Origin of the sequence: Variovorax sp. CF313, assembly GCF_000282635.1 — a bacterium.
In the GTDB taxonomy this organism is placed as follows: domain Bacteria; phylum Pseudomonadota; class Gammaproteobacteria; order Burkholderiales; family Burkholderiaceae_C; genus Variovorax.
In genome coordinates this window covers 56,665-108,710 of record NZ_AKIW01000073.1, presented here as the reverse complement: position 1 = coordinate 108,710, position 52,046 = coordinate 56,665, and the positions used below count along the sequence as shown (strand labels likewise).

Sequence of the window (52,046 nt, the reverse complement as noted above, 5' to 3'; positions counted from 1 at the left end):
AGTGCGCGAAGCCTGGGGGCGATCTTACTTACTTGCGCATGACCTTTTCGGAAGGCGTCAATGCTTCGATGTAAGCCGGGCGCGAGAAGATGCGCTCGGCGTACTTCAGCAGCGGTGCCGCGTTCTTGCTGAGGTCGATGCCGTAGTAGTCCAGGCGCCACAGCAGCGGAGCGATGGCCACGTCGAGCATCGAGAAGTTGTCGCCCAGCATGTACTTGTTCTTGAGGAACACGGGGGCCAGCTGCGTGAGGCGGTCGCGGATGTGCGAGCGGGCCTTTTCCAGCGCCTTCTCGTTGCCCTTGGTGGTGCGGTTCTCGAGCGTCGAGACGTGCACGAAGAGTTCCTTCTCGAAGTTGAGCAGGAACAGGCGCACGCGGGCGCGGTCGACCGGGTCGCCGGGCATCAGCTGGGGATGCGGGAAGCGCTCGTCGATGTACTCGTTGATGATGTTCGACTCGTACAGGATCAGGTCGCGCTCGACCAGGATCGGCACCTGGCCGTACGGGTTCATCACGCTGATGTCTTCGGGCTTATTGTAGAGATCGACGTCGCGGATCTCGAAGTCCATGCCCTTTTCGAACAACACGAAGCGGCAGCGGTGGGAAAAGGGGCAGGTCGTTCCTGAATACAAGACCATCATGGCGAGAGACTCCTAAAAATCAAAAAGAGTGGGTCGCGTTGGCAACCCACTCTGTGGGACCGGATGCACGAGGCGCCCGGTCGGCGTGGACGGAACTACTTGACGTCTTTCCAGTACGAGGCGTTCAGTCGCCACACGAAAACCACCGACATGGCCAGGAACAGCAGCACCCACACGCCGATGCGGATGCGGGTGTTCTGTGCCGGTTCGGCCATCCATTGCAGGTAACTCACCAGGTCGCCGACCGCATGGTCGTACTGCACGGGCGTCAGGGTGCCGGGAGTGACTTGCTCCCAGCCCTTGAACACTTCGGCCTCATGGCCGTGCTGTTCGATCTTGGTGTAGACCGGTCGGCGCTCGCCCTGCAGTTCCCACAGGGGGTTCGGCATGGCGACGCTCGGGAACACGAGGTTGTTCCAGCCGGTGGCCTTGGTGTCGTCGCGGTAGTAGGTGCGAAGGTACGTATAGAGGTAGTCGGCGCCGGTGCCGCCGTGGCCGGCGCGCGAGCGGGCGACCAGGGTCAGGTCAGGGGGCGTGGTGCCGAACCATTCCTTGGCCTGGCGGGCATCGATGTTCGCCTTCATGGTCTCGCCGACCTTGTCGGTCGAGAACAGGAGGTTGTCCTTGATCTGCTGCTCGGTGATGCCGAGATCCTGCAGGCGGTTGTAGCGCATGAAGGCAGCCGAGTGGCAGTTCAGGCAGTAGTTGACGAACAGCTTGGCGCCGTTCTGCAAGGCGGCCACGTCGGTCGTCTTGTTGGGTGCCTTGTCCCACGCAATGCCCTCGGACTCGGCCGATGCCGCCGCGGAGAAGGTCAGGCCCAGTGCAAGACCCAGGACCGCGAGCCAGCCGGAAATGCTTTTCTTCTTCATCGTGTTTCTCTCAGCTCTCTTGGCGCTTGTGGTTCTCAATGGGCGGCGAAGACCACGCGCTGGGGCACGGTCTTGAACTCGCCCTTGCTGCTCCACCACGGCATCAGCAGGAAGAAGCCGAAGTACACGAGCGTGCCGATCTGCGAGATCGTCTGCGCGATGTCCAGCTTGAACGAGCCGATGGCCAGCTCACCCCAGACGCCGGGCGGCTGGATGCCCAGGTAGCCCAGGATCAGGAAGAAGAAGACGAACAGGCCATACACATACTTGTGCCAGCCCGGACGGTAGCGGATCGACTTGACTTCGCTGTGGTCGAGCCAGGGCAGGAAGAACAGGATGATGACCGAGCCGCCCATGATGACCACGCCCCAGAACTTGGCATCGAAGTTCTTGAGCAGGAAGATCACGACAGCCGCAACGACGACGCCGGCGATCTTCAGGCCCATGCCCGACTTGCCCTTGACGAAGTTCCAGATGGCGGCTGCAGCGATGATCAGCGCGAACACGTTGACCATGTCGTCGGTGGTCGCGCGCAGCATCGAATAGAACGGCGTGAAGTACCAGACCGGGGCAATGTGGTTCGGCGTCTTCAGCGAATCGGCCGGAATGAAGTTGTTGTACTCGAGGAAGTACCCGCCGGCTTCAGGGGCGAAGAAGATCACCGCCGAGAAGATCGTGAGGAACACCACCACGCCGAAGATGTCGTGCACCGTGTAGTACGGATGCGACGGGATGCCGTCCAGCGGATGTCCATCGGGGCCGCGGTTGGCCTTGATCTCGATGCCGTCGGGGTTGTTCGAACCCACTTCGTGCAGTGCGATCAGGTGGGCCACCACCAGGCCGAGCAGCACCAGCGGCACGGCGATCACGTGGAAGCTGAAGAAGCGGTTCAGCGTGGCGTCGCTCACCACGTAGTCGCCGCGGATCAGCAGGGCCAGGTCTGGGCCGACGAAGGGAATGGCGGCGAACAGGTTCACGATCACCTGGGCGCCCCAATAGGACATCTGGCCCCAGGGCAGCAGGTAGCCCATGAAGGCCTCGGCCATCAGGCACAGGAAGATCGCGCAGCCGAACACCCAGATCAGCTCGCGCGGCTTGCGGTAGCTGCCGTACATGAGGCCGCGGAACATGTGCAGGTACACCACGATGAAGAACGCCGAGGCGCCCGTCGAGTGGATGTAGCGGATGAGCCAGCCCCACGGCACGTCGCGCATGATGTACTCGACCGATGCGAACGCCTGGTTCGCGTCGGGCTTGTAGTGCATGACGAGGAAGATGCCGGTGACGATCTGGATCACCAGGACCAGCATCGCCAGCGAGCCGAAGATGTACCAGAAGTTGAAGTTCTTCGGCGCGTAGTACTTGCCCCACTGGTCGTTCCAGAGCTTGGTGAGGGGGAAGCGGTTGTCGACCCAGTTCAGCAGCTTCTCGCCGGCGGGTGCGTTGGGGGAAATCTCGTGGAATTCAGCCATGTTCTTGTTCCGCCTCAGGCCTTCTTGGAGTCTTCACCGATCAGGAGCTTGGTGTCCGACAGGTACATGTGCGGCGGCACCGGCAGGTTGTCGGGCGCAGGCTTGTTCTTGAAGACCCGGCCGGCCAGGTCGAACGTGGAACCGTGGCAGGGGCAGAGGAAGCCGCCTTCCCAGTCGGCGGGCAGCGAGGGCTGCGGGCCGGCCTGGAAGCGGTCGCTCGGCGAGCAGCCCAGGTGGGTGCAGATGCCGACCACGACCAGCACTTCGGGCTTGATCGAGCGGTGCTCGTTCTGCGCGTACTTGGGGGTGAATTCGTCGGGGTGGCGCTTGGAGAGGGGATCGGCCAGCTGGCCATCCAGCTTGGGGAGTTCCGCGACCTGCGCGGGGGTGCGCTTGAGGATCCAGACCGGCTTGCCCCGCCATTCGACGGTCATTTTCTCGCCGACCTTGAGTGTCGAGATATCGACCTCGACCGCAGCACCCGCAGCCTTGGCCTTCTCGGAAGGCTGGAAAGTGCTCACAAAGGGAATGGCGGTGGCCACGCCGCCCGCTACGCCGGCACAGCTGGATGCGATCAACCACGTCCGCTTGCTTGTGTCGATCCGGGGCGAGCCGGAGGTCATGTCACTCATGGGGATCCTCTTGTCTTCTTCGCTGGAGCAGGGCCAACCTTAACCGTAGCAAGGTCAACCAAGGATTGTAGCGGGGCGCCGGATGGATTTTCAACGGGCCCCAACCCGCGGAAGCGGCGCACAGGCGCGCGACCGGGCATTGCGCGCCATGGCGTGGACCGGCCGCCGCCCGCAAGCAGGCGGCACGAGCGCACCGGCCTCAGTTCAGAAGGCCGTGCTGCGTCGCCTCGTGAACCGCCTGGGTCCGGGATTTCACCGAGAGCTTGCGGTAGATGCTCTTGGCATGAAACTCGACCGTATTGACCGACAGGAAGACCGACTCTGCGATCTGCCGGTTGCTCCACCCTTGCGCGATCAATCGCAGCACGTTGAGTTCGCGCGGCGACAACAAGCCGGACGCCGGCTGCGGCCGGGGCCGCGGTTGCGGAGGCGAAATGGCCGCGAATGGAGCAATGCCCTTCGTCCTGGCCGATGCCGCGATCGTGCCCAGGAGACGGCGTGCGACGCGCGAGTCCATCGGTGCACCGCCACGTTCGATCGAGCGCAGCTGAAAGGCCAGTTCGGCGTCGTCTGCCTCCGCCAGCAAGTAGCCCACGGCTCCCGCGGCAATGGCGGCATCCACCAGTTCGCGGTCGTCGGCCGCCGACATGGCGACACTCTCGATCCAGGGATAGGACTGGCGGGCATGTTGAATCAACGACACCCCGTCGCGGGCCGGCAGATTCATGTCGACCAGCATCAGGTCATAGGGCAGCGCTGCCAGCAGGTTGCGGGCTTCCGCCTGAGTGGACGCGACCACCACGCGCCGACCTGGCGCAAGTCCGCCCAGGATGCGCCGCATGCGCTCGGCCATGGCGATGTCTTCCTCAACGATCAAGGCACTGCGAAAAGTGCCGCCGTAGGAATTCCTGGGCGCTTCGAGCTCCAGCATCGACTGTGAAGACAACGGATGACAAGCAACACTCATGGCGACAACTCCGAACTAGAAATGCTCACTTTCGTTTCAGACACTGCAGGAACAATGCCTACGCAGAGCACTTTGAGTTGCAAATACCTCCGCCACGTCGAATGCCTTGATTTCATTGAGGAATGCGATGCTGCCAATGTGAATTTCAAGCGGTGACCGGCAGCAGCCTGCTTGTCGCGCCATCGCCGTTACGTCTGGCGCATCGAATGCGTTACGTAGCACCGCGAAACACGTCCGGGCGAAAGTCACGACTGCGTCCGTCCCCCGCTGTAGCAGGCGGGGGAATTTGTTGCGGCACATTTATGATGCTGTTAACCTCTTTGCGATAAACACCGAATTTCAAGGGATCAGCATGACGATTTTCAAGCTCTCAACGGCCATGGCCTTGGCCGTTCTGGCAACTTCTTCTGCTTTTGCTCAAACCCCCGGTGCGAGCGATAGAGCACAGATTATCCAGGGCGCGGCCGGCGCTGGTGGCGCCACCAATGCCGCAGTCGGACGAGTCAGCCCCCAAGTGGTTGGTGGCGTTGCCGCCGGCGTGGCGCTCGCTGCCGCTCTCGGCAGCAGCAACGGCGGCAATTCGGGCGGCGGCTTCGGCATTGGCCCTGGCGGCACGACAGGCACCGGCACCACCGGTACCACCGGCACGCGTTAATGCTGCGTGCCCTCCCCTTGGGAGGGCATTCGCTGAAAAGTCCGCGCGTAGGTTCCGCCACGCGATTCTTGAAACGTTGCCTTTGGGCAACGTTTTGTTTGGGCGTTGGCGGTTGCTCCTCCGGATCTTCTGCCATGCTGGATACGGCTCGCCTCCTCTATCGAGGTGCACCCGAATCGGCGCAACCCAACTTCAATCCCAACTACCGCTACCTGAAAACCGTCATTGACGGCCGAACCATTTTCATGGTCCTCGGCTATGTCGACAGGCGCGCCGAAGGGCCGGTGGAAGTCTGGTACAGCAGCTCCGGCGAGGTCGTCAAGCTCCTGAACGGCCACTTGGCAGGGACCACCGGCCTCAGCATCGACTGGCGCACCGTGCGCTTCTCTTCACTTCCTTCATGGCAAGCCGACCCGGGCACTTCTGCTTCGCAAGAGCAGCGGTACAGGCGCGAGCGGGATCTCATGCCGGGCTATCGCTTCGGCATTCGCGATGAAGTCGTTCGTACACCGATCGCACCGCCCGGCGACAGCGCCCTCTCCGGGACTGCCGCCAACTCCTTGCAATGGTATGAAGAGCGCAGCGTGTCGTTGCCCGCAAATTCTTCGCTGCCGAACGCGCGCTTTGCCGTCTCGCTTCTTTCAGGTACGCCTCAAGTCGTGTACTCGGAGCAATGCATTTCCAACGACTTCTGCATGAGCTTCGAGCGGTGGACACCTCCCGCGCCAGCAGCCGGCTCTCCGGCGGGCGCCGGGACATGAGAGCCCCGATTCGCACGCGCAGCAAACACCACTGGCCCCGTCACGTGGCCGTCGCCTGCGCGTTGGCGGCGAATTTCAGCGCGCTGGCACAGACTTGGGACAAGACCGCAGCCAACGCGCCGGCCAGCGATGCCGACGTGCGCCCCGGCGAACGCCTGAGCACCTGGTTGCTGCGCCAACCCGAGGGTGCCGCTGCGCCCGGCCTTGCATGGCGGGTCCCGCAGGAGCGACTCGCGCAGCAATTCCTCAAGAACACCTTGCTGGTTCGCATCGAAGCAGCGAACCGGCTCGCGGCGCGGGCCGATCAGGTCGAGCGGCTGAAGCTGATCACCTGGCTGCAGCAAATGCCAGTCACCGGCCGGGTGGCGCTCGGCGTGGTCGACCCGCGATGGCTGCAGGCCCATCCGGAAGAAGACCCAGTCCTGAGCGCCGGCCAGCAACTCGTCGCGCCGCCGGCCGACCTGAAGACCGTTGCCGTCGTCCGACCGAACGGCGAGCTTTGCCACGTGGCGCACGAAGCCGGCCGGTCCGCATGGGACTACGTCACGGCATGCGAACCCGTGGGCTCCTACGACTGGGCATGGGTTGCCCAGCCCGACGGCCGCACCGCTCGCGTGGGCGTTGCGCCATGGAACAGCCAGCCCTCCGATGAGCCGGCCCCGGGCGCGTGGATCTGGGCCGCGCCGCGCGACATGGCCGACCTGGTCGCTGCTTCTGAGGGAATCATCAAGTTCCTTGCAACGCAAGGACCTGCGCCACAAGGCAATGACAGCCTCGCGGCGGCATCGCCCGCGCGAATGGATCCGCAAGCTGCGCCCGCACCCTCAACCACGGTATCCGTGCGCCCGCAACCCGTTCCGCAATACCAGCCCTACCGCGCCAGCGGCAACGACTGGGGCGAAACCGGCTTGCTGCAGACGCCCACAGCCCGAATGGGCCAGGCCGGCGACTTCCGGACCTCCCTGACCAACGTGCACCCGTATTCGCGGCTCAACGTGATGTTCCAGCCGCTGGACTGGCTGGAGGCCGGCTTTCGCTACACGTCCATCAGCAATCGCGCCTACGAAGCCAGCACAACCGGCCAGAGCAACAAGGACAAGAGCATCGACCTGAAGGTGCGGCTCCTGAGCGAATCCGCCTATGTGCCAGAACTCGCGCTGGGCTTTCGAGACCTTGGTGGTACCGGCCTGTTTTCTTCCGAATACCTGGTTGCCAACAAGCGCCACGGCGACCTGGATTTCAGCCTTGGCATCGGCTGGGGATACCTGGGCAGCAGCGGCAACATCCGCAACCCGCTGATCGCGCTGAGCAGCCGATTCAGAACGCGCCCCGGTCGTTCATCATCGACAGGGGGCGAGGCGAACTTAGGCTCCTATTTCCGCGGCCCCGCGGCCCTGTTCGGCGGCGTGGCGTGGCGCACACCCTGGGAGCCGCTGACCGTCAAGCTCGAGTACGAAGGCAACGACTACCAGCACGAGCCGCAGAACAACAACCAGCGGCAACGCTCCCCCTTCAACATCGGCCTCGAGTACCGCTACTCGCCGAACGTGGCCTTCAGCGCCGGCTTCGAGCGCGGCAACAAGGTGATGGTTGGCATCACCTTGTCGACCAACGTCGCATCGATGCGATCCAGCAAGGTCGCCGATCCGCCCCAGCCACGCTTTACACCGGAAGCACCCGCGAATCCACCCGGGTGGGCATCCACGGCTGCCGAGATCGAGTCCCGTACCGAATGGACGGTCCAGCGCATCGCGCCGCAAGGCAGCGGCCTGCACGTCTGGATCACCGAGAGCAACACCGTCTATCGCGAAGCGCGCGTGCAGCAGATCATTGCCGTGCTGCATCGCGATGCACCGGCGTCGGCAAAGACGTTCATCCTGCACTACAACGAACGCGGCCTGGCCATGCACGCACAGGTCGTCGACAGAGCCGAATGGGTGACGGCGCACTACCAGGCGCAAACGCCCGCCGAGAAACGGGCCGTCAGCCAACGCGAGTACGCACCGCCGCAGGACAACAGCGAAGACCGGCTCCTCGAGTTTCCGTCGAAGAACGCGGCCACAACCGGAGCAACGAGCACCTCGCAGCCCGCCGAACCCGCGATGGCTGCCTGGGAGCATCGTCCCCAGAAATTCTTCTTCGGGTTGACCCCCAGCTTCTCGCAGATCCTGGGCGGGCCCGATGCTTTCGTGCTCTACCAGCTCGGTGTCCAGGCAACGGCCGAGTACCGCTTTACGCGGAGCACCTGGGTGAATGCCGCGCTGAACTGGCGACTGGTGGACAACTTCGACAAGTTCACCTACACCGCGCCCAGCAACCTGCCGCGCGTGCGAACCTTCCAGCGCGAGTACGTCACGTCGAAGCGCTTGACCATGCCGGTGCTTCAGCTGACCCACGTGGGCCGGTTGAACGAAGACCAGTACTACAGCGTGTATGGCGGTGCGCTCGAACCCATGTTCGCGGGCGTCGGCGCCGAATGGCTGTACCGGCCGTGGCGCAGCAAGTTTGCCCTGGGCGTCGACATCAACCATGTGCGGCAGCGCGACTTTGCGCAGGACTTCGGCCTGCGCGACTACAAGGTCAACACCGGCCATGCCACCCTGTACTGGGACACCGGCTGGAACGGCGTGCAAGCCAGGGTCAGCGTGGGCCAGTACCTGGCCGGCGATCGCGGCGTGTCCATCGACATCAGCCGCCGCTTCGACAACGGCGTGACGATCGGCGCCTATGCCACCAAGACCAATGTGTCGGCGGCGCGGTTCGGCGAAGGCAGCTTCGACAAGGGCATCTACATTTCGCTGCCATTCGACGCGCTGCTGCCGCGGTCCAGCAAGTTCTCCGCAAACTTCACCTGGGCTCCCCTGGTACGGGACGGTGGTGCAAAGCTGGGACGAATCAACCCGCTCTACGAAATGACGACCTCGCGGGACCCGAGGGCGTTCAGCTTCTCGCCGCCGGACGACAACAAGCCCAAGGCCGGGGACAACATTCTGGATTTCGGGCCGGCGCAGCAATAGCAAATTTTGGGCGGCATCCTTTGCGGATGCTGCTCTTGCTGATTTCGGCCTCTACTCGGCGCATCGCAAACGCAGCTGAAGTACGGCCGTCGTTATTGCTCGAGATGCACAACCGCATTTGGCATAAACATCGGCGCACCGGGCGGCATCCGCCCCATCTTCCGAATAGTCACGTCCTGGATAGCCGTGGCACGGGCGGTGAAATCATTGATGACGATCGAATTGACGATGGCGGTATTTGGCGTTTGAACCACCGGATTCTCAATCAAAATGCCACCCATTAAATAGGTATTTCGCGACCCCAACGCCCTAGAAATCAAAATTGGCGCACTGGCAGCCGCCGATTTGGATGCTGACGTATTGTTGTCGACAACGGTAGGATTTAAAACTTTGACGCGCAAGCGCCCCAAACCCCACTCTCGAAACGCTATGCCGTTAGATTTAGCACGCTTGGAAGTGGGAGAGAGAAATTCGATTACCCCAGAAATATTGCCCGCGGTCGGATCGTAGTTGACGAATTCTACGGCTACGGCAGATCCACTGTCTTCATGCCCTGAAATTCGAATATCAACGACGCTATCCGCTGCACCCGTCAAAGCGCCGAGAACAATTCCAATTCCCGCACCTGCGCAATTAATAGTCTTGGGGTTATTTATACGAATAAAATCGAGGCGATCGGTATTTTTGTTTGGCTCAATATCGAGACCAGCCCGCGGCGCGGTGCCATTTGTATTCACCCAAATGGGATCGTCTACCACCAATCGCTTGACCGAGATAACAGACATGCCTTGTCGGCGGTTGTTCTCAGCTTGGTGTTTACTTATGTAGACGTCCTCACAATAACCTTGTGTTTTCGTGCTTCCGACGTAAATACCGTCGCCCCAGCAGTTGGCTGTGACAGGGTTAATGATCCTTACTTGTCCGGTAGTCCCGCAAACCGAGATACCCATCCCCCATTCGCCACCAACGGCGCTATTAAGGTCACGTCGGCCATTAACGCTTGCATTTTCAATAAGCACGTCTCCCACATCGTGCACACGCAAGATTTGGTACGCCTTCGCCGAATGAGCGAGCAATTCAAGGCGGGAATTATTCGTGAAAAAGAGGTGCGAATTTGAGGGAATCGTGAGGCCAGCAGATGTCAATCGATAGATCCGAGAAAGCACCAAACGCTTGCCCACTGCCTCGTTGACGGCCTTCTGTAAAGCGGCCGTGTCGTCGGTAATGCCATCGCCCACCGCACCAAACTTCTCCGGAGTCACACTTTCGACGATGTCGGCACCCAGCGGGACGACAGCGAGCGTCTTGAGGAACTCACGACGTTGCATGGCGATGCGCCTCTTCCAGAAAATACAATTCAAGCCGCTACCACGATCGGTGACGCTGAGTTTCCGCCGCTTACGACACGCTCCTTCGCCACCAGTGGCGAAATCGCGTCTCGCACACGATGCTGCTCCATGTGTACCCAGTCGACTACTTCTACGTGCGGCTGATAGCCAGCCAGCATCTGCTCTAGCGCAGCCTTCAAGGCTGGAACGTCGCTGCTTTCAAGCGTTGCCTTCAGCACATCGAATTGGCGCCAAAGCTCTTCCCACGGTGGGCAATTTTCGTGCGCCTTCATCACGCGCGGATGCACCGTGGGCATGGCGTTGTTGCCGATCAACAGCTCTTCGTACAGCTTCTCGCCGGGGCGCAAGCCGGTGATGTGCAGTTCTATGTCGCCTTCGGGTGTTGCCTCGTCGCGCACGGTGCGCCCCGAGAGCTCCACCAGCCGACGCGCCAGATCGATGATGCGCACCGGGTTACCCATGTCGAGCACGAACACGTCGCCACCCCAAGCCATTGCGCCTGCCTGGATCACCAGCTGGGCGGCCTCGGGAATCGTCATGAAATAACGCGTGATGTCGGCATGCGTGAGCGTGATTGGCCCACCCGCTTCAATCTGGCGCCTGAACAACGGCACCACCGAACCACTGGAACCGAGCACGTTGCCGAAACGGACCATCGAGAAACAGGTTTCGGTACTCTGCTGCGCCAACCCTTGCAACGCCATTTCAGCCAACCGCTTGCTGGCCCCCATGATGTTGGTCGGCCGAACAGCCTTGTCCGTGCTGACCAGCACGAAGCGCCGGACCTTGCACTCCATTGCCACTTGCGCCGCGGTGAGCGTGCCGATCGCGTTGTTGCGCACGCCTTCGATCGGGTTGTGTTCGACGAGGGGCACGTGCTTGTAAGCGGCCGCGTGATAGACCGTGTCAGGGCGCCACGCATGCATGATCTCGCGCAGCCGGCGGGCATCGCACACCGAGGCCAGGAGCGGGATGACGCGCACTTCAGGCGCAAGCTCCTCGAGCTCCTGGTGAACGGCATAGAGCGCGTATTCGCTCAAGTCCACGAGCAGCAGGACCGATGGCGAAAGTTGGACGATCTGCCGGCAAAGTTCGCTGCCGATGGAGCCACCAGCCCCGGTAACCAGAACCACTTGGCTGCGAATGTGCTTGTGCAGCAAGTCGGCAACCGGCGCCACCGGATCGCGGCCCAACAAGTCTTCGATATCCACCTCGAGCAGGTCATTGACTTGCACCCTGCCGTTGGCCAGATCGGCCATGGCCGGCAATGTGCGTACATGCAGATGCAGCGGCAAGAGCCGATTCAAAATTTCAACGCGACGCAAATGGCTGGCCGACGGCATGGCCAGCAACACATCGGTAATGCCCTGCTTGGCGGCGTTCTGCTCCAACCATTCAACCGAGTGAATTCGCACGCCGTTGAGCGTGTTGCCCTGAAGGTGGGCCGCATCGTCCACAAAAGCGCAAAGCATCATTTCACGGCTTTGCGCCAATGCCGCGGCCAGCTGCAGACCGGCGCCGCCAGCACCGTAGATCACCACTTGCGGCAGAGCCTTGCGATGAAGTGCGCTCATGTACAGGCCACCGAGCCAGTAACGCGCAAACATGCGGCAACCCGCGATCGCGAGGAAGAGCAACAGCGGCGCCAGAATGCCCACCGTGCGGGGCACGCCCTTCACGCCGACTATGGAGAACATCAGTGCGTAGCCGAGGCCGAACACGGTGCAGGCCCGTACGATTGCCATCAAAGCAGCGCTGCCGGCATAGCGAAAGATGGCCCGGTACAAGCCGAAGACCACGAAGAGCGGCAACGCCAGGACCACAGCCATCACCGGCGCGGACCATTGCACCCCGCGCAGGGTTACCCATTGCTCATACCTAAAACTGAACGCCAGCCAAACGCAAAGCAAGCACAAAGCCGCATCCACGGCCAATGCCAACAAGCGTTTGGCAGGACGTGGCAGCGCAAGCAGCGGGGCAGCCAAACGATTGATCACGTGAGTTCCACTGGCCGGAAGCGCTGTTTCATTTCTTCATTTTCCGTGAAGAAATACCAGGGCACACCCCCTGTTCTGGGTATTCCGCCACGGTCAGATGTGAGTTTGTGTATTGTCTGTGTCGAGACAAGTGACTCGGTACTGAAGAAGATTTCCCTTTCTTTGCACCGAAGCCATGCTTCGTACAAGCGGCAAACTCAGGCCGCTTCCTTGTACTTGTACTCGGTATAGCGGTAGCCGCCGTACTTGTAGCCGTAGCTTCCGTAGTGCCTACGCGAGAGGTCCATGCCGTTGAAGACCACGCCGTTAACTCGCTGCCCCGCGTGCGCCAGGCGCTTGACGCTCTCATTGAGCTCACCAAGTTGCGTCAGGCCGTCGCGAGCAACCAGCAGGATGGCCCCGGTATGTGCAGCCACTGCCGCGGCATCAGCCGCAACCAGCACCGGCGGACTGTCGATTACCACCAGGTCGTACTGGGCAGACATGGCATTCAGCAAGTCGCCCAGCCTTGACGACAACATCATGTTCGCCGGGTTAACCGGGTAGTTACCGGTCGTAAGAACGTCGAGGTTAGGTACGACCTGGGCATGGATCGCCTGCTCGGTGCTCATGTCTCCCACCAGCACCTCGGCCAGGCCGCCCTGCCGCGGAAGGCCGAAGGCTTTCTGGATGTGCCCCTTGCGCAAGTCGGCATCGATCAGCAGCACGCGTTTGCCGGCCTGCGCCATGATCACTGCGAAGTTGCCCGAAACAAAGCTCTTGCCCACGCCCGGCGTCGCACCAGTGATGAGCACCCGGTTGTTCCCGGATTCCATCATGGTCAGCTGCAGGGAGATGCGCAGGTTGCGCAAGCTCTCTATGGCGACACTTCCCGGCTCGGTGACGGCCAGGACCTGCACGCCGCCGGCACCGCCGGCAATGCGCTGAAGAATCTTCTCCTGTTCGACGGCAAGGGGGACAACGGAATAGACGTTCAATCCAAGACGATCTTCGATCTCTTGAGGATTCCGAATGCCGTTGGCCATTTTGCTGCGCAGGATGGCCAGCGAGATGCCAGCCAACAAACCCAGCACCAGCGACAGCGCCACAACCAGCGGTTTCTGTGGCTTCACAGGCCTCTTGGGCTCGGTGGCCTTGTCGAGCAAGCGCACGTTGCCGACCTTGCCTTCCTTGACGAGGCGCAACTGCAGCGAGCTGTTGAGCAGCGATTTGTAGAGTTCGCCGTTGACGCGCACGTCTCGCTCCAGCCGCAGCGCGTCTCGCTGCTGAACAGGCATGGCGCTCACGCGACGGTCGATGCCATCGAGTTCATGGCGGAAGGCAGCGATTTGCCCATCGACCACGCGCACCTTGGGATTCGTTTCAGTAAAGCGCGCGAGCAGTTCGCGTCGCAGTTGCTCTGACTCGAGCTTCTTGGTCTCCAACTGAACCGCCTGGCTCAAGATTGCCTTGGCTTCCTCATCGAAGGCAACGGTTCCGTTCTTGTTCCGGAAGTTTGCGTACGCATCTTCAGAGCCTTCGAGCTGCTTCTTGAACTCGGGCAACTGCCGGTCGAGAAATTCGAGCGTCTTCTCTGCCTCAGCGGCCTTGCGTTCGACGTTTTGATGCACGTACTGCGCGCCGATTGCATCGAGGATGCGCCGCAAGCGATCGCGATCGCTGTCTTCCAGTGTTGCGCTGATTACGTTCGACTGCTTGCCCTGCTCGCTGAGCTGAATTCGCTTTTGCAGGTCCTCGGTAGTGGCAAGCACAGAAGCGCGAGAGACGATGAACTGTGCACCGGGCTTGCCGTCGAGCTGCGAGACGATGAGCACAATCGTGCCGCCGTGCACCTGCTGGCTCAGCAACTTGCCTACCGTGCCGGTCAGTGGCTCGGCTAGGTCAGGGTGGGCAAGCGTGTACTGGCCATTGGCCTGTGCCGTGATGGTGAAAGGCTTCTGGTCTTCAAACTCAGGGGGAACATCAAACTTGGCGATGTCGATCGCCTCCGTGCCCGAGACGTAACCGCTCATCCCCAGAAAACCGGGCTCCGACAGCTCCTTGGCACGGCGGGCGAGCCACTCGCCGATCAGCGGCGTATAGCGTGGCTGCGCATCGATGTATAAGCGCGTTGCCTCGACCGCCCCGCCCATGATCATTCGCGACCGAATGATCTGGATTTCGCCAGTGGCTGGCGTCTTCACGTCAAACAGGCTTCCTGTATCGCCAAGAAAACTCTTCGCGTCGGGTGCGGAGTCTTCGACCTGGACCAGCAGGTTGGACTGATAGACAGGCGTCGACAGCACCGCGTAGGCGACACCCAGCGCGACGGCGGCGAACGTGATGCCCGCCACCAACCATTTGCGGTCGATCAGGATGTCCAGGTATTCGGACAGGTGAATTACATCGTCTTCGTCGTCGCGCAGAGGCCCGACAACGGCAGCCGACGAGGCAGACGGAGAAGCAAGGGAAGTCATAAGAATTTTCTAATGCGTTCGACCCACGCACTGGCGCCGGCATCGATGAGTTGCAGGGCTTGCTCGAAGGCCGGTCGGCCCAAGCGGTAGGGGTCGGGGATGTCGACGCGCGCAACCTCACCCAGACGGAACAATTTGCCGCGCGTGAGCGGGTAACGTTGGTTGATTTGCAGCCGCTGCTCTTCATCCATGACAAGGATGAGATCGGCCTGCTGGCACATCAGATTGGTCAGTTGCCGCGCACGGTGAGACTCGATGTCGAGCCCGCGCTCGGCCATGAGTTGACGCGCAATGGGATCAGCCGGCTGCCCCACCAGCGCACCAACGCCCGCCGAAGCCACCTCGAGCTGCGGCAAGGCAGCGGCGATCAAGGCCTCTCCCATCGGGCTGCGGCAGATGTTGCCGATACATACGACCAGAACGGACTTCATGACGCGGGACGGCCCAGCAGGTCAGCGACATCCGGTGGTCGCACAAGACTATTGATCACAATTAGAAAGCTCCCCTTCCGGCAACATTTTAGTTGCCAACTCTCACGAACCGGCTTCAAGGCGCGAGCACAGTCGGGCATCAAACACGCTCGGGCGGGCGACGCCATGCCAAGCGAGCCAGCAACTCGCCAAGTAAGAGTCCAATCCCGTCGGCCAGCAAGTCTCCCCACTCGGCAAACCGGTCAGGCGTGAAGGACTGCAGCACTTCGATGAATCCGCCATAAGTCAACAGCGCCGCGAGAACGACGACCGTGCGACCCGGGTAAGCACAATGACCCAAAAAGCCCAGCACGGCGTAGGCAAGCAAATGATTGGTCTTGTCCCATCCGGTGGAAGGTAGCGAGGTACTGACCGGCACGAGCGAAAGCACAAGAATCGCGATGGCGCTGCTCCAAAACGCGAGACGGAACAGCAAGCCAACTTGTCGCCTCGTCATTTTTTCTTTTTTGCGTGCTACGTGATCAGGCATGCACTACCTCGCCCGGGTGCAACGTGCGATCTGACGCCACCCTTGCCCCATAAGCTAGAGCGGCTCCCACCGGCATCCACGCGCGGCGGCCCAGCAGGCTGCCACCGGCCATTCCCGCATTCACACCCAGATGAGCGAATGGCTCCACTGTGCAGTCGTGATCGATCACGGCCCCGCAGTTCACGATGACACCTTCACCCAGTTGGGCACCTGTGCCCACGATAGCTCCGGCCATGACGGCGCTCCCCTGGCCCACGGTGGCTCTGGGCGATACAGTGGCTGCAGGGTGGATGACCGTTGCCAAAGCCAGCCCCTCAGCTTGAACGCGCTGGTGCAAGGCCTCGCGCGACGCGTTGTTGCCAATGGCCACAACCACTGCATCGACTTGGCCTCGGCATGTACCCAATATGGCAGTTGTTCCCCAGACAGGCCAGTCCCACAACCGCTGCGAGGGCACGGCAGCATCATCGAGGAAAGCCGTTAACGCGTAGTCCCGGCGCAGCAACACTGCCTCCGCGACGGAACGCCCATGGCCACCCGTGCCGATGATCAGCAAGCGTTTCATCGCCATTCCTTGTGTATTTGCGTTCAATGCGTCACACCGTCACGGTTCATCACTTTGACGAAGGTGCGCCAGAGAATGCGAACGTCGAACCAGAAAGACTGACGCTGAAGGTATTCAACGTCAAACTGAACCTTGATTGGAATTGGCAACTCGTCACGCCCGTTGACCTGAGCCCAACCGGTAAGGCCAGGCACCAAGAGATGCACACCATGCTGGGTACGCAACCCGATCAGATCTGCCTGATTGAAGAGCGCCGGGCGCGGCCCGACAAAACTCATGTCCCCAACCAGAATGCTCCACAACTGCGGCAACTCATCCAGACTGCTCTTGCGCAGAAAGGGGCCGATAGGCGTCAGGTACACCCCGGGGTCGGATAGCAGGTGCGTAGCCACCGCCGGCGTGCCAACCCTCATGCTGCGGAACTTCGGCATCTTGAAGATGCGGTTGTTGCTGCCCACGCGGTCGGACCAATAGAGAGCAGGTCCGCGCGAAGTGAGGCGCACGGCCAGCGCAATCACGACCACCGGCAGCAGCAACACCATGGCCGCGCAGAGCGCGAGAACCAGATCAAACAGACGCTTCATTCAAGTACCCTTCCGCCGCCCTCTTCAAACCCTCTTCGACACTGAGGGGCGGCGCCCATCCCAGCCGTTGCTTTGTGTCCGAGATATCCACTTGTAGCGAGCCACAGAGCCGTTGCGCAACACTGCGACGGCCTAGCACGGCGGCACCGAGCTCCAGCCAGCTAACCGGCACGGGCAAGAGCCGCGCCGGTCGTCCCATCGCCTGCCCGAGGCGTCGCAGCAACTGGGAAGTCGAAAGGTCTTCGTCATCCGAAACCAGAAAGATCCGGTTTGCCGCAGCCGGGTGAGATATGCAGGTCACCAGCAGATCGACCAGATTGCCGAGTGCCACCATGCTGCGACGGTTGTGCTCGATTCGGCCCAACGGCAGGGGCAAGCGACGCGCAACCGCGCCCATCATGGCGCGGAAGTTCGCCCCGACGCCGCGCCCATACACCAGCGGCGGACGAACGATTGCCACTTCCATTCCGGAGTCGATAGCCAACTGGCGCAAACCTGCTTCGGCCTCGTGCTTGGAGATTCCGTACGCATCCTGCGGCGCCGGCGCATCATCCACGCGGAAAGGTCTTCCGACCGCCGTCGCTTCGCCGTTCACCTTGATTGAGCTGACAAAGACAAAACGCCTGACACCCGCCGCGGCAGCCTGCCGTGCCAAGTTCAAGGTGCCTTCCACGTTCACCGAACGGAATGCGCTCAGCGGGTCTTCCGCGGTGTCCTGCATCACATGTACACGGGCGGCGCAATGGACGACTGCGCGGGTCCCTCGCAGCGCTTCGCTCCAATCGGTGCCGCTGGACAAATCCCCCACCGCGCGCTGTTCGATCGAAGCCGGCAGACGCCGACTCTGCTGCCGGACCCCGGCCACGATTTCGAATGAAGCCATCGACATCGCACCTGCGCTCGAAACGCCCGACGAGCCGGTGGTCATCAACCGCCGAATAAGCTCGCTGCCCACGAAGCCGGTAGCGCCGGTGACAAGAACCCTCACGCGACCACCTCTTCCCACACCTGCATGGTTTTGGCAGCAACAAGCTCCTGCGAGAACTCTTGTTCGACCATGAGACGCCCTTGTGCGCCCATTTGTTCGCGCATCGCGCGATCAGTCATGAGCGTCTCGAGTGCATTGGCCAAGGCCGTGACATCGCCAAACGGAACCAGGAGCCCGTTCTTGCCATCAACGACGACCTCTCGACAACCTGGCACATCGAACGTGACGATCGGCCTTGAGCAACTGGCAGCTTCGAGCAACGCCTTGGGCAATCCTTCGCGATAAGAAGGCAGGCACACCACGTGCGCATTGGCCAGCACCGAGGGCATGTCATTGCGGTTTCCCCAGTACTCCACCACGCCCTCCGCCTCCCAGGCTTTCAGGGTCTGCAGCGGAACACACGATGGGTTGTGGTCGTCACGGCCGCCCACCAACGCGAATCGCGCGCGGATACCGCGTTTTTGCAGGAGTCTCGCAGCTGCTACAAATTCGGCCACGCCCTTGTCCCACAACATCCGCCCCGGAAGCACAACGAGCATCTGCTGGGCGGACTCCGGTGTCGCGAGGAAAGCGTTCACATCCACCCCGGCGCCACGGATCAGCCGGATTTTTTCTGGCGCAATGATCTTCGCGTTCGACAACACCTGTGCGTCGTCCGGGTTCTGCAGAATCAAACGGGTGGTGGGATTGCGAAATGCAGCGCGAAACGCCTGGACGATGAACGGGCGCAAACACCGTGCAAGCATCTTCTGCGAAGAGAACACATATCCAAGGCCTGCCAGCGCAAACACCCTGCCCCCCGATTTTTTGGCCTTGCCGGCCATTGCGCTGTACAGGACGGGCTTGAGCGCCACGGCGTGCAGAACGTCAGGCTGAAACGCCTTGATGGCGGCGCGCACTTCTTTCAGCGCGCGCCATTCGGTCAGCGGATTCTTGGAGCGCCGCTCGAGGAACCACGGGAAGACCTCGATCCCCGATTTCTCCAGCAGTTCTGCATGGCTCGAGATACGACACAAGACCGCAACGCGATAACCTGCAGCCTTTGCGTGCAATGCCAACTGAAGACGATGGGAAACGAAGTACCAATCTTCCGATATGACAAACATTAATCGCTTCATTTCATCACCGTCGCGTGCTTTGCCAATCAAGGGTGAATACTTTTTCGCTCCCCAACTCAATCAATTCAGTCATTATTTTTTCGCTCCAGCCTTCAGTAGAAGGCTCGCCAATCGGGGGCCGACCTGCTGGACACAATATTCCGCCTCCACGCGCTGGCGACCCGCGTCGCCCAAGGATCGTCGCAAGGCAGCATCACCCAAGAGTTGCTCCAGTTTGCTCACCCAGGCATCCGCTGACGCTGCTAGAAACCCGTTGCTACCATCTCGCACGATTTGGATATTCACACCAACAGGCGAGGCCACAACTGGCAATGCGCACGCCATGTATTGAATGAGTTTGTAGCCACACTTGCCGCGCTCCCATTGCGAATCGGACAAGGGCATAACGCCCACATCGCACTCGGCGATCGACTGGACCTCTGACTCCTCAGTCCACGGCACACACTCGACGTCGACACCAACCATTTCTAGACTGCCGCCTATCACACGCAGCTTGAATGCGGAGCGCGCGGCCAGCGTCGTCAACGACGCTTCAAGTGCGGCCAAGTATTTGACCGTGGATGGTGAACCAATCCATACGACGCGCGGCACGCTGAGTTGTCCTTGATTCGAAGGTCGAGGCACGTACCGCTCTAAATCAATCACCGTGGGCACCACCTCTACCCATCGAGCACCAGCATCTCGCGCACGTTGGGCCAAGTATTCATTACCTGCAACGACCAAACGAGCACCCGCCATCAAGCGATCAATCCGCCGTCCAAATAAATGACGAACCCATGCCGAAGGATGTAGATCGTAGTTATGAAAGATTGCATCATCGTAGTCGAGCACATACGGCACGCCGGTGAGCAATATCTTTTCCCACGGCGCCGGCATCCAAGGCAACGCCTCTTTTTCAATCCAGACCAAATCAAAATGCTGCCGCTGCAGCAGTTTCCTCACGCGACTTGCATAAGCCTTCATGACCGAGCCGAGGCCATAGCGCTTTTGCTCATACTTACGCAACAGCATCTCGTCGCTAAAGAGCGGTTGAATTGTGCTGTCTATCCCTACCTTTTTCAGGCTCGACAAAAACTGCATGGTGCGCAAGCGAGAGGAGGCTCCCAAACGCCCATAACGCGTAAGTGCAAGGATTTTCATTTACGCGAGTTTTTCAAAATGGTTGGAAGTGCCCGCCATAGCATTCCATAGCCCCTCAGTGTGTTACCCAGATCTTTCAACCCACCACGAAAAATAGAAAATACAGAACGGGATACGGGTTCGATGAACAAAGTTGCCCCTGCAAGCACCCAAGCGGAGACAGGAGAAAAGTGCTTGAACGCATAGAACAAACGACTGCGCAGCGCGTAAAAAAGCCTTCCAGCTTTGATTTGTCCCGATGTGCCACCACCGGCATGGAATGCCTGTGCGCTAGCCAGATAAACGCTACGCCAACCCGCCTTTCTGGCTCGATAAGAAATATCCAAATCCTCCAGATAAACAAAGAAGCGCTCGTCGAATCCCGCGAGTGATTCAAACAATTCACGTCGGACCAAGAAAAATGCACCTATTACATGATCGACCTCTCGATCATTCGCGTGATCCCATTCATCCATATGGTGACTCCACGATCGCAACCAAGGCACCTTATTCAAACCAAATGTTTGAACAATCAGCAAAAATGCCGTAGGAAAGCGAGCACAAGTGCGCGACACCTGACCAAGCGAATCAATCAATTGAATTCCAGAGATGCCGACGTTGGCATTCTCATGCTTCCGCATATAGTCCAACGGGACGGACAGCGAATCGCGAAACAATCGAGCATCGGGATTTAGAAACAAAATATATTCGCTCTCGCACAACTTCGCACCTTGATTGCAAGCCGCGCCAAACCCCAAATTATTCTTATTGAAGATAAAATCCAAAGGGATTTGGCAATCACCAAGATTGACATTTACCATAGAATCGTCCACCGAATCATTATCCACAACAACGATTCGATCAACCACCCCCCCATGATTGCCGGCGATGCTCGCCACGGCCTCCCGTAGTTGCGCGCCCGAATTCCAATTCACCAAAACAATATCAATCACGAATTGCACCCTTTGAGATGCGGCCAATGATCCAAATCCGGCCAATGCCAAGAATCATAAAATTCACACAAGGAAGAAATCAAAATTCTTGAAAGTCGTACAACTTGCAGATGCGAAAGTCGAATGGCAACGAGCCTGCTTAACCTTCGAATTTTTTACTTAGGATACGATCAGCAGCATCCAATTCAACACAAATCCATTCCCCAAAGCGTCGACCTCTCTGAAATCAAAACCAATATCATTGAATTTCACCTGCAAAGAAATTCAGTATGAAGTAAAGATATATCGCAATAAGAATGGATCCAAGAACAAACACCATCACGCCGATCCTTATATTTTTCTTGGCAAAAGGAAATTGAGCCACAAAAATAAGCCAGAGCACGGAAAATAGTTCATGCCCTCTCACCGCGACCACACCCAGATCAATGAATCCATAAAATATCGAAAACCCAAAAACCTCAATGGCCAAGATTTTCTTCATCACCTCGGACAGATCGCTCCAAAAGATGAATGACAAAATAATCATTAAGAATTCTGGATAAAACACCGGAGAGAAGGCTGCATTTCGCCTCGACTCAAGGCCGGCATTCAGATAAGTCTCAAAAACATAAATGCGATCAGCCATAAAGCCGACCAAATAGTCAGAAGCGAAATAGCAGCCGAGATAAAGAATTAAGGAAACCGCAACAATCCTTCCTCGCGTCAACGCAAACTTTGGAATCAAATAAAACGGCAAAACCAATCCCGCAGAATTGTGAAATGAAACGGCAATCAGAGAAAATAATAGCGCCGCCCAATAACGCTCGACAGAAAGATAATAAAATACCACTATTAAAAAAGATGCCGCCATCGCCGCACGAAGTTGGGTTAATTCATGGAGCGGGAAGAACTTAAAAAAATAAAACGCCAAGAATATCCAAGCGCAATTTCTTGTCGAAAATCTCCCTCCAAAATATGCCTTCAATCCAACTGCAATAAAAACAAAAAATCCATAGACATAAATATTATCTCGGAAAATTGTTGTCAGCAAATAACTGGAATGCAAAAACCCAAACTCGAACCTCGACTCCTTTATTTGATAAAGATAGTCCAATCGCAGTTGGTCAAAAAAATAATCGTACTGGATATAATCAGGGCTATATCCAAAAGGTTGCAGCATAGCAACTAATGCAGCAATCCCTCCAATTAATAGCGCCAATGCTTTTGATTTAGACAAATGCATCATCGACACTCGAATAAATCAATGAATCGTCGAGAGACGTTTTTCCAGTGAAAAGAGGAAATCGCTTCGGCCGCCAAATCAAGCTTCTTCAAAACATCAATTCGGGAAGATGAAGAAATTTCAAGCACAGATGACACAATGGCATCAGAATCCGCAACTGGCACAATCCATGAGTTTTCCTTGCTGGCTGGAAGGTATCCCGTAGTGATAACAGGGGTTCCGCAACTCATGGCCTCCAAAACTGGATAGTGACACGCACCGAGCTGGACCGTTCCCGGTGCAATAAGTATGTCCACCGAACGATAATAGTCGGCTAATTCGTGATCGCCATTTGGCACAACAATTTTCGCTCGATCATGCTTCCAATTTTCCGGTAAATTACCAAAAGCCACCTTCAACTGAACATCCGGGTCAATAAGCGCCAATTTCTCAAAGGCCTCAAGAACATATCGAGTCCCTTTAGATGCCTCTTTCCTGCCGATGGTGCCGATGACCAATGGTTTCCGAAGAGTGAAATCCGAGATGAAATTGCGACGATGAAATATCGATTCATCAACTCCAGGGGGAATCCAGTGCTGGGCACTTATATCGCGATAGTCAATGTAAATAGGCGCGTTGGCGATTTGCTTCAAATTCAATCGATAACTAAGCATCGAGAGCCACTCAAGAACTCTCGCCTTTCGTCCTTTTTCAAGAGCATAGTATTCCGGCTCATAGGCTTGAACGTAATAATATTTACTTGCTTTTCTCGCTTTTGAAAATGCTACCGGAAATGCGGTCAGAGAATGATTTGCCAAAATCACGTCATATCCGGAAGCAATCCGCCTTAATGCACGCCACATACCGAAATAGATGGACGCAGCGTTTCCATTTGAAGAAAACTCCGTCCTTCGTTCTCCAGCCTGATGACTGAGCAACCGCCCTTGCCTATCAAAGCGGCAGATTTTTGCACTAGTTGGAAAATAGGGATCGGAAGATCTTTCGTCCACAAGAAAATCGACTTGATGGCCATCCCTTAACCAATGGTTGGCCAACTCAGAAAGAACCCGGTAGCCACCAGCAGTACCGAATCCGATTATTGGAACAAGTATTTTCATGGGATAAGAAAGCAGATTTCTGCTAAAAACTTCGACGCCCTCATTTGTATATCGGAAGTTTTCGAAAAATTTTCATGCACAGACGTCCGACAGGATTTTCAGACGCTCCGCACCTCGAAAATTGCACCATGGCATGTATTGCCAATCCAAAAGCAGCAACGAGGCTGAACACTCCGCCGGCGAACAGGCTCCATTCGGCCAAAAATTTCACGAGCACACATAATCCTAAAAGTGCGCCGGACTGTCGCCAAATTCGTGGCGACCAGCGAAACCCTGTTTTTCGATGAGCGAGCCAATACACCATTGGTAGATAAGCGGCGTACATGCCGACAAATGCCATTCCTGTGGCCTGAATACCGAGCGCAGGCAGCCCGCACCAGGTCAAAATCACGAAGAGACCAAATCCAATGGCTTCAGTAATAAGAAATGCTCGACCATTTCCGGCGGCCAGCAGAATGAAACCTAAGGGCCAGCTAAGTATTTTGAGCAAATCTCCAATGACTTGCCAACGCAGCACGCCTTGTGCTTCTTGAAACTGACGGGAGTACAGCAATTCAATAACCCATGGTGCTAACCCCATCATCGCGAGCAAAACCGGACCTCCCAGCAATAAAGCCACCTCGGTTTGCTCATTCACCATACGGTTGGTGGCAACACGGTCATCGATGCATGCTGTCAAGCGGGGGTAGTAGTCCGTTCCCATGGCCGAAAGAACGAATCCTAGATAGGTCATGGAAATCTGCCAAGATGCTTGGAAATTGCCCAATCCGTTTGGTCCCAAGTGCTTCTGAACCAATGTGCGTACCAACAACTGCGCCAAAGTGGCTACTACGCCAGCCAACATAAACGCAGCACCCAACTTCGCCAACATCCGCCATTGCGCAGCTATAAGCAGCCAAGGTGTAGCCGGCAAACTTACTTTGGGCATTCTTAGAGCAAAAATGTAGCCAAATAAAAGCGTGCACAAAGGTGCGACCAACACAAAAGCCACAACGCCAGTTTGGCCCAACCAAAGCAGTAAGAAAATTCCCAGAACCGTTGATAGCAAGGCAGAGAAAATGCTTACGCGGGCGATATCTCCAATTCGACGCAATCCGTTGAGCAATGCGCCTTGTGAGCTAGCTCCCACGGTCGCAGCAACTCCTATGGCGAGCCACTGGATCTGAACTCCGGACCTTGCGTCTCCAACCACCATTACGGCGAGAACATCTCGCAGAGCCCAAAAGAGGGCCGCACCAGCCACCGCCAACAACAAGGTGCCCCAAAACAACGCCCGCCGGGCAGCTGCCACAGCGTGCCTGTCATCTCGACCCGCCGCCTCGGCGATTTGACGGGTACCTACGTTGCCAAACCCCAAGCCGGCTACAGTAGACGCCATCGACATCAAGTTCTGAAAAAGACCTATCAGGCCTACACCTGCAGGTCCCAACAAGACTGCCGCCACCTTGGTGCGAACCAAGCCGACAAGAATATTCAGGATTGATGCACCGCCGATAATGACGGATGAACGCAGGATTTGTCGATATGACTTGGCGTCAGTCATCGGCCACGACACTGGCGCGAAGCGCAACAATCACTTGTTGTCTTTGATCGGCGGACACGTGCGGTCCCATGGGCAAACTCAGCACTTCATCGGCCATCTGATTTGCCAAGGGGAATGCCCCAATATGCCACCTCAACCCGGCGTAGGCTTCTTGCCTATGGGGCGGAATTGGGTAGTGAATCAATGTACCCACCCCCATGTCCGCTAGACGTTTGTGCAATGCATTGCGCTTTGCATGTCGGATCACGAACAAATGCCAAACCGGATCCGCCCAATCAGGCACATAGGGCAGTTCCAAACCGCTATCGACCAACCCTTGCAGGTATTGCGCCGCCACCAACTTGCGCCGTGCGTTCCACTCGTCCAAATAAGCTAACTTGACCCGTAGGATGGCCGCCTGCAGCGGGTCCAACCGGCTGTTGTATCCCTGCACTTCGTTCACATACTTCACGCGCGACCCATAGTTGCGCAGCACCCGCAATCGGTCGGCCAGTTGCATGTCGTCGGTGGTAACGGCACCGCCGTCACCCATAGCACCCAAGTTTTTGCCTGGATAGAAGCTCCACGCAACAGCATCACCATGCGCCCCCAAACGCCGGCCTTTATAGCGTGCACCGTGTGCTTGCGCGCCATCTTCCAATACGCGCAGACCATGACGGCTGGCGATGGCGAGAATTGGGTCTAAGTCGGCCGGCTGACCATACAGGTGCACCGGCAGAATGACCTTCGTGCGCGGCGTGATGGCCGCCTCTACCAGCGCCGGGTCCATGTTGTAGGTACGTGCATCTGGCTCCACAGGCACCGGCGTGGCACCACACTGACTTGCCGCCAGCCAGGTGGCAATGTAGGTATTGCTAGGCACGATGACTTCGTCACCCGGACCTACATTCATAGCGCGCAGAGCCAGGATCAAGGCATCCAGGCCGTTTGCGACGCCTATTGCGTGATTCGCATTGCAATAGTTGGCGTAGTCCTTTTCAAATTCGCTGACCTCTGGCCCATCAATGAACCATCCGGAATTGACGACACGCGCAATAGCTTCGTCCAATTCTCGCTTAAGCTCAACATAAGGAGCCTTCAAATCCAAAAAAGGAATCATATCTTCATTTCGATTAATTTTTGAAATTCAGAATAGTCGCGAATGTAGTCTGCCTCGTTGTAATAGTGTGAGGCGAAAACTAGCAATACGGCATCTGGTGAATACTTATATTGAATCCCCCAAATCATCGGAGGTATGTGAATACCCAGATCCTGTCGATCAAGCAGAAATTCTTGCCGATTGAATCCGTCGTCTGCCACAACGGAACAGCTTCCTCGTACGCAGATTAAAAATTGATGGCACTCCCGGTGCGCATGCTCGCCACGAGTTTCGATGCTGGGGACATCGAAGACCATGAAATAGCGCTTCGCATTAAAAGGAATAGTTCTTTCAAATTCACCAACAGTGAGGCTTCCTCGAATATCAGCAACTCGAAGCAAGCGATGCAAATTAACACCGGTCACACGAGTTGCGGATGCACCCGGTCGACTAGGCTGCGGTGCCGCCCCATCCTGCTGATCCGAGGCATCTACATAGCCGACAATTTTGGCTGGATTTCCAACGACAATGGCGTTTGCAGGGACCGAGCGAGTAACAACTGCTCCAGCGGCCACCATGGCATTGCGGCCAATTTCTATCCCTGGCAAGATCACCGCGCCGGCCCCGATTGACGCACCTTCGTGCAGGGTTGATCCTAGGAATTTAGTGGGTTTTTTTCGGCTGCGCGGAAACCGATCATTTGCAAATGATGCGTTAGGCCCTATAAATACGTCGTTGGCTACACGCAAACCATCCCATAATTGAACTCCGCTTTTTACGGTTACGCGATCACCAATTACAACGTCACTTTCGACCAAGGTGTGCGAGCAAATATTGCAATCACTCCCAATTTTCGCCCCTTCAAAGACGACGGAAAATTGCCATATACGCGTACCGTCTCCAATGGCTGTGGACTTAACATCTGCTTCGGAGTGAATAAAAGGAGGGTTCACGATTTAGCTAGCAAAATTTTAAGAAGAATTAATTTGACTTTTGCCAATTTTCCAGTCAAAAATTTTCTTCCGAATTGATCATATCTCGACTGACAAGCATTTCTCGATCGTTTGTCTGCCCGACGTACCAAGACATGGCCATCGCGAGCCCGGTATCGATGCGTTGGGTGGGCATATAACCCAGCAGCCGTTGCGCCTTGCTGATATCAGCCAGACTGTGGCGTACATCGCCAGCGCGAAAATCCCTGTGCACTGGCTTGGCGTCGCTCAAGCGCGTGTAGTAGGGCACAAGCCCGTTCCGCAAAAGAGCAAACAATTCGTTCAGGGTGGTGCGGTCTCCCACCGCCACGTTGTAGACCTGATTCACAACGCCAGGCTCCTGTGCAACGGCGGCCAGTAGGTTCGCTTGCACGACATTGGCGATGAAGCAAAAGTCGCGGCTGGTTTCACCGTCGCCATTGATATAGACCGGCTCCCCCTGCATCAGGCTCGCAATCCATTTTGGAATGACGGCGGCATAGGCACCGTTGGGATCCTGCCGAGGGCCGAATACGTTGAAATAGCGCAGGCCGATGGTGTTGAAGCCGTAGCAACGGGCAAAGACGTCCGCATATAGCTCGTTGACGTACTTGGTGACGGCGTAGGGGCTGAGAGGCTTGCCGATGGTGTGCTCGACCTTCGGCAGCCCTGGATGGTCCCCATAGGTGCTGCTGCTGGCCGCGTACGTGAAACTCTTCACTCCGGCATCACGCGAAGCCACCAGCATGTTCAGGAAGCCACTGATATTCACGCCGTTGGTCGTGATGGGGTCGGCCAGGCTTCGGGGAACGCTGCCAAGAGCGGCTTCGTGAAGCACGTACTCCACAGGCGTGCCGCGCCCACTCGACGTTGCATCTGCCACAGGAAAGACCATGGCTCGATGGCAATCGTCTAGGTTGCGGATATCGCCTTCGATGAAATGAAAGTTGGCCCACTGCTGGGGCTCCACTAGGGTTTGAACCTCGGCCAGGTTGTGCCGGTGGCCGGTGGCGAAGTTGTCGAGGCCCACAACACGCTGGTTGAGTTTGAGCAGGTTCTCAAGCAAGTTGCTGCCGATGAAACCGGCCACACCGGTGACGAGCCACGTGTGCGACTCGGTGACCAAGCGAGCGCGGAGCTTGTCGTAAGCCGATGGGTTGGGATTGGATTGGCTCATGGTGTCTGTGCCGCTCACAGCCGACCGTCTGCTGCACCCAGGGGCAACAGACTTTTCACATCGAACAGCACGGCGTCGGGTTGGCCTAGCGCCTTGATGCCAGCTTCGCCCAATGTCACGAACTGGTGGTGTCCCACAGCCAGCACGATGGCGGCGTATTGGCCGGGGGCAGGCATTTCGGTCAGACATTGCAGACCGTATTCGTGCTCCGCCTCGGCCACATCGATCCATGGGTCGAACACATCGACCTGCGTGTTGTAGCCCTTCAAGGTGTGCACGATGTCTACCACCTTCGTGTTGCGCACGTCGGGGCAGTTTTCCTTGAAGGTTAGCCCCAACACCAAGACCTTGCTGCCCAGCACGGGCACGTTCTTGCGCAGCATCAGCTTGATGACTTCGTCGGCGACATGGCTCGCCATGTTGTCGTTGATGCGCCGACCGGCCAGGATCACCTCTGGGTGATAGCCGACCTCCACTGCCTTGTGCGTGAGGTAGTACGGATCCACGCCGATGCAATGCCCGCCCACCAGCCCCGGACGAAAGGGCAGAAAGTTCCACTTGGTGCCGGCCGCCTGCAGCACTTCGAGCGTGTCGATGCCGAGGCGATGAAAGATGAGGCTCAGCTCGTTCATCAAAGCGATGTTCACGTCGCGCTGCGTGTTCTCGATCACCTTGGCGGCTTCGGCCACCTTGATGCTGCTGGCTTTGTGGGTACCGGCAGTGATGATCTGGCGGTACAACTGGTCCACGAGTTCCGCCACCTCTGGCGTGCTGCCGCTGGTCACCTTCTTGATGCTGGGCAGACGGTGTTCCTTGTCGCCAGGGTTGATGCGCTCGGGGCTATAGCCGCAAAAAAAGTCCACGTTGAACTTCTTGCCGCTGAATTTTTCGAGCACGGGCACACACACTTCTTCGGTAGCGCCGGGGTACACCGTGGACTCGAAAACCACTATGGCACCTTGTGGCATCACCTTGCCGACGGTTTCGCTGGCCTTGACGAGCGGCGTCAGGTCAGGCCGATTGGCCGCGTCCACTGGTGTTGGCACAGTGACGATGAAGACGCCGCATTCGCGCAAGTCTTCAATATGTGCGGTGAAGCGCAGCTGTTCGGCGGCGTTCAGTTCCCCGGGGGTGGTCTCGAGCGTGCGATCGCGGCCAGCTTGCAAATCGGCAATGCGCGCGGCGTTGATATCGAACCCAACCACTGGGCGTTTCTTGCCGAACTCCACGGCGAGCGGAAGGCCCACATATCCCAGGCCGATGATCGCAATGGGTTGATTTGGATGAATGGCTTGCATGATGGGAACGCTGGAAACAAGAACTTCGACAGCGCCCTCTCGATGGAAGCCGTCGCCCTATCGCACTTGAACCGTCACCTTCAAAGGCCCGTCCACTCCCCGCATCTCGTCAGAGAAAGAACAGGCCTCGGCTTCAGTTGGTGTGCCTGACGTAGATCTCGCTGGCGGCATTGGCCACCGTCGCCGACGGCAGGATCAAGCTGACCACGCGGTTCCACTTGACCAGCGGCACGGGGTCGATATAGACCACGTCCTGCGACTGCAGCCTGAACTGGCTCGCAATGGCAAGCGCTGCCGGGTTTCGCGCATTGAGGTTGAAGATGGCGGGTGCACCCGTGGCGCCCTGGCGAATGACGTAGATCTGGCCGGCGTTGGCGGTGGAATTCAACGTGCCCCCGGCTTCGCCCAACGCTTCGCTCAGGCTGAGGCGGCCGTTGCTGCGCATGGGCAATGCCAGCGGGGCCACGACTTCGCCCATGAGGAAGACCTTGTCGTCCTCCCGGTTGGCCACGCGCACGGTGTCGCCGTTCTTCAGCGGAATGCTGTTGCCGTCGTAGCCGGCTTCGCGCAGCCTGGTCATGTCGATCCGGATCGACTGGCCGTTGCGAATGAGCGTGACGGCCGAGCGGTTGCCCGCGGCCGTAATGCCGCCGGCCCGGTTGATGGCTTCGTTCAGCGTCATCGGCACGTCGGTGAAGATCTGCGAGCCGGGGGTGCGCACTTCGCCTTCTACATACGCGCGGCGGCTGCGGAACGACTGGATGCGCACGGTCACTTGCGGGTCGCGGATGTGCGGAAGGAGCAGCTTGCCGATCAGGTCGGAGGCGTCGCCCTCGCTCAGCCCCGCCACCCGCACGCGGCCGATGTACGGAAAGGCCACCTCTCCGTCGGAATCGACAATGAAGCCGGGGGCCACCTGCACGCCCGTCGGGTCCGCAGACTGCGAAATGACGGCGCCGGCATTCGGCAGCAGTTCGGGGTGGTCGTAAACGATGACGCCCACCACGTCGCCGGGGCCGATGGTGTAGCGCTCGCTCTTGCCGAACAGCGCATTGACCTCAGGCGGAACGCCCTTCGGGGCCGCCTGCGCCAGCGTGCGCACGAGCGCGAGGGAAATGGGGGTGATCTGGCCTTCGGGCGCCTCGTCGGGAAGATAGCGGAACTGGGATGCCAGTTCGCCCCCTGCCTCGTAGGGCTCCACGTTGCCCATGCCCGGCACGACCGCGCAGCCTTGAAGCACCACCACACATGCCAGTGTCGAAGCCAACTTCAGGACATTTGCATTTCTTCTCAATTCCGATCCCCCAAGGAAATTCCAATTTTTTAGCGCCAAAATAGCCAGGCGATAAAAACTACGCATGCACTTATTGCGGTGCAATTCTTTTTCACAATTCGTGGTTACCGCAGGCACACTGCTGGGCACTGTCAGGGCGCAGAGTGCCTCGTGGAGGCGCTGAACCGAGAACATGCAACTGCATGTCAATACCGGTCCGCTTGTCGTAGCGGCGGGCGTGATCCTAACAGTGGCACCCCGCTCGGATGAGTCACCACGGGGGCTCCGTTTCCTTTTGTAACTAAAACTACTGAAACTGGGTAGACCTAAGCACGCACTTTTCTTTCCGCATTGCGGATGAGGCAAATAGATCAAATACGCCGAATGCTTCACGCCGGGCAGCTGATCCCGGCACGCTTCCGCGGGCATACTCGACGCTCTTTCAACAGCAGAGCTCCAGCAGCCTTTTGAATCATGAGCATCCTCAGTGAATTCAAGGAATTTGCCGTCAAGGGCAACGTCATCGACCTCGCGGTGGGCGTGATCATCGGCGCCGCGTTCGGCAAGATCGTCGACTCGCTGGTGGGCGACATCATCATGCCGCTGGTGGGCGTGGTGTTCGGCAAGCTCGATTTCTCGAACCTCTATGTGGTGCTGGGCACCGTGCCCCCCGGCGTGGCGAACACGCTGGCAGACCTGAAGAAGGCCGGCGTTCCGGTGCTGGCTTATGGCAGCTTCATTACCGTGGCCGTCAACTTCGTGATCCTTGCTTTCATCATCTTCATGATGGTCAAGCAGATCAACAAGCTGCGGAAGACCGAAGAGGCCGCGCCGCCTGCTCCTGCCGCAACGCCGGAAGACATCACCTTGCTGCGCGAAATCCGCGACAGCCTCAAGCGCCCCTAAGCGCCCCTCAGCACGCGGGCCATGCGCAGCGCCTCGACGAGGCTCGAAGCATCGGCCAGGCCCGTGCCCGCGATGTCGAACGCGGTGCCGTGGTCGGGGCTGGTCCGCACCAGTGGCAGTCCCAGCGTCACGTTCACGCCCTTCTCCACGCCCAGGTACTTGACGGGGATCAGGCCCTGGTCGTGGTACATCGCAACCACCACGTCGAACTCGCCGCTGGACGGCACGCCCTGCCTGGCGCGCGCACGCATGAAGACGGTGTCGGGCGCATAGGGGCCGCTGGCGTCGATGCCTTCGGCGCGCGCGGCCTCGATGGCCGGCGCGATGATCTCGCGCTCTTCCGAACCGAACAGGCCGCCCTCGCCCGCGTGCGGGTTGAGCCCCGCCACGCCGATGCGCGGCACGCGGCCGAGGGCATGCGTCAGCGCGCGGTGAGTGATGCGCAGGGTTTCGAGCACACCGTCGAAATGCACCGCCTCGATGGCGTGGCGCAGCGACATGTGGATGCTGACGAGCACGGTGCGCAGCTCGTCGTTGGCCAGCATCATGCGCACCGGCACGTCGGCCAGGGTGCGGCCCAGGTGGGCGGCGGCCTCGGCCTGCAGCAGTTCGGTATGGCCGGGGTACGGAAAGCCGGCGGCCGACAGCGCTTCCTTGTGCAGCGGCGCGGTCACGATGGCGCCGATTTCACCGCGTAGTGCGGCCCGCGCGGCCCAGACGACGCATTCGCCGGCCACGCGGCCGGCTTCGGCGCTGATCTGGCCCAGCTCGATTGGCGATGGCGGCGCAATCACCTGCAGCACGGGAATGCAGCCCGGCGGCACCGTCGCGGCTTCGGCGGCGGTTTCGATTTCCAGCACCGGCCATGCCGGCAGCCCAGGTGCTGCGAGCGCCTGCGAGGCCTTGCGCATCGTGCCCACATCGCCGGCAACGAACGCGCCATGCGTTGCATCGGGCGCGTCGCGAAAGGCCTTGGCGATGATCTCGGGGCCGATGCCCGCGGGATCCCCGAGGGTGATGGCGATGGCAGCGCTCATTGGAAAGGCACCTCCGTGCTCCGCACTGCGGTGCAAGCTTGCTTGGGGCGGCCCGGCGCTGCGCTCATGCCGGGTTGTCGATGTCGATGAACTCGTGCTTCAGCCCGAGCTGCGCCGCAACGTGCCCGGCCACGGCTGGCGCGCCGTAACGTTCGGTGGCGTGGTGCCCGCAGGCCAGGAAGGCCACGCCCATCTCGCGTGCGTAGTGGGCCTGGGGCTCCGAGATCTCGCCGGTGATGAAGGCGTCGGCGCCGGCCGCGATGGCGGCTTCGAAGTAGCCCTGCGCGCCGCCGGTGCACCACGCGATGTTCCTGATGGCGCGATGCGCCGTGTCGACGAGCGTGACCGGCCTTTTCAGCACTTTTTCGACATGGGTGGCGAGCGCCTTGGCGTTGGCGAAGCCTTCGCCGTTTTCCTGCGCGCCGAGAAAACCCAGTTCCTGCTCGCCGAAGCGCCCGGCCGATCCGGCATGGGCCACGAGCCCCAGTTGCAGGCCGAGCTGTGCGTTGTTGCCGAGTTCGGGATGCGCATCGAGCGGCAGGTGATAGGCGAAGAGATTGACGTCGTCACCTAGCAGCAGGCCCAGGCGCTGCTTCATCCAGCCGGTGACGCAGCCGTCCTGGCCGCGCCAGAACAGGCCATGGTGGACGAAGATGGCATCGGCATCGGCGTGGATCGCGGCCTCGATCAGCGCGCGGCTGGCGGTTACGCCCGAAACGATCTTGCGCACCACGGTGCGCCCTTCGACCTGCAGGCCGTTGGGTCCGTAGTCCTTGAAGCGCCCGGGGGCGAGCAACAGGTCGAATGCGTGAAGCAGTTCGTGGCGGGTGGTGCTCATCGCGCCATTGTCGCGCCGCCCGCGATGGCCGCGCCATCCCGCATGGCATGGCCACGAGCGGCCAGGGGCAACAGCGCCAGCAGGAAGCCCAGCCCGGCCAGCGCTGCCACGTAGTGCGCCGGCGCCATGGTGTCGCGCTGCAGCCAGAGCGTGAGGATCACCGGGGTCAGTCCGCCGAAGACCGCGTACGACATGTTGTAGGCAAACGAAAGGCCGGTGAAGCGCACCGGCGCCGGGAAGGCGCGCACGCCCGCGATCGGCACCGTGGCGATGGTGCCCACGAACAGGCCCACCAGCGCGTAGTGCGCATAGAGCGTCGACGGCGTGCCGGGCAGCCCGCTGTAGAACAGGTAGGCCGTGGCGAACAGGCCGCCCCATCCGATCAGCATGACGGTGCGCGTGCCGATGCGGTCGCTGGCCCAGCCGGCCAGCATGCAGCCGAGCGTCAGGGTCAGCGTGGCGAGCGCGTTGGCTTCGAGCGCCAGCGCGGCCGGAATGTGGTGCACCTTCTGCAGGTAGGTGGGCGTGTACAGCACCACGACCACGATGGCGGCCGACAGCACCCAGGTCAGCAGCGCAACGTACACGCAGGCCAGGCGGTGCTCGCGCAGCACGGTGCGCAGCGGCATCTCGCGCGCCACGCTGCGGCGCCCGGCCAGCTCCTTGAACACCGGCGTCTCGTGCAGGAAGCGGCGCAGGTACACCGACACCAGCCCGAACACACCGCCCAGCACAAAGGGAAGGCGCCAGGCGAACTCGCTCACCTGCACCGGCGAATAGTGTCGGTTGATGGCCACCGCAACCAGCGAGCCCAGCAGGATGCCGCCGGTGATGCCCGAGGTCAGCATGCCGATGCCGAAGCCGTAGCGCCTGGCCGGAACGTGCTCGCCCACGAACACCCAGGCGCCGGGCATCTCGCCGCCGATGGCCGCGCCCTGCAGCACGCGCATGGCCAGCAGCAGCAGGGGCGCCGCGACGCCGATGCTCGCGTAGGTCGGCAGCAGGCCGATCACCAGCGTGGGCGCCGCCATCAGGAAGATCGACAGCGTGAACATGCGCTTGCGGCCGAAGATGTCGCCGAAATGCGCGATGACGATGCCGCCCACCGGGCGCGCCAGGTAGCCGGCCGCGAAGATGCCGAAGGTCTGCAGCTGCCGCAGCCAGTCGGGCATGTCGGCTGGGAAGAACAGCGCCCCGAGCACGGTGGCGAAGAACACGTAGATGACGAAGTCGTAGAACTCCAGGGTGCCGCCGAGGGCGGACAGGCCGAGGGTCTTGTAGTCGCTCGAACCGAGCGTGCGTGCCGGTGCCGGCTGCGCGCCGTCAGGGAGGGTTGCTTGTGAAGTCATGGCTGGCAGGAAGGTCGTGACCGCGCGCCAGCCCGCGAAACCAGGTGAGAAAACGGAAAAATGGCGCGCCGACGAAATGCCTGGCCGCTTCCGCCGGGTGGGCAGCGCGGGAGGCCGGGGAAACATGGGCCGGGTGGGACCTGCAAGGCGATGCTACGGGTTAACCCGGATTCACGCAGTGCAGCCAGCCCAATCTCGACCGCGCGGCGCGGTTTCTGTTCCGTGCGGTTGAGGGACAATTGACAACATCGCTGCGCTCCACAGCAGCCTTCCAACGTCTTTTTCACCAATCTTTCATGAAACGCACCTGGCTGCTCTTTGCACAAGCCGTGACTGTCCTGCTCGCGGCCTATTTCGTCGTCGCGACGCTCAAGCCCGAGTGGATCCACAAGCGCGCGACCTCGCTGGGCGGGGTGGTGTCGATCGTCGAGGCGCCCGCGGGCAACCCGAACATCCCGACGGCCGGCAGCCTGAGCGTGCCGGCCAAGAAGGCTTCGCCGGCGGTGGTGAGCATCAACACCAGCAAGGCCGCGCAACGCCATCCGCGCAGCAACGACCCGTGGTTCCGCTTCTTCTTCGGCGACCAGGACGACCAGCCCCAGGTGGGCCTGGGCAGCGGCGTGATCGTGAGCGCCGACGGCTACATCCTCACCAACAACCACGTGGTCGAGGGCGCCGACGAGATCGAGGTAACGCTCAACGACAGCCGCCACGCGCGCGGCAAGGTGATCGGCACCGACCCCGACACCGACCTGGCCGTGCTGAAGATCGAGCTCGACAAGCTGCCGGCGATCGTGCTGGGCGACTCCGACGCGCTGCAGGTGGGCGACCAGGTGCTGGCCATCGGCAACCCATTCGGTGTCGGCCAGACCGTGACCAGCGGCATCGTCTCGGCGCTGGGGCGCAACCAGCTCGGCATCAACAACTTCGAGAACTTCATCCAGACCGACGCGGCCATCAACCCTGGCAACTCGGGCGGCGCGCTGATCGACGTCAACGGCAACCTGCAGGGCATCAACACTGCGATCTATTCGCGCTCGGGCGGCAGCATGGGCATCGGCTTTGCCATTCCGGTGTCGATGGCCAAGATCGTGCTCGAAGGGATCGTGAAGGAAGGCCAGGTGCGCCGCGGCTGGATCGGCGTGGAGCCGAACGAACTCTCGCCCGAACTCGCCGAGACCTTCGGCGTGAAGGCGGACACCGGCGTGATCATCACCGGCGTGCTGCAGAACGGCCCGGCTGCCAAGGCCGGCATCCGACCCGGCGACGTGATCACTTCGGTGGGCGAGAAGAAGACGGACAACGTGCAGGCGCTGCTGACCGCGGTGGCCGGCCTGAAGCCCGGCAGCACCGCGAGGTTTGCGCTGCAGCGCGGCAGCGACAAGATGGAACTGGACGTGATGCCGGGCCTGCGGCCGAAGAGCCCGGTGCGGCAGGTACCGAATCAGCAGCAGCCCGAATAACGGGCTGCCGTCAGGCCAGCCGGCGGGTCAGGACTGCGCCGAATCGGCGCTTTCGTCTTCCTCGGCCTTCCTGGCGGCACTGGCGAAATACTTGGCACCGATGATGCCCACCTCGTACAGCAGGCACATCGGCACCGCCAGCGCCAGCTGCGACACCACGTCGGGTGGCGTGAGCACCGCGGCCACGACGAACGCGACCACGATGAAGTAGCCGCGGAAGGACTTGAGCTTCTCGATGGTCACCATCTCGAAGCGCACCAGCAGCATCACGACGATCGGCACCTGGAAGGCCACGCCGAAGGCGATGTACAGCGACAGGATGGCCTCGACGTACGATGAAATGTCGGGCGTCGCCTGCACCGCTGCGGGGGCAAAGCGCTGGATGAAGCTGAACATCTTGTCCAGCACGAAGAGCTGCACGAAGGCAATGCCGGCATAGGCCAGCAGGCTGCCGAAGAAGATCAGCGGCAGCGCGAATTTCTTTTCATGGCTGTAGAGCCCGGGCGCGACGAACATCCACGCCTGGTACATGAGCCAGGGCAGCGCCAGCAGCACGGCCGCCATCATCAGCACCTTGAGCGGCACGAAGAACGGGGAGAACACACCGATGGCGATGAGCTTCGCGTCGTGCGGCATGTGCGCCTTGATCGGCATCGCGATCAGGTCGATCAACCCGCCCGGGCCGGGCCAGATGGCCAGCAGGACGCCCGCGACCACGAGGCCATAGACGCAGTAGAGCAGGCGGTCGCGAAGCTCGACCAGGTGCGCCACGAACGGCTGTTCGGTGCCCGCCAGTTCGTCTTCTTTGTCTTTGTTCTTGTTGTCGGAATCGGCCATTGGAAAAGAAGATAGCGTGACGTCGGCCGGCGTGCGGCGCTCGCGGAACGCGGTGGTGGGGGACGCTAGTTGATCTTGTTGATCGTGTGCGGGCGGAAGCGCGCGACACGCGCGGCACCCGACAGCGCCTTGGTGCGCACGCCGTTGCGCGCCTTGTACCACTGCGGCGTGGCGCCCTGCTTCAGTCGCCAGTTCTTGCGGGGATGCTTGTATTCGGGCGGCGACGGCTCGGGTTCGGCCAGCGCCGAGAGGGTTTCGCCCGAACCGCTGAACTGCTTCTCGAATTCGCTCGCGCCGGTGTGGATGCTGTGCTCGACGTCGCGCGCCGCATCCTCGACGGTGGTCTTCATCTTGCGGAGCTCGTCGAGCTCCATCGAGCGGTTGACTTCGGCCTTGACGTCGTTCACGTAGCGCTGCGCCTTGCCGAGCAAGGTGCCGACGGTGCGGGCCACGCGCGGCAGCTTTTCCGGACCGATGACGATCAGCGCCACGACGCCGATCAGCGCCAGCTTCTCAATGCCGAGGTCGAGCACGTGCTGCTGCCCGCGCTCAGGACTTCTGACGCGCTTCGACGTCGATCGTCGACTTGTCGCTGTTGGCCGGCTGGCCAGTCACTTGCTGGGTGGGGGCCGGCGGGGTGGCGGCGTCGGACGAACCGTCCTTCATGCCGTCCTTGAAGCCCTTGACGGCGCCGCCAAGGTCCGAACCCATGTTCCGCAGCTTCTTGGTGCCGAAGATCATGACCACGACGAGCAGCACGATCAGCCAGTGCCAGATGGAAAAAGAACCCATGGAGAACTCCTAAGAATGTGTCCGATTTTAGTCGGGCGGAATGTGACAGTTTGGACTAACGCCACTCAACCGCGAAGCCACGGGCGGGGGCCGCCCATGACATGGACATGGAGATGGTGAACCTCCTGGCCGCCCTCGCTGCCCGTGTTGACGACGACCCGGTAGCCGCCGTCCGGATAGGGCCTGCAGCCCTGCTCCAGCGCCAGCTTAGGCGCCAGGATCATGATCTTGCCCATGAGGGCCGAGTCGTCGGGCGTGAGCTGCGCCATCGAAGCGATGTGCTTCTTGGGCACCAGCATGAAATGCACCGGCGCCCAGGGCGAGATGTCGTGAAAACCGAACAGGTCGTCGTCTTCGTAGACCTTGCGCGAGGGGATCTTGCCTTCGATGATTTTGCAGAAGACGCAGTTCGGGTCAGATGACATCTTTGGGTTCCATGGGACGGCCGTCGTTCATGCGGATCATGCCCTTCACGATCCGGTACAGGAACCACAGCGAGATCAGGCTCCAGGCGATCCAGCCCGGCACGAAGAACAGCAGCCAGAGCCACGAAGTAACGATGTACAGCAGGCCGGCCCACAGCACCGAGCGGATGCGCCAGCTGAAGTGCGATGCCTGCCAGGTGCCGGCCGCGTCGTCGCGCTTGACGAAGTCGATCACCAGCGCAATCAGCAGCAGCAGCACGGAGGCCTGCGCCCCCGGCACGACGGCGCCGATGGCCACGATCAGGTGCAGGATGTAACTGACCCAGCCCCAGGTCTTGAGGGAGTCGTCGGGTTCCACGTTCACGATGTCGTTGGCCATGGTCGATGTCCTTTCAATCGTTGGAGGCTTCGGATTCCCGCGCCTGCACCTTGCGCAGCGCTTTTTCCTCGATGCCGCTGGTGCCCTCGCGGCGCTCGAGTTCCGCGGTGACGTCGGCGGGGGAAAAACCGTAGTGCGCCAGCGCCACCATGGTGTGGAACCAGAGGTCGGCCACTTCGTTCACTATTTTGGAGCGGTCGCCGCCGTGGTCGGCGTCCTTGGCGGCCATCACGACCTCGGTGGCTTCCTCGCCGATCTTCTTGAGGAAGGCGTCGGGGCCCTTGTGCAGCAGGCGCGCGACGTAGCTCTTCTCGGGATCGCCTCCGCGCGCGGGCAGGCGGCTTTCGATGACCGAGGCAAGGCGTGCAAGGGCGTCGGAGGTGCTGTGGTTCACTGTGGCCCTCATTTGTAGATCGACTCCGGGTCTTTCAAGACGGGTTCGACCACGGTCCAGCCGCCGTTCTCGTACTTGCTGAAGAAGCAGCTGTGGCGGCCGGTGTGGCAGGCGATGCCGGGCTCGTGGCCGAGCTGGGTGACCTTGAGCAGCACCACGTCGTTGTCGCAGTCGAGGCGGATCTCGTGCACGGTCTGCACGTGGCCCGATTCCTCGCCCTTGAACCAGAGCTTGTTGCGCGAGCGGCTGAAATACACCGCGCGGCCGAGCTCGGCGGTCTTTTCGAGCGCCTCGCGGTTCATCCAGGCGAACATCAGCACGTCGTTGCTGCCTTGCTCCTGCGCGATCACGGGCACCAGGCCGTTCGCATCCCACTTCACTTCATCGAGCCAATTCATCGCGGTATTGTCGGGGATGGGAAAAGACCCTTGAGGCACGTTCAACGGTCGATCCGCACGGGAATGCCCCGCGCGGCCATGCGGGCTTTGGCCTCGCCCACCGTGTGCTCGCCGTAGTGGAAGATGCTGGCCGCCAGCACTGCATCAGCGCCGCCGGTCTGGATGCCGTCGGCCAGGTCGTCGAGGCTGCCGACGCCGCCCGAGGCGATCACCGGCACATTGACGGCGTTGCTCACGGCGCGGGTCAGTTCCAGGTCGAAGCCGCTCTTGGTGCCGTCGCGGTCCATGCTGGTGAGCAGGATCTCGCCGGCGCCGCGGCGCGCCATCTCGGCTGCCCATTCGACGGCGTCGAGGCCGGTGTTCTTGCGCCCGCCGTGGCTGTACACGTCCCAGCCCGCCCCACGCGTGGCGGCCTCTTCGGGGCTGCGGCGCTTGGCGTCGATGGCGACCACGATGCACTGCGAACCGTATTTCTGCGAGGCGTCGTTGATCACCTGCGGATCCGAGATGGCGGCCGAGTTGAAGCTGGTCTTGTCGGCGCCCGCGTTGAGCAGCCGGCGCACGTCGGCCACGGTGCGCACGCCGCCGCCCACGGTCAGCGGAATGAAGACCTGCGAAGCCACGGCCTCGATGATCGGCAGGATCAGGTCGCGTCCGTCGCTGGTGGCGGTGATGTCGAGGAAGGTGAGTTCGTCGGCGCCCTGCGCGTTGTAGCGCGCGGCGATCTCGACGGGGTCGCCCGCATCGCGCAGTTCGAGGAAGTTGACGCCCTTGACGACGCGGCCGCCGGTGACGTCGAGGCAGGGAATGATGCGTTTGGCAAGCATGAAAAAATGAACCGGTAGGAGATCAGAGAACGCGGAGCTGTTGCCAGCCCTGCCATTGGGCGCCGGGCGCCAGCAGGACGGGCTCGTCGATGCGGGCCGCCTCGACGCAGAGCATGTGGCGGAAGCCATCTTCGGGCATGTCGGCGAGTTTCGCTCCGAGCACGGCACCGGGGTTCCACACCACGGTTTCGCTGCAGCTCGCGCTTTGTGCGATTTCGAGCGTGCTGCCGGGCTGCACGAGGCGCAGCGGCTTGGCGGGCGCGGCGTAGACGCTGTCGAATTCCGCGTCGAAATGCAGCGCCGCGGCAGTTTCCACATGACGGTCGTCGCGCAGCGAATCCCAGCGGTTGGCGCCCTGCAGGCCTTCGAGGCGCACGTGGGCGATGTCGTCGACGCGCAGATAGGTGTGCAGCGCGGCCGCAAAGGTCCAGGGCGCATGGTCGATGTTGACGAGCGTGAGCGTGGTGCGCAGCCCGCCGGCGGACAGGGTCGCTTCCAGCCGTGCCTCAAAAGCGTGCGGCCAGAGCGTCCGGGTGGCTTCGTTGTCGCGCAGCGTCAACCGCAGCGTCTGCGGCGCATCGGCAGCCGCTTGCGCCCAAGGCAAATTGCGCATGAATCCATGTTTGGGCAGCATGCCGCGCTGGTTGAACTGGGGGCAGCAGATGGGCACGCCGCCGCGAATGGCGGCCTGCCCATCGAACACCGCGCGCGGACTCAGATAAAGTCGCTCCACCCCGCTGGCCGTGGCCCACGAGAGCACTTGGGCGCCATGCAATGCAACGGTCAGGGTGCTTCCATCGGCGCCCGTGGCGCGGATGGCGGGCTGGCCGCGGAACTCGATCAGGCTGGTTTCCATGCCCGGAATTGTAGGCAGCGACCGCGCGGTGGCACGGAATTGGCATCAAGGGCCCATTGCGTGCACGGGGCCTTCTTGGATACCCTGTGGCCGCTTGCATCGGGGGACAGCATGCAAGTCGGCCCCGTGCACTCGAAAATCACTCTCACACGACAGACAAAAAGGGGATACGCATGAAGAAGCTGCCGATGGCCGCATGGATCCTGATCGCGATGGTGCTCGGCATCGTCGTCGGCTACATGATCTTCTCGAGCTTTCCGGACAAAAAGGCCGCGAAAGAAATTGCAGATTACGTCTCCATCGTCTCGGACGTGTTCCTGCGCCTGATCAAGATGCTGATCGGCCCGCTGGTGTTCTCCACGCTGGTGGTGGGCATCGCGCACATGGGCGACGCCAAGTCGGTCGGCCGCGTGTTCGGCAAGGCCATCGGCTGGTTCCTCACGGCCTCGCTGATCTCGCTGGTGATCGGCCTGGTCATGGCCAACCTGCTCAAGCCCGGCGAGAACCTGGGCCTGCCGCTGCCCGACATCGGCGCCTCGGCCAACCTGGCCACCGCCAAGTTCACGCTGAAGGACTTCGTGAGCCACACGGTGCCCAAGTCGTTCGTCGAGGCCATGGCGAACAACGAGATCCTGCAGATCGTGGTGTTCTCGATGTTCTTCGGCGTGGCGCTGGCCTCGCTGGGCGACAAGGCCAAGACACTGGTGGCGGCCATCGAGGAGCTGTCGCACGCGATGCTCAAGATCACCGGCTACGTGATGAAGCTCGCACCCCTGGCGGTGCTGGCCGCCATGGCCGCCACGGTGGCTGTCAACGGCCTGAGCATCCTGCTGAAGTTCGCGGTGTTCATGGGCGACTTCTACCTGGGCCTGTTCGTGCTGTGGAGCGTGCTGATCCTGGCGGGCTTCCTGTTCCTCGGCCCGCGCGTGTTGAAGCTGCTGGTGCTCATCAAGGAAGCCTTCCTGCTGTCGTTCGCCACCGCGAGCTCCGAAGCGGCCTACCCGAAGATCCTGCAGGCGCTCGACCGTTTCGGCGTGAAGCGCAAGATCTCGAGCTTCGTGATGCCGATGGGCTACTCGTTCAACCTCGACGGCTCGATGATGTACTGCACCTTCGCGGTGCTCTTCATCGCCCAGGCCTACAACATCCACATGCCGATCAGCACGCAGATCACGATGCTGCTGATCCTCATGCTCACGTCCAAGGGCATGGCCGGCGTGCCGCGCGCCTCGCTGGTGGTGATTGCCGCCACGCTGAACCACTTCGACATTCCCGAAGCCGGCCTGCTGCTGATTTTGGGCGTGGACACTTTCCTAGACATGGGCCGCTCGGCCACCAATGCGGTGGGCAACTCCATTGCCACCGCGGTGGTCGCCAAGTGGGAGGGCGAACTGATGTCCGAGCGCGATGCCGAGGTCAACGCCCGCGCGATCGACGAAGAGGCGGCTGCCACCCTCGCCCACCCCGCACACGCGTGAGGCGCGCCATGAAGCCCAAGGCCACGCCGTCGGTTTTTCTCGCCGTACTGCTGCTGGCGGCCGCCATGCTCGTGCCTGCAAGGCCGGCACAGGCGCAGGAGCAAGCCCCCACCGCGCTGACCGGCACTCTTGCCAAGGCGCGCGAGACGGGCGCCATCACCATCGGCTACCGCGAATCGTCGGTGCCGTTCTCGTACCTCAATGCGCGCAAGGAGCCGATCGGCTATTCGATCGAGCTTTGCCGCGCGCTGGTGACGGCCATCGAGGACGCGGTGAACAAGAGCCTCACCATCAAGTGGGTGCCCGTCACGTCCGATTCGCGCATCGATGCGGTCGTGAGCGGCAAGGTCGACCTGGAATGCGGCTCGACCACCAGCAACCTCGAGCGCCAGAAGCGCGTGAGCTTCTCGCCGACGATGTTCGTCTCGGGTACCAAGGTGCTGGTGAAGAAGGGCTCGCCGATCAAGTCGTTCCGCGACCTCGCGGGCAAGAAGGTGGCGGTGACGGCCGGCACCACGAACGAGAAGACGCTGCGCGACCTGTCGGAAAAGTTCAAGCTGAACATCGACCTGCGGGTGGCGCGCGACCACGCGGAGTCGTTCGCGCTGGTGAAGAGCGGCCAGGCCGACGCCTTCGCGACCGACGACGTGCTGCTCTATGGCCTGATCGCGCAGGACGCCGCCAAGGCCAACTATGAGGTGGTCGGCGATTTCCTCTCCTACGACCCCTACGGGATCATGTACCGCAAGGACGATCCGCAGCTGAACAAGTTGGTCATCGACACCTTCCAGGTGCTGGCGGAAGACGGCGAGATCCATCGGCAGTACAAGCGCTGGTTCCTGCGCAAGCTGCCTTCGGGGGAGAGCATCAATCTGCCGATGAGCGAGCAGCTGGAAACGATCATCCAGACGATGTCGGTGAAGTCCGAATAGCTTCTTTTCAGGGCGCGGCCTGACGTTTTCTTACTCAGCGAACGGTCAGGAGGATTTCATCCAATTGCCTGAGGAACCCTGGGGCATCTCAACGGCATGGCGCCATGAAATTCTTTCTGGAAGCAGTGGCGGTACTCGGACTGGCCATCGTCCTGGCCGGGGTCATGCTGAGCCTGCTGGCAGGCGATCAAGACCTCGATGAAGCCGAGCCTGAACAGGAACCGGCGCGCCCGCCCAGGGCGGCGCCGGCAATGCGTCAGGCCGCCAGTTCGTCCGCGCGGGCCTGCGCGGCGGCGAAGTCGAGGTCGCCCGAGTAGATCGCGCGGCCGCAGATCACACCTTCCACGCCGTCGGACTCGACTTCGCAGAGCTTGTCGATGTCGGCCATGTTCGACAGGCCGCCCGAGGCGATCACGGGGATGGTCAGCGCCTGCGCGAGCTTGACGGTGGCCTCGATGTTGATGCCCGAGAGCATGCCGTCGCGGCCGATGTCGGTGTAGATGATCGATTCGACGCCGTAGTCCTCGAACTTCTTGCCCAGGTCGGCCACCTCGTGGCCCGTGAGCTTGCTCCAGCCGTCGGTGGCGACCTTGCCGTCCTTGGCGTCCAGGCCCACGATGATGTGGCCGCCGAAGGCGCTGCAGGCGTCCTTCAGGAAGCCGGGGTTCTTGACCGCGGCGGTGCCGATGATCACGTAGCGCAGGCCGTCATCGATGTAGCGCTCGATGGTGTCGAGGTCGCGGATGCCGCCGCCGAGCTGCACCGGAATGTCGTCGCCCACCTCTTTCAGGATCGCCTTGATCGCCGCATGGTTCTGCGGCTTGCCGGCGAAGGCGCCATTCAGATCGACCAGGTGCAGCCGGCGCGCGCCGGCCTCGACCCACTTGCGGGCCATGGCGGCAGGGTCTTCGCTGAAGATGGTGGACTGGTCCATGTCGCCCTGTTTGAGGCGAACGCAGTGGCCGTCTTTGAGATCAATGGCGGGAATGAGGAGCATGGAAGTGACGCGAGTGTGCGGGATCCGGGCTGTGGGAGTGTCGGCCCGGTCGGAAAAATAGGTTCAGGGTTTCCAGTGGAGGAAATTGCGATAGAGCTGCAACCCGTGGTCCGCACTCTTCTCCGGGTGGAACTGGGTGGCAAAAATGTTATCGCGTGCGATGGCCGCGGTAAAGCTCGCGCCGTATTCCGCCTCGCCCACGCTGTGTTTGGGGTCCGCCGGACGGGCATAGAAGCTGTGCACGAAGTAAAAATAGCTCAGGTCGGGCACGCCCGCCCACACCGGATGCGGCTGGGCCTGGCGCACCTGGTTCCAGCCCATCTGCGGCACCTTGAAGCGGCTGCCGTCGGCCTGCAGGCGCCCGGCCAGGTCGAATTTGACGACTTCACCTGGAATGAGGCCCAAGCCGTCGGTCGGGCCTTCGTCGCTACGCGACAGCATCATCTGCATGCCCACGCACACGCCGAACAGCGGCTTGCTGGCGGCCGCCTCGAGCACCGATTCCTGAAGGCCGGAGTCGCGCAGCTCGCGCATGCAGTCGGGCATGGCGCCCTGCCCCGGCAGCACCACACGGGTCGCCTTGCGGACCACGTCGGGGTCGGAGGTGACGAACACCTCCACGCCCACCTGGTCGGCCGCATGGCGAACGGCCTGCGACACCGAGTGCAGGTTGCCCATGCCGTAGTCGACGACCGCGACGGTATTTGCTGCTGCAGATTTCATAGCTGTTCGCTGGCGGGCTTCAGAGCGAACCCTTGGTCGATGGAATGACCCCGACGGAGCGGGGATCGATTTCGAGCGCGCCGCGCATGGCGCGCGCAAAAGCCTTGAACACCGTCTCGCACTGGTGATGCGCATTGACGCCCTTGAGGTTGTCGATGTGCAGCGAGACGAAGGCGTGGTTCACGAAACCCTGGAAGAACTCGTAGGTGAGCTGGCTGTCGAAGGTGCCGATCATCCCGCTGGTGAAAGGCACGTGCATCACGAGGCCCGGACGGCCCGAGAAGTCGATGACGACACGGCTCAGCGCCTCGTCGAGCGGCACATAGGCATGGCCGTAGCGGCGGATGCCTTTCTTGTCGCCGACAGCCTTGGCCACGGCCTGGCCCAGCGTGATGCCCACGTCTTCCACCGTGTGGTGCCCGTCGATGTGCAGGTCGCCCTGGCAGTCGATGTCGAGGTCGATCAGCCCGTGGCGGGCGATCTGGTCGAGCATGTGGTCGAAGAAGCCGATGCCGGTGGAAAGCTTGGCGCGGCCGGTGCCGTCGAGGTTCACGCTGACGGTGATCTTCGTCTCGGCGGTGTTGCGGGTGACCGTCGCTGTGCGATCGGCAATCTGGGGGGTGGTCATAGTGAGGCTTCGAGTGCCGCGAGCATCCGCGCATTCTCGTCGGCCGTTCCGACGGTGAGACGCAGGCAGTTCGCGAGCAGTTCATGCATTTTAGAAACGTTCTTCACCAGAACGCCGCGAGCCTTCATACCCTCGAAAGTCCTGGCGGCATCGGGCACGCGCAGGAGGATCATGTTGGCGTCGCTGGGCCAGGTCTTCACGCCGGGCAGGCGGCCGAGCCCCGTCATCAGGCGCTCGCGCTCCTCGCGGATCTGCCGGGCCTGGGCCTCGAACACGTCGGCATGCTCCAGCGCGAACAGCGCAGCCTCGCAGTTGAGCACACTGATGTTGTAGGGCGGGCGCACTTTGTCGATCTCGGCGACCAGCGCGGCCGGACCCATCATGTAGCCCAGGCGGATGCCGGCCAGCCCGAACTTGCTGAGCGTGCGCATCAGCAGCACGTGGCCGTGCTTCGCCAGCCGGTCGATGTAGCTGCGGGCAGCAAAGGGCTGGTAGGCCTCGTCGATCACCACCAGGCCGCCCTGCGCGCCCTGGGCTTCGACGATCTTCTCGAGGACGGCGTCGTCCCAGAGGTTGGCGGTCGGGTTGTTGGGGTACGCGAGATAGACGATGGCGGGCTTCTCGCGCTGGATGGCGGCCAGCATGGCGGCCTCGTCGAGCTCGAAGTCGGCCGTGAGCGGCACGCCAACGAACTTCAGGCCCTGGAGCTTCGCGCTCATGGCGTACATCACGAAGCCGGGCACGGGTGCCAGCACGGCCGCACCCGGCAGGTCGCAGGCGATGGCCAGCAGCGAGATCAGTTCGTCCGACCCGTTGCCCAGCATCAGCGCGAAGCCTTCAGGCATTTGCGCATGTGCCGCCAGCGCGCTGCGCAGATCGGCGCCACGGTCGCCGGGGTAGCGGTTGAGCGCCAGCGTGCCGAGCCGCGTGCCGAGTTCGGCCTGCAGCGCGGGCGGCAGGCCGAAGGGGTTTTCCATGGCGTCGAGCTTGATGAAGCCGCGCGCGTCCTGCACCGCATAGCCATGCATGGCCCGCACGTCGTGGCGGATGCGGTCGAACGGCGGGCGAGCGGATTCAGGAGCGGTCATCGGGTGCAGTGATAGCTGTTCTTGAGGGCGCCGGACATGACCAGTTGCACGGGCATGTCGGCTTCGTAACTGTCGGCGTTGCGGGTCAGCTCGGTCTGGTAGAGCGAACGGGCCATGGAGGGTTCGAGGCGGCGGCCCTCGACGCAGAACAGCGGCTTCTGGCCGTTGCGCTGCGAAGATTCGACGCCTTCGCGCAGGCCTTCGAGCACGCCGACCAGGTAGTAGCTGGCGTAGGCCTTGCCCTCCTTCTCGTTGGCCTCGAGCGTGCGCAGCTCGCGGATGCTCATGGCCTGCGCGCCGGAGGCGACGGCGAGTGCGAGCAGCAGGAACGCGGCACGCTTCATCGGCATCACCTGCGGTAGCGCGGCGGCGGCGCGTAGGCGCCGTCGGCCGGGAAGGCGCTGGGCTGCGACGGGTCGGCGCCGCGGCGCTGGCGGAGCGGGGTGTCGCGCTCTTCGAGCTCGAACAGCGCGGCACCGATCACGCCGACGTTGCGCACGTCGCCGGCTTCGGTGTTCGCAGCGTAGGCGCGGCCGGGCGCTGAAAAACGGAAGGCGGCCACCTCGTTCTGGCTCTTGCGAAAGCCCTCGATGGTCAGCGACTGCAGCGGCCGCAGCACGTAGCCACCGTTGCGCATGCTGCCGGGCTTGCCGTTGAGCACGTCGAGGCCGTCGACGGTGGCGATCACTTCGTAGCTGCGCTCGCTCAGGTTGCGAAAGCGCAGTGTGTAGCGCGCGCCTTCGACACCGGCGAGACGGAACATGTCCTCCCCGCCGCTGCCCCGGCGGGTGCGCTGCAGGGGCAGCGGACGGCCGTCCTCGTCGAGCACGGACCATTCGACATCGCCATCGGCCAGCAGCAGGTTGAGCCGCCGCTCGGGATTGCTGCCCACCGCGCGGCGCACGGCGGAGGCCTCGTTGTAGCCCACCGAGGCCACGTCGTCCGGCCGGTCGGACAGGCGCTTGGCAACGACGGTGCGGGTCTTCGATTCGATGCCCTCGCCCCATTGCGTGCCAAGCTGCGGCGCGGGTGCGGCCGGCGCGGCGGCGCTGGACGTGGCGCTGGCGGCGGCCGATTCGCGCGGAGCCTGCGGCATCTGGCTGCAGGCGGCCAACAGCGCGGCCCCCGCAATGGCAGTCGCGGCGAACCTGAACAGGCGCGAACCGAAGAGACGACCGATCATCTTGCTTGCTCCTCCCGAGGACGGGTTGTTGTTGGAGTTCAGATCTTACGCAGCCGCATGCGGGCGGCCTCGGCGTGCGCCTGCAGGCCCTCGCCCTCGGCCAGCGTGACGGCGACCGGGCCGAGCGCCTGGGCGCCGGCCTCGCTGACCTCGATCAGGCTGGAGCGCTTCTGGAAGTCGTAGACGCCCAGCGGGCTCGAGAAGCGCGCCGTGCCGCTGGTCGGCAGCACGTGGTTCGGCCCGGCGCAGTAGTCGCCCAGGCTCTCGCTGGTGAAGGCGCCCAGGAAGATCGCGCCGGCGTGGCGCAGCAGCGGCTCCCAGCGATTCGGTTCGCTGCTGCTGACTTCCAGGTGCTCGGGCGCGATGCGGTTGCTGATCTCGCAGGCCTCTTCCATGCTCTTCGTGTGGATCAGCGCGCCGCGGCCGTTGAGCGAGGCGGCGATGATTTCGGCGCGCGGCATGGTGGGCAGCAGGCGATCGATCTCGGCCTGCACGCGGTCGATGTAGGCGGCGTCGGGGCACAGCAGGATGCTCTGCGCCAACTCGTCGTGCTCGGCCTGGCTGAACAGGTCCATCGCCACCCACTCGGGCGGCGTGGTGCCGTCGGCCAACACGAGGATTTCGCTCGGGCCCGCGATCATGTCGATGCCCACGGTGCCGAACACGCGGCGCTTGGCTGCGGCCACGTAGGCGTTGCCGGGGCCGGTGATCTTGTCGACGGCGGGGACGGTCGCGGTGCCGTAGGCCAGCGCGGCCACGGCTTGCGCGCCGCCGATGGTGAAGGCGCGCGTCACGCCGGCCGCGTAGGCGGCGGCCAGCACGAGCTGGTTCTTCTCGCCCTTCGGCGTCGGCACGACCATGATGATTTCGGCGACGCCCGCGACGTGCGCAGGAATGGCGTTCATCAGCACGCTCGACGGATAGGCGGCCTTGCCGCCCGGCACGTAGATGCCGACACGGTCGAGCGGCGTGACCTTCTGGCCGAGCAGCGTGCCGTCGGCGTCGCGGTAGCTCCAGCTCTCGCCCGAGGCCTTCTTCTGGGCCTCGTGGTAGCTGCGCACACGGCGTGCGGCGGCTTCGAGCGCGCCGCGCTGCGCTGCGGGCAGCGACTCGAAGGCGGCCTTCAGTTCGGCCTGGGTCAGCTCCAGCTCGGGCAGCGTCTTCGCGTCGAGCTTGTCGAAGCGATTCGTGTACTCCAGCACCGCAACGTCGCCACGCGTTTGAACGTCGGCGAGGATGTCCGCCACCACCTTCTCGATGGCCGCATCCGCGTCCGCGGACCAATGCAGCCGCGCCTTGAATTCAGCGTCGAAGCTGGCTGAAGTCGTGGACAGTCGGGCGGGGGCTGCTTTCAGAGTCATGTGCGTGATGTTCAGGCGGAAGGAATGGCCGACGCGAACGCGTCGATGATGCGGCGGATGGGCTCGCGCTTGAGCTTGAGCGCCGCCTGGTTGACCACCAGCCGGGCGCTGATGTCCATGATGCGTTCCACCTCGACGAGGTGGTTGGCCTTGAGCGTGTTGCCGGTCGAGACCAGGTCGACGATGGCGTCGGCCAGGCCCGTGAGCGGCGCCAGCTCCATGCTGCCGTAGAGCTTGATCAGGTCGACGTGCACGCCCTTGCTGGCGAAGAAGTCGCGCGACAGGCCCACGTACTTGGTCGCCACACGCAGGCGCGAGCCCTGCTTCACGGCCGAGGCGTAGTCGTAGTCGGCGCGCACGGCCACGCTGAGGCGGCAGGCCGCGATGCGCAGATCGAGCGGTTGGTACAGGCCCTGGTTGCCGTGTTCGAGCAGCACGTCGAGCCCGGTCACACCGAGGTCGGCGCCGCCGTACTGCACGTAGGTGGGCACGTCGGAGGCGCGCACCAGCACCACGCGAACGTCGGGGCGGGTGGTGCCAAGAATGAGCTTGCGCGACTTCTCGGGGTCTTCGGTGACCTCGATGCCGGCGGCCGCCAGCAGGGGCATCGTTTCTTCGAAGATGCGGCCCTTGGAAAGCGCCAGGGTGATCATGCGGCGGCTCCGGTCAGTCGTTCGATGTCGGCGCCCAGGCCGCGCAGCTTGGCTTCCATGCGGTCGTAGCCCCGGTCGAGGTGGTAGATGCGGTCGATCAGGGTTTCGCCCTCGGCCACGAGGCCGGCGATGACCAGGCTGGCCGAAGCGCGCAGGTCAGTGGCCATCACGGTCGCGCCCGAGAGCTGCTGCACGCCCTCGACCATCGCGACCTTGCCCTCGACGTGGATGTTGGCGCCCAGGCGAACCATCTCGTTCACGTGCATGAAGCGGTTCTCGAAGATGGTTTCGGTGACCATCGAGGCGCCGCGCGCGATCACGTTCAGGGCCATGAACTGGGCCTGCATGTCGGTCGGGAAGCCGGGGTATTCGGTGGTGCTGAAGCTCTGTGCCTTCAGATGTTCGCAGGCCGGGCCCTTGGAGCTGACGCGCACGCCGTCCTTCTCGCAGGCGACGGTGCAGCCCGCGTCGCGCAGCTTGTCGATCACGGCGTCCATGTGGTCGCCGCGCGCGTGGCGCAGGAAGGCCTCGCCGCCCGTGGCCGCGACGGCGCACAGGAAGGTGCCGGCCTCGATGCGGTCGGCCACCACGGCGTGTTCGCAGCCGTGCAGCTTCTCGACGCCCTGGATGCGGATGTGGCTGGTGCCGTGGCCTTCGATCTTGGCGCCCATGCGGATCAGCATTTCGGCCAGGTCGACGATCTCGGGCTCCTGCGCGGCGTTCTCGAGCAGCGTCTCGCCCTCGGCCAGTGCGGCGGCCATCAGAAAGTTCTCGGTGCCGGTGACGGTAACCATGTCGGTCAGGATGCGCGCGCCCTTCAGGCGGGTGCGGCCTTCGGGCAGGCGCGCGACCATGTAGCCGTGGTCGACCACGATCTCGGCGCCCATGGCCTGCAGGCCCTTGATGTGCTGGTCGACCGGCCGCGAGCCGATGGCGCAGCCGCCGGGCAGCGACACCTTGGCATGGCCGAAGCGCGCCAGCAGCGGGCCCAGGGCCAGCACGGAGGCGCGCATGGTCTTCACCAGCTCATAAGGCGCTTCCGGGTTGTTCAGGTCGCCGGCATTCAGGCGCACCGTGCCGCCGTCCTTCCCGTCCTGGCCGCGCTCGGCCACGACGCCCATGTTGCGCACCAGCTTGAGCATGGTCGACACGTCCTGCAGGCGCGGCACGTTGTGCAGCGTCACGGGCTGGTCGGTCAGCAGCGCCGCGCACAGTTCGGGCAGCGCGGCGTTCTTGGCGCCGGAAATGAGTACTTCGCCGCGGAGCTCTCGCCCGCCGCGAATCAGAAGTTTGTCCATCGAAATTCCAGCGAAATCAGGGGCCTGCGAGGGCCGGGGAGTTATTTTTCCACCGCCGCCCATTCGGCCGGCGTGTAGGTCTTCATCGAAAGCGCATGCACCTCGTCGGTGTGCATTTTCGCACCGAGGGTGGCGTAGACCCGCTGATGGCGCTGGATCGCGCGCTTGCCCTCGAATTCGGCCGAGACGATGGTGGCATACCAATGCCGGCCATCGCCCTCGAGCGTGATGTGCTCGCACGGGAGGTGGGACTGGATCAGGGCCTGGAGTTGTTCGGCGGTCATGGGGTCTGGAGAAGAAGCGTTCAGCCTCGGATTTTGTAGCCGATGCGCAGGAGATGGACAGCGATGGCGCTCACCGCCAGCCACGCGGTGCCGACGATGCCCAGGCTGAGCCAGGGCGATGCATCGCTCACGCCGAAGAAGCCGTAGCGGAAGCCG

The 52,046-nt window shown here is 61.6% G+C and carries 54 protein-coding genes (1 of these 54 running past the window's edge); 7 read left to right on the top strand and 47 right to left on the bottom strand.

Annotated elements, in window-relative coordinates:
- Positions 1 to 28 precede the first annotated feature (28 nt).
- The 5 genes from PMI12_RS18165 to PMI12_RS18145 form a co-directional block, all read right to left on the bottom strand.
- Positions 29 to 640, bottom strand: coding sequence for a glutathione S-transferase N-terminal domain-containing protein (locus tag PMI12_RS18165; protein ID WP_007835362.1), 612 nt, complete (start codon positions 638 to 640; stop codon positions 29 to 31).
- 95 nt (positions 641 to 735) lie between these two features.
- Entirely contained in the window at positions 736 to 1,512 is a 777-nt protein-coding gene (locus tag PMI12_RS18160) for a cytochrome c1 (RefSeq protein ID WP_007835359.1), read from the bottom strand.
- Between the two features lie 35 nt (positions 1,513 to 1,547).
- Complete coding sequence (locus PMI12_RS18155) at positions 1,548 to 2,984, bottom strand: cytochrome b (protein ID WP_007835358.1); 1,437 nt, start codon at positions 2,982 to 2,984, stop codon at positions 1,548 to 1,550.
- Positions 2,985 to 2,998: 14 nt separating this feature from the next.
- A complete protein-coding gene (petA, locus tag PMI12_RS18150; RefSeq protein WP_007835356.1) occupies positions 2,999 to 3,616 on the bottom strand; it encodes a ubiquinol-cytochrome c reductase iron-sulfur subunit in 618 nt (205 codons plus the stop codon).
- A gap of 199 nt (positions 3,617 to 3,815) precedes the next feature.
- Positions 3,816 to 4,547, bottom strand: a complete 732-nt coding sequence (locus tag PMI12_RS18145) for a response regulator transcription factor (RefSeq protein WP_042673672.1) — start codon at positions 4,545 to 4,547, stop codon at positions 3,816 to 3,818.
- 388 nt (positions 4,548 to 4,935) lie between these two features.
- Here PMI12_RS18145 and PMI12_RS18140 point away from each other — a divergent pair, with 388 nt between their 5' ends.
- From PMI12_RS18140 to PMI12_RS18130, 3 genes are all read left to right on the top strand, one after another.
- Complete coding sequence (locus tag PMI12_RS18140) at positions 4,936 to 5,238, top strand: hypothetical protein (RefSeq protein WP_007835353.1); 303 nt, start codon at positions 4,936 to 4,938, stop codon at positions 5,236 to 5,238.
- Between the two features lie 134 nt (positions 5,239 to 5,372).
- A complete protein-coding gene (locus tag PMI12_RS18135; RefSeq protein ID WP_007835351.1) occupies positions 5,373 to 5,999 on the top strand; it encodes a YjbF family lipoprotein in 627 nt (208 codons plus the stop codon).
- Positions 5,996 to 9,016 (top strand): YjbH domain-containing protein, encoded by a 3,021-nt coding sequence (locus tag PMI12_RS18130; RefSeq protein WP_042673681.1) that lies wholly within the window; start codon positions 5,996 to 5,998, stop codon positions 9,014 to 9,016. The genes PMI12_RS18135 and PMI12_RS18130 overlap by 4 nt, the downstream gene beginning before the upstream one ends.
- Positions 9,017 to 9,108: 92 nt before the next feature.
- Here PMI12_RS18130 and PMI12_RS28790 read toward each other — a convergent pair whose 3' ends face one another.
- From PMI12_RS28790 to PMI12_RS18060, 19 genes are all read right to left on the bottom strand, one after another.
- Complete coding sequence (locus tag PMI12_RS28790) at positions 9,109 to 10,344, bottom strand: hypothetical protein (protein WP_007835347.1); 1,236 nt, start codon at positions 10,342 to 10,344, stop codon at positions 9,109 to 9,111.
- Between the two features lie 29 nt (positions 10,345 to 10,373).
- Entirely contained in the window at positions 10,374 to 12,362 is a 1,989-nt protein-coding gene (locus PMI12_RS18125; RefSeq protein WP_007835345.1) for a polysaccharide biosynthesis protein, read from the bottom strand.
- 197 nt (positions 12,363 to 12,559) lie between these two features.
- A complete protein-coding gene (locus PMI12_RS18120; RefSeq protein ID WP_007835343.1) occupies positions 12,560 to 14,818 on the bottom strand; it encodes a polysaccharide biosynthesis tyrosine autokinase in 2,259 nt (752 codons plus the stop codon).
- A complete protein-coding gene (locus tag PMI12_RS18115) occupies positions 14,815 to 15,249 on the bottom strand; it encodes a low molecular weight protein-tyrosine-phosphatase (RefSeq protein WP_007835341.1) in 435 nt (144 codons plus the stop codon). The genes PMI12_RS18120 and PMI12_RS18115 overlap by 4 nt, the downstream gene beginning before the upstream one ends.
- A gap of 139 nt (positions 15,250 to 15,388) precedes the next feature.
- Complete coding sequence (locus tag PMI12_RS18110; RefSeq protein WP_007835340.1) at positions 15,389 to 15,778, bottom strand: VanZ family protein; 390 nt, start codon at positions 15,776 to 15,778, stop codon at positions 15,389 to 15,391.
- On the bottom strand, positions 15,771 to 16,343 hold the full coding sequence (locus PMI12_RS18105; protein WP_007835338.1) for an acetyltransferase: 573 nt from the start codon (positions 16,341 to 16,343) through the stop codon (positions 15,771 to 15,773). Before PMI12_RS18105 ends, PMI12_RS18110 begins: the two co-directional genes overlap by 8 nt.
- A 23-nt stretch (positions 16,344 to 16,366) precedes the next feature.
- A complete protein-coding gene (locus PMI12_RS18100) occupies positions 16,367 to 16,927 on the bottom strand; it encodes a sugar transferase (protein ID WP_007835336.1) in 561 nt (186 codons plus the stop codon).
- Entirely contained in the window at positions 16,911 to 17,915 is a 1,005-nt protein-coding gene (locus tag PMI12_RS18095) for a UDP-glucose 4-epimerase family protein (protein ID WP_042673666.1), read from the bottom strand. The genes PMI12_RS18100 and PMI12_RS18095 overlap by 17 nt, the downstream gene beginning before the upstream one ends.
- Positions 17,912 to 19,063, bottom strand: coding sequence for a glycosyltransferase family 4 protein (locus PMI12_RS18090; protein ID WP_202801685.1), 1,152 nt, complete (start codon positions 19,061 to 19,063; stop codon positions 17,912 to 17,914). Before PMI12_RS18090 ends, PMI12_RS18095 begins: the two co-directional genes overlap by 4 nt.
- Before the next feature lie 42 nt (positions 19,064 to 19,105).
- Positions 19,106 to 20,173 carry a glycosyltransferase family 4 protein gene (locus PMI12_RS18085; protein WP_007835330.1) on the bottom strand — a complete coding sequence of 356 codons (1,068 nt, stop codon included), beginning with the start codon at positions 20,171 to 20,173 and terminating at the stop codon, positions 19,106 to 19,108.
- Entirely contained in the window at positions 20,170 to 21,105 is a 936-nt protein-coding gene (locus PMI12_RS28270; RefSeq protein WP_081502671.1) for a glycosyltransferase family 2 protein, read from the bottom strand. The genes PMI12_RS18085 and PMI12_RS28270 overlap by 4 nt, the downstream gene beginning before the upstream one ends.
- Positions 21,106 to 21,343: 238 nt before the next feature.
- Positions 21,344 to 22,330, bottom strand: coding sequence for an EpsG family protein (locus PMI12_RS28265; protein ID WP_237726112.1), 987 nt, complete (start codon positions 22,328 to 22,330; stop codon positions 21,344 to 21,346).
- Positions 22,327 to 23,424, bottom strand: coding sequence for a glycosyltransferase family 4 protein (locus PMI12_RS28260; RefSeq protein WP_007835324.1), 1,098 nt, complete (start codon positions 23,422 to 23,424; stop codon positions 22,327 to 22,329). The genes PMI12_RS28265 and PMI12_RS28260 overlap by 4 nt, the downstream gene beginning before the upstream one ends.
- Before the next feature lie 40 nt (positions 23,425 to 23,464).
- The gene (locus tag PMI12_RS28255; RefSeq protein ID WP_007835322.1) at positions 23,465 to 24,967 is read right to left on the bottom strand and encodes an O-antigen translocase; all 1,503 of its coding nucleotides are present in this window, start codon (positions 24,965 to 24,967) and stop codon (positions 23,465 to 23,467) included.
- Positions 24,960 to 26,066, bottom strand: a complete 1,107-nt coding sequence (locus PMI12_RS18075; RefSeq protein ID WP_007835321.1) for a DegT/DnrJ/EryC1/StrS family aminotransferase — start codon at positions 26,064 to 26,066, stop codon at positions 24,960 to 24,962. The genes PMI12_RS28255 and PMI12_RS18075 overlap by 8 nt, the downstream gene beginning before the upstream one ends.
- Positions 26,063 to 26,998: a WxcM-like domain-containing protein gene (locus tag PMI12_RS28250; RefSeq protein ID WP_007835313.1), complete on the bottom strand. Its 936-nt coding sequence runs from the start codon at positions 26,996 to 26,998 to the stop codon at positions 26,063 to 26,065. The genes PMI12_RS18075 and PMI12_RS28250 overlap by 4 nt, the downstream gene beginning before the upstream one ends.
- Before the next feature lie 55 nt (positions 26,999 to 27,053).
- On the bottom strand, positions 27,054 to 28,193 hold the full coding sequence (locus PMI12_RS18070; RefSeq protein WP_007835311.1) for an NAD-dependent epimerase/dehydratase family protein: 1,140 nt from the start codon (positions 28,191 to 28,193) through the stop codon (positions 27,054 to 27,056).
- A gap of 14 nt (positions 28,194 to 28,207) precedes the next feature.
- Positions 28,208 to 29,491, bottom strand: a complete 1,284-nt coding sequence (gene tviB, locus PMI12_RS18065) for a Vi polysaccharide biosynthesis UDP-N-acetylglucosamine C-6 dehydrogenase TviB (RefSeq protein WP_007835309.1) — start codon at positions 29,489 to 29,491, stop codon at positions 28,208 to 28,210.
- Positions 29,492 to 29,624: 133 nt separating this feature from the next.
- Positions 29,625 to 30,701 carry a polysaccharide biosynthesis/export family protein gene (locus tag PMI12_RS18060; protein ID WP_049965788.1) on the bottom strand — a complete coding sequence of 359 codons (1,077 nt, stop codon included), beginning with the start codon at positions 30,699 to 30,701 and terminating at the stop codon, positions 29,625 to 29,627.
- 537 nt (positions 30,702 to 31,238) lie between these two features.
- Here PMI12_RS18060 and mscL point away from each other — a divergent pair.
- Positions 31,239 to 31,670, top strand: coding sequence for a large conductance mechanosensitive channel protein MscL (gene mscL, locus PMI12_RS18055; protein WP_007835307.1), 432 nt, complete (start codon positions 31,239 to 31,241; stop codon positions 31,668 to 31,670).
- Here the strand turns inward: mscL and pdxA are convergent.
- The 3 genes from pdxA to PMI12_RS18040 all read right to left on the bottom strand — a co-directional run bounded on the left by pdxA (position 31,667) and on the right by PMI12_RS18040 (position 34,894).
- Positions 31,667 to 32,707, bottom strand: a complete 1,041-nt coding sequence (gene pdxA / locus PMI12_RS18050) for a 4-hydroxythreonine-4-phosphate dehydrogenase PdxA (protein WP_007835306.1) — start codon at positions 32,705 to 32,707, stop codon at positions 31,667 to 31,669. The genes mscL and pdxA overlap by 4 nt on opposite strands.
- Positions 32,708 to 32,771: 64 nt before the next feature.
- Complete coding sequence (locus tag PMI12_RS18045; protein WP_007835304.1) at positions 32,772 to 33,545, bottom strand: Nif3-like dinuclear metal center hexameric protein; 774 nt, start codon at positions 33,543 to 33,545, stop codon at positions 32,772 to 32,774.
- Positions 33,542 to 34,894, bottom strand: a complete 1,353-nt coding sequence (locus PMI12_RS18040; protein WP_007835302.1) for an MFS transporter — start codon at positions 34,892 to 34,894, stop codon at positions 33,542 to 33,544. The genes PMI12_RS18045 and PMI12_RS18040 overlap by 4 nt, the downstream gene beginning before the upstream one ends.
- A 296-nt stretch (positions 34,895 to 35,190) precedes the next feature.
- On the opposite strand from PMI12_RS18040, the gene PMI12_RS18035 reads away from it, so the two are divergent.
- Positions 35,191 to 36,357 (top strand): trypsin-like peptidase domain-containing protein, encoded by a 1,167-nt coding sequence (locus PMI12_RS18035; RefSeq protein WP_007835300.1) that lies wholly within the window; start codon positions 35,191 to 35,193, stop codon positions 36,355 to 36,357.
- A gap of 27 nt (positions 36,358 to 36,384) precedes the next feature.
- On the opposite strand, the gene tatC is transcribed toward PMI12_RS18035, so the two are convergent.
- The 9 genes from tatC to PMI12_RS17990 all read right to left on the bottom strand — a co-directional run bounded on the left by tatC (position 36,385) and on the right by PMI12_RS17990 (position 41,265).
- Positions 36,385 to 37,194 carry a twin-arginine translocase subunit TatC gene (gene tatC, locus PMI12_RS18030; RefSeq protein WP_007835292.1) on the bottom strand — a complete coding sequence of 270 codons (810 nt, stop codon included), beginning with the start codon at positions 37,192 to 37,194 and terminating at the stop codon, positions 36,385 to 36,387.
- Positions 37,195 to 37,259: 65 nt separating this feature from the next.
- Positions 37,260 to 37,727, bottom strand: a complete 468-nt coding sequence (gene tatB / locus PMI12_RS18025) for a Sec-independent protein translocase protein TatB (protein WP_007835284.1) — start codon at positions 37,725 to 37,727, stop codon at positions 37,260 to 37,262.
- A gap of 16 nt (positions 37,728 to 37,743) precedes the next feature.
- Positions 37,744 to 37,986, bottom strand: a complete 243-nt coding sequence (gene tatA / locus PMI12_RS18020; protein WP_007835282.1) for a Sec-independent protein translocase subunit TatA — start codon at positions 37,984 to 37,986, stop codon at positions 37,744 to 37,746.
- A gap of 65 nt (positions 37,987 to 38,051) precedes the next feature.
- Entirely contained in the window at positions 38,052 to 38,411 is a 360-nt protein-coding gene (locus PMI12_RS18015; RefSeq protein ID WP_007835279.1) for a histidine triad nucleotide-binding protein, read from the bottom strand.
- Positions 38,401 to 38,790 (bottom strand): DUF4870 family protein, encoded by a 390-nt coding sequence (locus tag PMI12_RS18010; RefSeq protein ID WP_007835277.1) that lies wholly within the window; start codon positions 38,788 to 38,790, stop codon positions 38,401 to 38,403. The genes PMI12_RS18015 and PMI12_RS18010 overlap by 11 nt, the downstream gene beginning before the upstream one ends.
- Positions 38,791 to 38,803: 13 nt before the next feature.
- Positions 38,804 to 39,196, bottom strand: coding sequence for a phosphoribosyl-ATP diphosphatase (locus tag PMI12_RS18005; RefSeq protein WP_007835275.1), 393 nt, complete (start codon positions 39,194 to 39,196; stop codon positions 38,804 to 38,806).
- Positions 39,193 to 39,582: a phosphoribosyl-AMP cyclohydrolase gene (gene hisI, locus PMI12_RS18000; RefSeq protein WP_007835273.1), complete on the bottom strand. Its 390-nt coding sequence runs from the start codon at positions 39,580 to 39,582 to the stop codon at positions 39,193 to 39,195. Before hisI ends, PMI12_RS18005 begins: the two co-directional genes overlap by 4 nt.
- Before the next feature lie 41 nt (positions 39,583 to 39,623).
- Positions 39,624 to 40,409 (bottom strand): imidazole glycerol phosphate synthase subunit HisF, encoded by a 786-nt coding sequence (gene hisF, locus PMI12_RS17995; protein WP_007835271.1) that lies wholly within the window; start codon positions 40,407 to 40,409, stop codon positions 39,624 to 39,626.
- A gap of 22 nt (positions 40,410 to 40,431) precedes the next feature.
- On the bottom strand, positions 40,432 to 41,265 hold the full coding sequence (locus tag PMI12_RS17990; RefSeq protein WP_007835269.1) for a D-hexose-6-phosphate mutarotase: 834 nt from the start codon (positions 41,263 to 41,265) through the stop codon (positions 40,432 to 40,434).
- 173 nt (positions 41,266 to 41,438) lie between these two features.
- Between PMI12_RS17990 and PMI12_RS17985 the strand changes: the two genes are divergently transcribed.
- Both PMI12_RS17985 and PMI12_RS17980 read left to right on the top strand, forming a co-directional pair.
- Positions 41,439 to 42,743 (top strand): dicarboxylate/amino acid:cation symporter, encoded by a 1,305-nt coding sequence (locus PMI12_RS17985; RefSeq protein ID WP_007835265.1) that lies wholly within the window; start codon positions 41,439 to 41,441, stop codon positions 42,741 to 42,743.
- An 8-nt stretch (positions 42,744 to 42,751) separates the two neighbouring features.
- A complete protein-coding gene (locus tag PMI12_RS17980) occupies positions 42,752 to 43,675 on the top strand; it encodes an amino acid ABC transporter substrate-binding protein (RefSeq protein ID WP_007835263.1) in 924 nt (307 codons plus the stop codon).
- A 256-nt stretch (positions 43,676 to 43,931) separates the two neighbouring features.
- Here PMI12_RS17980 and hisA read toward each other — a convergent pair whose 3' ends face one another.
- The 11 genes from hisA to PMI12_RS17925 form a co-directional block, all read right to left on the bottom strand.
- Positions 43,932 to 44,672 carry a 1-(5-phosphoribosyl)-5-[(5-phosphoribosylamino)methylideneamino]imidazole-4-carboxamide isomerase gene (gene hisA, locus PMI12_RS17975; protein ID WP_007835261.1) on the bottom strand — a complete coding sequence of 247 codons (741 nt, stop codon included), beginning with the start codon at positions 44,670 to 44,672 and terminating at the stop codon, positions 43,932 to 43,934.
- Between the two features lie 63 nt (positions 44,673 to 44,735).
- Positions 44,736 to 45,395 (bottom strand): imidazole glycerol phosphate synthase subunit HisH, encoded by a 660-nt coding sequence (gene hisH, locus PMI12_RS17970; protein WP_007835259.1) that lies wholly within the window; start codon positions 45,393 to 45,395, stop codon positions 44,736 to 44,738.
- A 19-nt stretch (positions 45,396 to 45,414) separates the two neighbouring features.
- Positions 45,415 to 46,023, bottom strand: a complete 609-nt coding sequence (gene hisB / locus PMI12_RS17965) for an imidazoleglycerol-phosphate dehydratase HisB (RefSeq protein WP_007835258.1) — start codon at positions 46,021 to 46,023, stop codon at positions 45,415 to 45,417.
- Complete coding sequence (hisC, locus tag PMI12_RS17960; protein WP_007835257.1) at positions 46,020 to 47,111, bottom strand: histidinol-phosphate transaminase; 1,092 nt, start codon at positions 47,109 to 47,111, stop codon at positions 46,020 to 46,022. Before hisC ends, hisB begins: the two co-directional genes overlap by 4 nt.
- Positions 47,108 to 47,455 carry a hypothetical protein gene (locus PMI12_RS17955; RefSeq protein ID WP_157632216.1) on the bottom strand — a complete coding sequence of 116 codons (348 nt, stop codon included), beginning with the start codon at positions 47,453 to 47,455 and terminating at the stop codon, positions 47,108 to 47,110. Before PMI12_RS17955 ends, hisC begins: the two co-directional genes overlap by 4 nt.
- 5 nt (positions 47,456 to 47,460) lie before the next feature.
- Positions 47,461 to 48,294, bottom strand: coding sequence for a hypothetical protein (locus tag PMI12_RS17950; RefSeq protein WP_007835255.1), 834 nt, complete (start codon positions 48,292 to 48,294; stop codon positions 47,461 to 47,463).
- A 38-nt stretch (positions 48,295 to 48,332) separates the two neighbouring features.
- Positions 48,333 to 49,655, bottom strand: a complete 1,323-nt coding sequence (hisD, locus tag PMI12_RS17945) for a histidinol dehydrogenase (protein ID WP_007835254.1) — start codon at positions 49,653 to 49,655, stop codon at positions 48,333 to 48,335.
- Positions 49,656 to 49,666: 11 nt separating this feature from the next.
- Positions 49,667 to 50,308: an ATP phosphoribosyltransferase gene (gene hisG, locus PMI12_RS17940; RefSeq protein WP_007835253.1), complete on the bottom strand. Its 642-nt coding sequence runs from the start codon at positions 50,306 to 50,308 to the stop codon at positions 49,667 to 49,669.
- The gene (murA, locus tag PMI12_RS17935) at positions 50,305 to 51,606 is read right to left on the bottom strand and encodes a UDP-N-acetylglucosamine 1-carboxyvinyltransferase (protein ID WP_007835252.1); all 1,302 of its coding nucleotides are present in this window, start codon (positions 51,604 to 51,606) and stop codon (positions 50,305 to 50,307) included. The genes hisG and murA overlap by 4 nt, the downstream gene beginning before the upstream one ends.
- Before the next feature lie 41 nt (positions 51,607 to 51,647).
- The gene (locus tag PMI12_RS17930; protein ID WP_007835251.1) at positions 51,648 to 51,890 is read right to left on the bottom strand and encodes a BolA family protein; all 243 of its coding nucleotides are present in this window, start codon (positions 51,888 to 51,890) and stop codon (positions 51,648 to 51,650) included.
- Positions 51,891 to 51,910: 20 nt separating this feature from the next.
- A protein-coding gene (locus PMI12_RS17925) for an ABC transporter permease (RefSeq protein ID WP_042673676.1) crosses the window boundary here: on the bottom strand, positions 51,911 to 52,046 show its final stretch. It continues 620 nt past the right edge of the window; the window shows 136 of its 756 coding nt (coding positions 621-756); the start codon falls outside the window, past its right edge — the gene reads right to left on this strand; it ends in the stop codon at positions 51,911 to 51,913.

Excerpts from the sequence above, each read along its gene's own strand:
- PMI12_RS18115 (WP_007835341.1), bottom strand. The coding sequence starts at position 15,249 with ATGAAGTCCGTTCTGGTCGTATGTATCGGCAACATCTGCCGCAGCCCG.
- hisF (WP_007835271.1), bottom strand. The coding sequence starts at position 40,409 with ATGCTTGCCAAACGCATCATTCCCTGCCTCGACGTCACCGGCGGCCGC.
- PMI12_RS18140 (WP_007835353.1), top strand. The coding sequence starts at position 4,936 with ATGACGATTTTCAAGCTCTCAACGGCCATGGCCTTGGCCGTTCTGGCA.
- PMI12_RS18135 (WP_007835351.1), top strand. The coding sequence starts at position 5,373 with ATGCTGGATACGGCTCGCCTCCTCTATCGAGGTGCACCCGAATCGGCG.
- hisB (WP_007835258.1), bottom strand. The coding sequence starts at position 46,023 with ATGACCACCCCCCAGATTGCCGATCGCACAGCGACGGTCACCCGCAAC.
- tatA (WP_007835282.1), bottom strand. The coding sequence starts at position 37,986 with ATGGGTTCTTTTTCCATCTGGCACTGGCTGATCGTGCTGCTCGTCGTG.
- hisI (WP_007835273.1), bottom strand. The coding sequence starts at position 39,582 with ATGAATTGGCTCGATGAAGTGAAGTGGGATGCGAACGGCCTGGTGCCC.
- PMI12_RS17990 (WP_007835269.1), bottom strand. The coding sequence starts at position 41,265 with ATGGAAACCAGCCTGATCGAGTTCCGCGGCCAGCCCGCCATCCGCGCC.
- PMI12_RS18100 (WP_007835336.1), bottom strand. The coding sequence starts at position 16,927 with ATGAAGCGTCTGTTTGATCTGGTTCTCGCGCTCTGCGCGGCCATGGTG.
- PMI12_RS28260 (WP_007835324.1), bottom strand. The coding sequence starts at position 23,424 with ATGAAAATACTTGTTCCAATAATCGGATTCGGTACTGCTGGTGGCTAC.
- PMI12_RS17985 (WP_007835265.1), top strand. The coding sequence starts at position 41,439 with ATGAAGAAGCTGCCGATGGCCGCATGGATCCTGATCGCGATGGTGCTC.
- mscL (WP_007835307.1), top strand. The coding sequence starts at position 31,239 with ATGAGCATCCTCAGTGAATTCAAGGAATTTGCCGTCAAGGGCAACGTC.
- PMI12_RS18085 (WP_007835330.1), bottom strand. The coding sequence starts at position 20,173 with ATGAAAATCCTTGCACTTACGCGTTATGGGCGTTTGGGAGCCTCCTCT.
- murA (WP_007835252.1), bottom strand. The coding sequence starts at position 51,606 with ATGGACAAACTTCTGATTCGCGGCGGGCGAGAGCTCCGCGGCGAAGTA.
- PMI12_RS28255 (WP_007835322.1), bottom strand. The coding sequence starts at position 24,967 with ATGACTGACGCCAAGTCATATCGACAAATCCTGCGTTCATCCGTCATT.
- PMI12_RS18060 (WP_049965788.1), bottom strand. The coding sequence starts at position 30,701 with ATGGGCAACGTGGAGCCCTACGAGGCAGGGGGCGAACTGGCATCCCAG.
- hisD (WP_007835254.1), bottom strand. The coding sequence starts at position 49,655 with ATGACTCTGAAAGCAGCCCCCGCCCGACTGTCCACGACTTCAGCCAGC.
- hisC (WP_007835257.1), bottom strand. The coding sequence starts at position 47,111 with ATGACCGCTCCTGAATCCGCTCGCCCGCCGTTCGACCGCATCCGCCAC.
- PMI12_RS18015 (WP_007835279.1), bottom strand. The coding sequence starts at position 38,411 with ATGTCATCTGACCCGAACTGCGTCTTCTGCAAAATCATCGAAGGCAAG.
- PMI12_RS18160 (WP_007835359.1), bottom strand. The coding sequence starts at position 1,512 with ATGAAGAAGAAAAGCATTTCCGGCTGGCTCGCGGTCCTGGGTCTTGCA.
- pdxA (WP_007835306.1), bottom strand. The coding sequence starts at position 32,707 with ATGAGCGCTGCCATCGCCATCACCCTCGGGGATCCCGCGGGCATCGGC.
- PMI12_RS18010 (WP_007835277.1), bottom strand. The coding sequence starts at position 38,790 with ATGGCCAACGACATCGTGAACGTGGAACCCGACGACTCCCTCAAGACC.
- PMI12_RS17955 (WP_157632216.1), bottom strand. The coding sequence starts at position 47,455 with ATGAAGCGTGCCGCGTTCCTGCTGCTCGCACTCGCCGTCGCCTCCGGC.
- PMI12_RS18110 (WP_007835340.1), bottom strand. The coding sequence starts at position 15,778 with ATGCCTGATCACGTAGCACGCAAAAAAGAAAAAATGACGAGGCGACAA.
- petA (WP_007835356.1), bottom strand. The coding sequence starts at position 3,616 with ATGAGTGACATGACCTCCGGCTCGCCCCGGATCGACACAAGCAAGCGG.
- PMI12_RS28790 (WP_007835347.1), bottom strand. The coding sequence starts at position 10,344 with ATGCAACGTCGTGAGTTCCTCAAGACGCTCGCTGTCGTCCCGCTGGGT.
- PMI12_RS18045 (WP_007835304.1), bottom strand. The coding sequence starts at position 33,545 with ATGAGCACCACCCGCCACGAACTGCTTCACGCATTCGACCTGTTGCTC.
- hisG (WP_007835253.1), bottom strand. The coding sequence starts at position 50,308 with ATGATCACCCTGGCGCTTTCCAAGGGCCGCATCTTCGAAGAAACGATG.
- PMI12_RS18075 (WP_007835321.1), bottom strand. The coding sequence starts at position 26,066 with ATGATTCCTTTTTTGGATTTGAAGGCTCCTTATGTTGAGCTTAAGCGA.
- PMI12_RS18145 (WP_042673672.1), bottom strand. The coding sequence starts at position 4,547 with ATGCTGGAGCTCGAAGCGCCCAGGAATTCCTACGGCGGCACTTTTCGC.
- PMI12_RS18165 (WP_007835362.1), bottom strand. The coding sequence starts at position 640 with ATGATGGTCTTGTATTCAGGAACGACCTGCCCCTTTTCCCACCGCTGC.
- PMI12_RS18155 (WP_007835358.1), bottom strand. The coding sequence starts at position 2,984 with ATGGCTGAATTCCACGAGATTTCCCCCAACGCACCCGCCGGCGAGAAG.
- PMI12_RS18035 (WP_007835300.1), top strand. The coding sequence starts at position 35,191 with ATGAAACGCACCTGGCTGCTCTTTGCACAAGCCGTGACTGTCCTGCTC.
- PMI12_RS17980 (WP_007835263.1), top strand. The coding sequence starts at position 42,752 with ATGAAGCCCAAGGCCACGCCGTCGGTTTTTCTCGCCGTACTGCTGCTG.
- PMI12_RS18040 (WP_007835302.1), bottom strand. The coding sequence starts at position 34,894 with ATGACTTCACAAGCAACCCTCCCTGACGGCGCGCAGCCGGCACCGGCA.
- PMI12_RS18105 (WP_007835338.1), bottom strand. The coding sequence starts at position 16,343 with ATGAAACGCTTGCTGATCATCGGCACGGGTGGCCATGGGCGTTCCGTC.
- PMI12_RS18005 (WP_007835275.1), bottom strand. The coding sequence starts at position 39,196 with ATGAGGGCCACAGTGAACCACAGCACCTCCGACGCCCTTGCACGCCTT.
- PMI12_RS17930 (WP_007835251.1), bottom strand. The coding sequence starts at position 51,890 with ATGACCGCCGAACAACTCCAGGCCCTGATCCAGTCCCACCTCCCGTGC.
- PMI12_RS18070 (WP_007835311.1), bottom strand. The coding sequence starts at position 28,193 with ATGAGCCAATCCAATCCCAACCCATCGGCTTACGACAAGCTCCGCGCT.
- PMI12_RS17950 (WP_007835255.1), bottom strand. The coding sequence starts at position 48,294 with ATGATCGGTCGTCTCTTCGGTTCGCGCCTGTTCAGGTTCGCCGCGACT.
- hisH (WP_007835259.1), bottom strand. The coding sequence starts at position 45,395 with ATGAAATCTGCAGCAGCAAATACCGTCGCGGTCGTCGACTACGGCATG.
- PMI12_RS18130 (WP_042673681.1), top strand. The coding sequence starts at position 5,996 with ATGAGAGCCCCGATTCGCACGCGCAGCAAACACCACTGGCCCCGTCAC.
- tviB (WP_007835309.1), bottom strand. The coding sequence starts at position 29,491 with ATGCAAGCCATTCATCCAAATCAACCCATTGCGATCATCGGCCTGGGA.
- hisA (WP_007835261.1), bottom strand. The coding sequence starts at position 44,672 with ATGCTCCTCATTCCCGCCATTGATCTCAAAGACGGCCACTGCGTTCGC.
- tatC (WP_007835292.1), bottom strand. The coding sequence starts at position 37,194 with ATGGCCGATTCCGACAACAAGAACAAAGACAAAGAAGACGAACTGGCG.
- PMI12_RS28265 (WP_237726112.1), bottom strand. The coding sequence starts at position 22,330 with ATGATGCATTTGTCTAAATCAAAAGCATTGGCGCTATTAATTGGAGGG.
- PMI12_RS18120 (WP_007835343.1), bottom strand. The coding sequence starts at position 14,818 with ATGACTTCCCTTGCTTCTCCGTCTGCCTCGTCGGCTGCCGTTGTCGGG.